This window comes from Acidovorax sp. SUPP3434 (assembly GCF_030159015.1).
Lineage (GTDB): Bacteria > Pseudomonadota > Gammaproteobacteria > Burkholderiales > Burkholderiaceae_C > Paracidovorax.
Genome location: NZ_BQXL01000013.1, coordinates 1 through 56,338 on the forward strand (window position 1 = coordinate 1; position 56,338 = coordinate 56,338).

Annotated in this window: 49 protein-coding genes (1 of these 49 cut by a window edge); 26 read left to right on the forward strand and 23 right to left on the reverse strand. The window is 69.5% G+C overall.

All coding sequences use genetic code 11. The annotated features are described in order from the left end of the window. The 7 genes from AVKW3434_RS17990 to AVKW3434_RS18020 form a co-directional block, all read right to left on the reverse strand. The coding region (locus AVKW3434_RS17990; protein WP_284406933.1) for a contractile injection system protein, VgrG/Pvc8 family at positions 1-283 on the reverse strand (283 nt) is incomplete at its 3' end. 274 nt (positions 284-557) lie between these two features. Further along, positions 558-1,241 (reverse strand): type 1 glutamine amidotransferase domain-containing protein, encoded by a 684-nt coding sequence (locus tag AVKW3434_RS17995; protein WP_284406934.1) that lies wholly within the window; start codon positions 1,239-1,241, stop codon positions 558-560. Positions 1,242-1,423: 182 nt separating this feature from the next. Continuing rightward, positions 1,424-2,587 (reverse strand): iron-containing alcohol dehydrogenase, encoded by a 1,164-nt coding sequence (locus AVKW3434_RS18000; protein WP_284406935.1) that lies wholly within the window; start codon positions 2,585-2,587, stop codon positions 1,424-1,426. Positions 2,588-2,833: 246 nt separating this feature from the next. Beyond that, positions 2,834-3,403: a hypothetical protein gene (locus tag AVKW3434_RS18005; protein WP_284406936.1), complete on the reverse strand. Its 570-nt coding sequence runs from the start codon at positions 3,401-3,403 to the stop codon at positions 2,834-2,836. A 119-nt stretch (positions 3,404-3,522) separates the two neighbouring features. Next, entirely contained in the window at positions 3,523-4,512 is a 990-nt protein-coding gene (locus tag AVKW3434_RS18010; protein WP_284406937.1) for a Bug family tripartite tricarboxylate transporter substrate binding protein, read from the reverse strand. Positions 4,513-4,614: 102 nt separating this feature from the next. Continuing rightward, positions 4,615-5,712 (reverse strand): TraB/GumN family protein, encoded by a 1,098-nt coding sequence (locus AVKW3434_RS18015; RefSeq protein WP_284406938.1) that lies wholly within the window; start codon positions 5,710-5,712, stop codon positions 4,615-4,617. Beyond that, a complete protein-coding gene (locus tag AVKW3434_RS18020) occupies positions 5,709-6,716 on the reverse strand; it encodes a fumarylacetoacetate hydrolase family protein (RefSeq protein ID WP_272549346.1) in 1,008 nt (335 codons plus the stop codon). Before AVKW3434_RS18020 ends, AVKW3434_RS18015 begins: the two co-directional genes overlap by 4 nt. Positions 6,717-6,823: 107 nt before the next feature. Between AVKW3434_RS18020 and AVKW3434_RS18025 the strand changes: the two genes are divergently transcribed. The 3 genes from AVKW3434_RS18025 (at position 6,824) to AVKW3434_RS18035 (ending at position 9,417) form a co-directional block, all read left to right on the forward strand. Further along, positions 6,824-7,606, forward strand: coding sequence for an IclR family transcriptional regulator (locus AVKW3434_RS18025; RefSeq protein WP_284401536.1), 783 nt, complete (start codon positions 6,824-6,826; stop codon positions 7,604-7,606). Positions 7,607-7,695: 89 nt separating this feature from the next. Further along, entirely contained in the window at positions 7,696-8,907 is a 1,212-nt protein-coding gene (locus tag AVKW3434_RS18030; protein ID WP_284406939.1) for a DUF3108 domain-containing protein, read from the forward strand. A gap of 222 nt (positions 8,908-9,129) precedes the next feature. Continuing rightward, positions 9,130-9,417 carry a BTH_I0359 family protein gene (locus AVKW3434_RS18035; protein ID WP_272566968.1) on the forward strand — a complete coding sequence of 96 codons (288 nt, stop codon included), beginning with the start codon at positions 9,130-9,132 and terminating at the stop codon, positions 9,415-9,417. 145 nt (positions 9,418-9,562) lie between these two features. Here the strand turns inward: AVKW3434_RS18035 and AVKW3434_RS18040 are convergent, their stop codons facing one another. The 3 genes from AVKW3434_RS18040 to AVKW3434_RS18050 form a co-directional block, all read right to left on the reverse strand. Further along, positions 9,563-10,636, reverse strand: a complete 1,074-nt coding sequence (locus AVKW3434_RS18040; protein ID WP_284406940.1) for an AbrB family transcriptional regulator — start codon at positions 10,634-10,636, stop codon at positions 9,563-9,565. 159 nt (positions 10,637-10,795) lie between these two features. After that, positions 10,796-12,283 (reverse strand): TIGR01777 family oxidoreductase, encoded by a 1,488-nt coding sequence (locus tag AVKW3434_RS18045; protein ID WP_284406941.1) that lies wholly within the window; start codon positions 12,281-12,283, stop codon positions 10,796-10,798. 4 nt (positions 12,284-12,287) lie between these two features. Continuing rightward, on the reverse strand, positions 12,288-12,959 hold the full coding sequence (locus AVKW3434_RS18050; RefSeq protein WP_284406942.1) for a DUF4166 domain-containing protein: 672 nt from the start codon (positions 12,957-12,959) through the stop codon (positions 12,288-12,290). 124 nt (positions 12,960-13,083) lie between these two features. Between AVKW3434_RS18050 and AVKW3434_RS18055 the strand changes: the two genes are divergently transcribed. Together AVKW3434_RS18055 and AVKW3434_RS18060 are read left to right on the forward strand one after the other, a co-directional pair. Beyond that, positions 13,084-14,883, forward strand: a complete 1,800-nt coding sequence (locus AVKW3434_RS18055) for a sensor histidine kinase (RefSeq protein WP_284406943.1) — start codon at positions 13,084-13,086, stop codon at positions 14,881-14,883. Further along, the gene (locus AVKW3434_RS18060; protein WP_284406944.1) at positions 14,880-16,256 is read left to right on the forward strand and encodes a sigma-54-dependent transcriptional regulator; all 1,377 of its coding nucleotides are present in this window, start codon (positions 14,880-14,882) and stop codon (positions 16,254-16,256) included. The genes AVKW3434_RS18055 and AVKW3434_RS18060 overlap by 4 nt, the downstream gene beginning before the upstream one ends. Before the next feature lie 39 nt (positions 16,257-16,295). On the opposite strand, the gene AVKW3434_RS18065 is transcribed toward AVKW3434_RS18060, so the two are convergent. Continuing rightward, entirely contained in the window at positions 16,296-19,889 is a 3,594-nt protein-coding gene (locus AVKW3434_RS18065) for a ribonucleotide reductase barrel domain-containing protein (RefSeq protein WP_284406945.1), read from the reverse strand. A 330-nt stretch (positions 19,890-20,219) separates the two neighbouring features. Here AVKW3434_RS18065 and AVKW3434_RS18070 point away from each other — a divergent pair, with 330 nt between their 5' ends. Then, positions 20,220-20,912 (forward strand): NAD(P)H-dependent oxidoreductase, encoded by a 693-nt coding sequence (locus AVKW3434_RS18070; RefSeq protein WP_284406946.1) that lies wholly within the window; start codon positions 20,220-20,222, stop codon positions 20,910-20,912. Between the two features lie 42 nt (positions 20,913-20,954). Here AVKW3434_RS18070 and AVKW3434_RS18075 read toward each other — a convergent pair whose 3' ends face one another. Both AVKW3434_RS18075 and AVKW3434_RS18080 read right to left on the reverse strand, forming a co-directional pair. Next, positions 20,955-22,235, reverse strand: coding sequence for a type III effector (locus tag AVKW3434_RS18075; RefSeq protein WP_284406947.1), 1,281 nt, complete (start codon positions 22,233-22,235; stop codon positions 20,955-20,957). Positions 22,236-22,680: 445 nt separating this feature from the next. After that, the gene (locus AVKW3434_RS18080; protein ID WP_284406948.1) at positions 22,681-24,054 is read right to left on the reverse strand and encodes a phospholipase D-like domain-containing protein; all 1,374 of its coding nucleotides are present in this window, start codon (positions 24,052-24,054) and stop codon (positions 22,681-22,683) included. 615 nt (positions 24,055-24,669) lie between these two features. Between AVKW3434_RS18080 and AVKW3434_RS18085 the strand changes: the two genes are divergently transcribed. The 3 genes from AVKW3434_RS18085 to AVKW3434_RS18095 are packed head-to-tail and all read left to right on the forward strand — an operon-like array spanning position 24,670 to position 26,064. Then, on the forward strand, positions 24,670-24,867 hold the full coding sequence (locus AVKW3434_RS18085) for a hypothetical protein (protein ID WP_284406949.1): 198 nt from the start codon (positions 24,670-24,672) through the stop codon (positions 24,865-24,867). Positions 24,868-24,901: 34 nt separating this feature from the next. Further along, entirely contained in the window at positions 24,902-25,126 is a 225-nt protein-coding gene (locus tag AVKW3434_RS18090; protein WP_284406950.1) for a hypothetical protein, read from the forward strand. Between the two features lie 41 nt (positions 25,127-25,167). Beyond that, a complete protein-coding gene (locus tag AVKW3434_RS18095; RefSeq protein ID WP_284406951.1) occupies positions 25,168-26,064 on the forward strand; it encodes a ChaN family lipoprotein in 897 nt (298 codons plus the stop codon). 115 nt (positions 26,065-26,179) lie between these two features. On the opposite strand, the gene AVKW3434_RS18100 is transcribed toward AVKW3434_RS18095, so the two are convergent. Continuing rightward, entirely contained in the window at positions 26,180-28,150 is a 1,971-nt protein-coding gene (locus AVKW3434_RS18100) for a putative bifunctional diguanylate cyclase/phosphodiesterase (protein WP_284406952.1), read from the reverse strand. Between the two features lie 149 nt (positions 28,151-28,299). Between AVKW3434_RS18100 and purU the strand changes: the two genes are divergently transcribed. The 10 genes from purU (at position 28,300) to AVKW3434_RS18150 (ending at position 40,171) form a co-directional block, all read left to right on the forward strand. Continuing rightward, positions 28,300-29,148 carry a formyltetrahydrofolate deformylase gene (gene purU / locus AVKW3434_RS18105; RefSeq protein ID WP_284406953.1) on the forward strand — a complete coding sequence of 283 codons (849 nt, stop codon included), beginning with the start codon at positions 28,300-28,302 and terminating at the stop codon, positions 29,146-29,148. Positions 29,149-29,212: 64 nt separating this feature from the next. Then, positions 29,213-30,508: a DNA cytosine methyltransferase gene (locus AVKW3434_RS18110; RefSeq protein ID WP_284406954.1), complete on the forward strand. Its 1,296-nt coding sequence runs from the start codon at positions 29,213-29,215 to the stop codon at positions 30,506-30,508. Next, entirely contained in the window at positions 30,501-31,328 is an 828-nt protein-coding gene (locus tag AVKW3434_RS18115) for a hypothetical protein (RefSeq protein WP_284406955.1), read from the forward strand. Before AVKW3434_RS18110 ends, AVKW3434_RS18115 begins: the two co-directional genes overlap by 8 nt. After that, positions 31,306-32,205 (forward strand): LysR substrate-binding domain-containing protein, encoded by a 900-nt coding sequence (locus AVKW3434_RS18120; RefSeq protein WP_284406956.1) that lies wholly within the window; start codon positions 31,306-31,308, stop codon positions 32,203-32,205. The genes AVKW3434_RS18115 and AVKW3434_RS18120 overlap by 23 nt, the downstream gene beginning before the upstream one ends. Positions 32,206-32,479: 274 nt before the next feature. After that, entirely contained in the window at positions 32,480-34,210 is a 1,731-nt protein-coding gene (locus AVKW3434_RS18125; RefSeq protein ID WP_284406957.1) for a methyl-accepting chemotaxis protein, read from the forward strand. Beyond that, complete coding sequence (locus tag AVKW3434_RS18130; protein ID WP_284406958.1) at positions 34,207-35,712, forward strand: chemotaxis protein CheW; 1,506 nt, start codon at positions 34,207-34,209, stop codon at positions 35,710-35,712. The genes AVKW3434_RS18125 and AVKW3434_RS18130 overlap by 4 nt, the downstream gene beginning before the upstream one ends. Before the next feature lie 34 nt (positions 35,713-35,746). Further along, positions 35,747-36,244 carry a GAF domain-containing protein gene (locus AVKW3434_RS18135; RefSeq protein WP_284406959.1) on the forward strand — a complete coding sequence of 166 codons (498 nt, stop codon included), beginning with the start codon at positions 35,747-35,749 and terminating at the stop codon, positions 36,242-36,244. Continuing rightward, positions 36,241-36,636 (forward strand): response regulator, encoded by a 396-nt coding sequence (locus tag AVKW3434_RS18140; protein WP_284393956.1) that lies wholly within the window; start codon positions 36,241-36,243, stop codon positions 36,634-36,636. The genes AVKW3434_RS18135 and AVKW3434_RS18140 overlap by 4 nt, the downstream gene beginning before the upstream one ends. A 91-nt stretch (positions 36,637-36,727) precedes the next feature. Further along, the gene (locus AVKW3434_RS18145) at positions 36,728-38,611 is read left to right on the forward strand and encodes a bifunctional diguanylate cyclase/phosphodiesterase (RefSeq protein WP_284406960.1); all 1,884 of its coding nucleotides are present in this window, start codon (positions 36,728-36,730) and stop codon (positions 38,609-38,611) included. A 48-nt stretch (positions 38,612-38,659) separates the two neighbouring features. Further along, positions 38,660-40,171 (forward strand): FAD-linked oxidase C-terminal domain-containing protein, encoded by a 1,512-nt coding sequence (locus tag AVKW3434_RS18150; protein ID WP_284393961.1) that lies wholly within the window; start codon positions 38,660-38,662, stop codon positions 40,169-40,171. A gap of 34 nt (positions 40,172-40,205) precedes the next feature. Here AVKW3434_RS18150 and AVKW3434_RS18155 read toward each other — a convergent pair whose 3' ends face one another. Beyond that, entirely contained in the window at positions 40,206-40,790 is a 585-nt protein-coding gene (locus tag AVKW3434_RS18155; RefSeq protein ID WP_284393963.1) for a GYF domain-containing protein, read from the reverse strand. Further along, complete coding sequence (locus AVKW3434_RS18160; protein WP_284406961.1) at positions 40,787-41,473, reverse strand: hypothetical protein; 687 nt, start codon at positions 41,471-41,473, stop codon at positions 40,787-40,789. The genes AVKW3434_RS18155 and AVKW3434_RS18160 overlap by 4 nt, the downstream gene beginning before the upstream one ends. 141 nt (positions 41,474-41,614) lie before the next feature. On the opposite strand from AVKW3434_RS18160, the gene AVKW3434_RS18165 reads away from it, so the two are divergent. Both AVKW3434_RS18165 and AVKW3434_RS18170 read left to right on the forward strand, forming a co-directional pair. Beyond that, on the forward strand, positions 41,615-42,040 hold the full coding sequence (locus AVKW3434_RS18165; RefSeq protein ID WP_284406962.1) for an XRE family transcriptional regulator: 426 nt from the start codon (positions 41,615-41,617) through the stop codon (positions 42,038-42,040). Between the two features lie 93 nt (positions 42,041-42,133). Next, positions 42,134-42,553 carry an XRE family transcriptional regulator gene (locus tag AVKW3434_RS18170; RefSeq protein ID WP_272566942.1) on the forward strand — a complete coding sequence of 140 codons (420 nt, stop codon included), beginning with the start codon at positions 42,134-42,136 and terminating at the stop codon, positions 42,551-42,553. A 22-nt stretch (positions 42,554-42,575) separates the two neighbouring features. On the opposite strand, the gene AVKW3434_RS18175 is transcribed toward AVKW3434_RS18170, so the two are convergent. Both AVKW3434_RS18175 and AVKW3434_RS18180 read right to left on the reverse strand, forming a co-directional pair. Next, positions 42,576-43,883 (reverse strand): DUF445 domain-containing protein, encoded by a 1,308-nt coding sequence (locus tag AVKW3434_RS18175; protein ID WP_272566941.1) that lies wholly within the window; start codon positions 43,881-43,883, stop codon positions 42,576-42,578. Between the two features lie 41 nt (positions 43,884-43,924). After that, positions 43,925-45,067 (reverse strand): aminotransferase class V-fold PLP-dependent enzyme, encoded by a 1,143-nt coding sequence (locus AVKW3434_RS18180; RefSeq protein ID WP_284406963.1) that lies wholly within the window; start codon positions 45,065-45,067, stop codon positions 43,925-43,927. Between the two features lie 266 nt (positions 45,068-45,333). Here AVKW3434_RS18180 and ltaE point away from each other — a divergent pair, with 266 nt between their 5' ends. Further along, a complete protein-coding gene (ltaE, locus tag AVKW3434_RS18185) occupies positions 45,334-46,407 on the forward strand; it encodes a low-specificity L-threonine aldolase (RefSeq protein WP_284406964.1) in 1,074 nt (357 codons plus the stop codon). 392 nt (positions 46,408-46,799) lie between these two features. On the opposite strand, the gene AVKW3434_RS18190 is transcribed toward ltaE, so the two are convergent. From AVKW3434_RS18190 to AVKW3434_RS18205, 4 genes are read right to left on the reverse strand one after another with little or no spacing between them, the layout of a single operon-like run. Continuing rightward, a complete protein-coding gene (locus AVKW3434_RS18190) occupies positions 46,800-47,921 on the reverse strand; it encodes an HlyD family secretion protein (RefSeq protein WP_284406965.1) in 1,122 nt (373 codons plus the stop codon). Beyond that, a complete protein-coding gene (locus tag AVKW3434_RS18195; RefSeq protein WP_284406966.1) occupies positions 47,918-50,119 on the reverse strand; it encodes a TolC family protein in 2,202 nt (733 codons plus the stop codon). The genes AVKW3434_RS18190 and AVKW3434_RS18195 overlap by 4 nt, the downstream gene beginning before the upstream one ends. A gap of 1 nt (position 50,120) precedes the next feature. Then, positions 50,121-51,446, reverse strand: a complete 1,326-nt coding sequence (locus AVKW3434_RS18200) for a glycosyltransferase family 2 protein (RefSeq protein ID WP_284406967.1) — start codon at positions 51,444-51,446, stop codon at positions 50,121-50,123. Between the two features lie 4 nt (positions 51,447-51,450). Next, positions 51,451-52,842: a TackOD1 domain-containing metal-binding protein gene (locus AVKW3434_RS18205; protein WP_284406968.1), complete on the reverse strand. Its 1,392-nt coding sequence runs from the start codon at positions 52,840-52,842 to the stop codon at positions 51,451-51,453. 112 nt (positions 52,843-52,954) lie between these two features. Here AVKW3434_RS18205 and AVKW3434_RS18210 point away from each other — a divergent pair, with 112 nt between their 5' ends. Further along, positions 52,955-53,320, forward strand: a complete 366-nt coding sequence (locus AVKW3434_RS18210) for a methyl-accepting chemotaxis protein (RefSeq protein ID WP_349816841.1) — start codon at positions 52,955-52,957, stop codon at positions 53,318-53,320. Positions 53,321-53,339: 19 nt separating this feature from the next. Here the strand turns inward: AVKW3434_RS18210 and AVKW3434_RS18215 are convergent, their stop codons facing one another. Next, positions 53,340-54,062: a YggS family pyridoxal phosphate-dependent enzyme gene (locus tag AVKW3434_RS18215; protein ID WP_284406969.1), complete on the reverse strand. Its 723-nt coding sequence runs from the start codon at positions 54,060-54,062 to the stop codon at positions 53,340-53,342. 39 nt (positions 54,063-54,101) lie between these two features. Between AVKW3434_RS18215 and AVKW3434_RS18220 the strand changes: the two genes are divergently transcribed. The 3 genes from AVKW3434_RS18220 to AVKW3434_RS18230 form a co-directional block, all read left to right on the forward strand. Then, entirely contained in the window at positions 54,102-55,145 is a 1,044-nt protein-coding gene (locus AVKW3434_RS18220; protein ID WP_092744851.1) for a type IV pilus twitching motility protein PilT, read from the forward strand. Between the two features lie 77 nt (positions 55,146-55,222). Then, the gene (locus tag AVKW3434_RS18225; protein WP_272566930.1) at positions 55,223-55,858 is read left to right on the forward strand and encodes a cyclic nucleotide-binding domain-containing protein; all 636 of its coding nucleotides are present in this window, start codon (positions 55,223-55,225) and stop codon (positions 55,856-55,858) included. A gap of 33 nt (positions 55,859-55,891) precedes the next feature. Next, positions 55,892-56,338, forward strand: the start of a protein-coding gene (locus tag AVKW3434_RS18230) for a PilT/PilU family type 4a pilus ATPase (protein WP_272566929.1). It continues 690 nt past the right edge of the window; the window shows 447 of its 1,137 coding nt (coding positions 1-447); it begins with the start codon at positions 55,892-55,894; its stop codon lies off the right edge, out of view.

Consider the following 56,338-nt stretch of genomic DNA (forward strand, 5'->3'; position numbering starts at 1 on the left):
ACAGCCAGGGCTGCAGGCGCAGCCGGTAGGAGTAATACCGGTGGTCTTCGCCTTGCAGGCCGAACCGGGTGACGATGCCGTCCAGGTAGCGCCGGCCGCCGCCTTCGGTCTCCACCTCCACCGTGGCATGCTTGCCCAGCAACGCCTTGGGGTCGAGGGACTTGCTCTCGCTCAGCAGATCCACATCCAACACAAACAGCTCGCTCAAGGATTCCTTGCCCTGCAGGCGGCGAAACTGCAGCTGTTCTCCCAATGGCGTTTGGATCGTGACGCGGCGTGTCATCGTGGGCAGACCTTCACACAGGCTGTGGCATTGAAACGACGGTCATCATATCCCGGCATGCGAAAAGCCCTCCTCGCCGGCTGCCCATCCATGGCAGCAGCAGGAGCTGCGCAGCAGATGCGGAAAGCGGCCCCATTCGCTCATCCATTTTCCGCACCAGCAACGCACTGCTGCAGTGCCGTTCTGCACCGGCACGCCGCCCCCCGCCGTGGGCCGGCGCTGCTGCAGCACGCTTGAATCGGAGCCGCCTGCCTCTGCAGGCAAGCAGCCCGGCTCAGCCCAGCAACTTGAGCAGCGCGTGCGCCGCCGGCTCGGACGATGCGGGGTTCTGCCCCGTCACCAGCAGGCCGTCGGTCAGCACGAAAGGCGCCCAGTCGGGGCCCTTGGCGTACTGGCCGCCGCGCTCCTTCAGCATGTCCTCCACCAGGAAGGGCACGATCTTGGTGAGCTGCACGCCCTCTTCCTCGGTGTTGGTGAAGCCGGTCACCTTGCGGCCCTGCACGAGCGGCTGGCCGCCCACCGTCTTGGTGTGGCGCAGCACGCCGGGCGCGTGGCACACCAGGGCCAGGGGCTTGCGGTCGGCGAACGTGTTTTCGATCAGCGCGATGGAATGGGCGTCTTCCGCCAGGTCCCACAGCGGGCCGTGACCGCCGGGGTAGAACACGGCGTCGAAGTCGTCGGGGTTGATGCCGGACAGCGGCAGCGTGCTGGCCAGGTGCTTCTGCGCCTCGGTATCGGCCTTGAAGCGGCGCGTGGCGTCGGTCTGCGCATCGGGCTCGTCGCTCTTGGGGTCCAGCGGAGGCGGCCCGCCCTGGGGCGAGGCCAGCGTGATCTCGGCGCCTGCATCCTGGAACACGTAGTAGGGCGCGGCGAACTCTTCGAGCCAGAAGCCCGTCTTTTTGCCGGTGTCGCCCAGCTGGTCGTGGGAGGTGAGGACCATCAGGATTTTCTTTGCCATGGCGGTGCTTTCAAAGGGAGATCAGAAAAAGAGGAGAAGCGCCAGCGAAAGCGCCTGCCCCCAGATGGGGCCGGCACCGCCGAATGGAAGGGGGGGCCCGCAAAGAACGGGCGCGGGCGCAGACGGCAGCCCGCCGCCTATGGCGCGCGCTCAGCGGGTTGGCAAGGCCTTGCCGGCCCCGTTCAGAGCGCCGCTTCGAGCACGCGGCGGCTCACCTCGGGCGTCACGTCGCGGTGCTCGCCCAGCCGCACCATGCCGTGCGCCTCCAGTTGCGCCACCAGCGTGGCCACGCTGTCCGCGCCCACGCCGTAGGCCGACAGGCGGGTGGGAATGCCCATGCGCTCGAAGAAATCGCGCGTGGCGGCGATGGCCGCGTCGATGCGCTCGTCCTCGGTGCCGGTGCGGATGCCCCACACGCGCTCGCCGTACTGCAGTAGCTTGGCGCGCTTGGCGCCGCGCTGCGCCTGCAGCAGGGACGGCAGCACCACGGCCAGCGTGCGCGCATGGTCGATGCCGTGCAGCGCGGTGATCTCGTGGCCGATCATGTGCGTGGCCCAGTCCTGCGGCACGCCCGCGCCGATCAGGCCGTTGAGCGCCAGCGTGGCCGTCCACATCAGGTTGGCGCGGTCCTCGTACACCGGCTCGGGCGCGGCCAGGATGCGCGGCCCGATCTCGATCAGCGTCTGCAAAATGCCCTCGGCGAAGCGGTCCTGCACCGCGCCGTTGACGGGGTAGGTGAGGTACTGCTCCACCGTGTGCACGAAGGCATCGACCACGCCGTTGGCCAGTTGCTGCGGCGGCAGCGTGTAGGTCTTGGTGGGATCGAGCACCGAGAAGACCGGATAGGTGTGCGGGCTGCCGAAGGCCAGCTTGGCGCCCTTGGCGCGGTGCGTGATCACGCCGCCGTTGTTCATCTCGGAGCCCGTGGCGGGCAGGGTGAGCACCGCGCCGAACGGCAGCGCGCGGGCCACGTTGCTGCCGCGCTTTTCCAGGATGGCCCACGGGTCGCCGGCCCCGAACGGCACGGCCGCGGCGATGAACTTCACCGCATCGATCACCGAGCCGCCGCCCACCGCCAGCAGGAAGTCGAACCCGCCCTCGCGGATCTGCGCCACGGCGTTCATCGAGGTTTCATAGCTCGGATTGGGCTCGATGCCCGCGAACGTGGCGTGCTGCCGGGCCCCCAGCGCCGCCCGCACTTCGGCCAGCGTGCCGGTCTTCTCGGCGCTGGCGCCGCCCACCAGGATCAGCACCTTGGCCTGTGCCGGCACCAGCCGGTCCAGGTCGGCGATGCGGCCTTTTCCGAAGGCGATGTGCGTGGGGTTGTGGAAATCGAAATTCAGCATGGGGTTTTTCTCCAGGGGGGAAGTGATGGGTTGGCGTGGTGCGCCAGGCGCCGGAGCAGGGCCGCCGTCCCGGCCTGCGGACGGTCAAGGAGCCGCTCCGTCTCTCCTGGCGCGGCAATCTACCGGAGGTGGGGGCGAACGCCCGTTTGTAAAGCATCCAGTGGCACTGGCACTGGCACTGGCACTGGCACTGGCACTGGCCGCGGCCCGGCCAGGATCGGGGCACGCCTGCCTGGGTAGCCAGCGCTACCGCACGACCGCTGGGAAACGCGACACCCGGACGGCGACGCCCATGCGCCGGCACGCCTGCCGGATGCGGTCTACCCAGGCCCGGGTCACGAGGTAGGTGCTGCCGCCCACTGCGTCCTCGTCGGCCACGACGTCCGTCTTCCAATGGACGGGGTTGGAGTGCGCCAGCCCTGCGGCCTCGCTGTTGGGATCTTCGCGGGACCCGCCAGGGTCGTTCGTGAAGGTGTAAATCCTGGCCCCTGTGGTCCACACCATCCAGATCGTGTCGCGCTCTGTGGGATGCGCGGCGTCAGGGGGCAGCCGCTCCTGCACGAAACAGAACCGGTTTTCGTGCCGGTTGCGGTGGAGCTGGCGCAGGAACGCCTGCAAAGTGTCGGCCGAAGCGATGTGGCCAGCCGCCGGTTTCGAGAAGGCGGCATCGACGAGGACCGGGAAAGCCTGCGGTGCAGCACCTGCCGGACCGGCACCGAACCCCACCAACGCAGCGGTCGCCAAGATGGACCGACCTGCGCGAAGCCATGCCAGCCGGAATTCGGTGGCGGGGCGCTGGCGAGATATCGAATGCATGGCGAAGCGGCGTCAAAAAAGAAGGGGCGCAGTTTAAGTGCCGCCCCGTTGCCGGATTCACCCCTTGCCCATGCGAACGCCCACGCGTCGCTGGGCACCCGCCGCGATCGGCGTCGCCCTCAATCCAGCTTCACCCCCGCCGCCTTGATGATCTCCCCCCACCGCTTGGCCTCGGCGCGGGCCATCGCGCGGAACTGCTCGGGCGTGCCGCCCAGGGGCTCCATGCCGAAGTCCTGCATGCGCTTGACCACCGGCGGGCTGGCCAGGGCCTTGTTGACCTCGGTGTTGAGGCGAGTCACCAGCGCAGGCGGCATGCCGGCGGGGCCGAGCACGCCCTGGAAGGCATAGACCTCGGTGTTGGGCACGCCGGCCTCGGCCAGCGTGGGCACGTCGGGCAGGCCGGGCACGCGCTTGGCCGAGCCGATGGCGAGCGCCCGCACCTTGCCGGCCTGGATCACCGGCAGGCCGGCGGCCAGGTCGAGGAACATGCAGGGCACCTGCCCGCCCATCACGTCCTGCAGCGCAGGCGCGGCGCCGCGGTAAGGGATGTGGGTCAGGAAGGTCTGCGTGCGGTTCTTGAACATCTCCATCGCCAGGTGGTGCGGCGAGCCGTTGCCCGGCGAGGCGTAGTTGAGCTTGCCCGGGTTGGCGCGCGCGTAGGCCAGCAGGTCCTTGACGGTCTTGGCCTCGAAGGCCGGGTGCACCACCAGCGCGAGCGGAAAGCGGCTCAGGCCGCCGATGTAGGTGAAGTCCTTTTCCGGGCTGAACGGCAGCTTGCTGAACAGGTGCTCGTTGTAGGCCAGCAGGGCGTTGTCGGCCGACATGAGCGTGTAGCCGTCGGGCTTGGCGGTGGCGACCATCTGCGCGCCGATGTTGGTGGAGGCGCCGGGGCGGTTGTCCACCACGATCTGCTGGCCCAGCGGGCCGCGCAGGGCTTCGGCCACGGTGCGCGCCAGCACGTCGGTGCCGCCGCCGGCCGGGTACGGCACGACCCAGCGGATCGGCTGGCTGGGGTAGTCGGACTGGGCTTGGGCCGCCCAGGGCATGGCGGCGCCGGCGGTGGCGCCAGCGGCGGCCAGGGCGTTTTTGAGCAGGGTTCTGCGGTGCATGGTTTTGTCTCCTTCAAGGGAATGGTCGGGGGAAAGGGATGCGCCGGTGGGCATCCGTGTTTTTCTATTTGCTACTACTTTGATAGCGATATGCCCTAGATTTCATTGCGCTGGGGCCTGATCTGGCGTGGAATCATTTCCAGCCCCGCGAGGCGGTGCGGCTTGCGGCACCGGCGCGGGGAACACCACGCGCTGCACGCGAAAGCCCTGCTGCGCCATCAGGGCCGGCAGCCCCTGGGGGCCCGCCATGTGCAGCGCGCCCACGGCGGCGAACACGCGGTGCCCGGCGTCATGGGCGGCGGCGATGCCGCGGGCCATGCCGGGGTTGCGGGCGTCCACCATCTGCCGGTATTCGGCCTGCTCGGCCTCGCTGGCGAGGCACTCGCACCATTGCGAATAGGTCTGCAGCACGTTCAGGCGCCCGTCGGCCCAGGCCCGGGTGAGCCGGGTGATGGAGCGTTGCGCCTGCCCGCCTTCGAGTTGGTCGAGCGCCGCCCCCACGGCGGCCGCGGTGCGGACCGGGTCGTCGGAGGCCAGCAGGCGGATCTGCTGCTCGGGGGTTTCCAGCGCCACGATGGGCTTGGCCGTCGCACGGGCCATGCCGGCGATGACGGCGTCGATGCCGTAGGCCAGGTCCACGCCCAAGCGGCGCGCCGACTGCCCCACGAGCGTCACGGCCTGCAGCTCGGGCCGCAGGCGGGCGATGGCCGGCGCCAGGCAGGCGGCGTCCACCTGGGCGGCGAGGCGGGCGGCCAGGGCCGGCGGCAACGGGGGCGCACCGGGCGGGGCCACCATGGCCGCCTGCAGGGCCTGCATCACGGCCGGGTCCAGCAGGTCGAGTTCGAGCGCCACGCGGTCCGAGGCCATCACGGCCGCGCGCACCGTCGGGCCGGGGAACATCCAGCCGCGCTCGGCCGCGTGCACGGTGCCGTAGAGCCAGCTGGTGCGCCCGTCCTTGTCGATACGCCACAGCAGGCCGCGGTCGCGCGCATGGCGCAGGGCCTGCGGCATCTCGGCCGGATCGAAGGGGGCCGCCTCCGGTGGGCAGGAGCGCGGGGCACCGCGGCCATCGTCACTGGCGGCACTCGCGGGGGCAGCGGCTGGCGCGGCCATGGCCGGCGCCTGCTGCGCCAGCAGGGCGCCCGGCAGCAACAGCCACGCCGCCAGCGCCAGCCGGGCCAGCCCCGCGCGGGTCGTCATTGCGGGGCCGCGATGTTCTGGTCGATGGCGCCGAACAGGCTCTGGCCGGCCTTGTTCTTCATCTCGATGCGGATGGTGTCGCCGAACTTCATGAACTCGGTGGAGGGCTTGCCGTCCTGGATGGTCTCGATGCAGCGCTTTTCGGCGATGCAGCTGTAGCCCTTGGGCCACTCGGTGCGGCCGTTCTGCTCCACGCCGCGGTTGCTGACCGTGCCGCTGCCGATGATGGAGCCCGCGCGCACGTTGCGCGTCTTGGCCACGTGGGCGATGAGCTGGCCGAAGTGGAAGGTCATCTCGGGGCCGGCATCGCACATGCCGACCTTGCGGCCGTTCCATGTCGATTGCAGCGTGAGGTTCACGCGGCCCTGGTCCCAGGCGTCCCCCAGTTCGTCGAGCGTGATGGCGACCGGACTGAACGCGGTGGCGGGCTTGGACTGGAAGAAGCCGAAGCCCTTGGCCAGTTCGGCCGGGATGAGGTTGCGCAGCGAGACGTCGTTGGCCAGCATGACCAGGCGGATGCCGTCCAGCGCCTGCTCGGGCGTGGTGCCCATCTTCACGTCGCCGGTGACGACGGCGATCTCGGCCTCGAAATCGATGCCCATGGCCTCGCTCGGCACGACCACGTCGTCGCGCGGGCCGATGAAGTCGTCGCTGCCGCCCTGGTACATCAGCGGGTCGGTGTAGAAGCTCTCGGGCACCTCGGAGTTGCGCGCTTTTCGCACCAGTTCGACGTGGTTGATGTAGGCGGAGCCGTCCGCCCACTGGTAGGCGCGCGGCAGCGGGGCCATGCACTGGGCGGGATCGAAGGGAAACGCGTGCGGGGCGCGGCCGGCGTTGAGCTGGTCGTACAGGTCCTGCAACTGGGGCGACAGGAAGCCCCAGTCGTCCAGCACCTGCTGCAGGCGGCTCGCGATGCCGGTCGCATAATGGGCCGTGCCCAGGTCGCGAGAGACGACGACCAGCTGGCCGTCGCGGGAACCATCTTTGTAGGTGGCGAGTTTCATGGGGCTCAGACCTCTTGTCTTCCAACGCACCGGCGGCGGGTGCCCGGCACGAATTACGAATGGTTAAATTGATTTAACTAAACAAAACTCTGGAAATTCTAGTGCAGATGGACAAGGAACGGGCAGGCATACAGTCGGTGGAAGTCGGCTTCGCCTTGCTGGAGGGGCTGACCCGGTCGCGCGGACCGCTGATGCTCAAGGACCTCGCGGCCACGGCCGGCATGAGCGCCGCCAAGGCGCACCGCTACCTCGTGAGCTTCCAGCGCCTGGGGCTGGTGGCGCAGGACCCGGGCACCGCGCGCTACGACCTGGGGCCGGCCGCGCTCAAGCTGGGCCTGGCCTCGCTCGCGCGGCTCGATGCGATGCGCCTGGCGCGCGAGCGCATGCCCGCGCTCATGGACACCATCGGCCACACCCTGGCGCTGGCCGTGTGGGGCAACCGCGGCCCGACCATCGTGCACTGGGAGGAATCGCCCCAGGCCGTGACCGCCAACCTGCGCCTGGGCGACGTCATGCCGCTGCTGGCCTCCGCCACCGGCCGCTGCTTTTGCGCCCACCTGCCGCGCGAGGCCACGGCCGCGCTGCTCCAGGAAGAGCTGGCGCACGCCGCCAAGCTGGGCCGCACCGATCTGCCTACCGACACCACCGCGGTCGACGCCCTGCTGGCCGAGGTGCGCGAGCGCGGCGCGGCCCGGGTGGTGGACACCCTGCTGCCGGGCATCGTCGCGTTCTGCGCCCCGGTGTTCGACGCCGACGGGCACCTGGCCCTGGGCATCACCACGCTGGGCTCGGTCGCCACGTTCGATCCAGCCTGGGGCGGCGCCATCGACGCGCCGCTGCGCGCCGCCGCCCAGGCGCTGTCGCGCGACCTGGGTCACGGTTGCGCATGAGCGGGCCGGGGCCACGGGCGGGCCGCGCCGGCGCTGCAGGCCGGCGTTCGGCCACCGCCGCGCCGATGCTGTCGTCCGGGCACTGACCCATGCCGCGCCGCGTCCTCGTCCTGCTGACCCTGCTGGTGCTGGCTGTGCACGCCTGGGTGCTGGTGGGCCTGCCCCTGGGCGGCGGGCAGGATCGCGGCGCGCCGGTGCGCATGGCCTTCCACACCCGCACCGTGGCGCCACCGCCCCCACCCGAGCCGCCCGCCGCGCCGCCGCCGGCCGAAGCCGCTCCCGCCACTGCGCCGCCCGCTGCAGCAGCCAAACCCCGGCCCCGGCCGGCCCCCGTGCGCAAGCCGGCCGCCGCCCCGCCGGAAGCTCCACCGCCCACCCCGGCGCCCACAGCGCAGGCCGCCGAACCGCCGCCGGGCGGCGATGGCCCGGCCCCGGCGGCCTCCCCCGCGGAAACCACCGCCATGGCCCCGGCCGCCGATGCCACGGCAGAGGCTGCCACCGCCGAGGCGGCCACGCCGCCCGCGCCAACGGCTTCGGCCCCGACCGCCCCGCCGACCGCCGCGGCATCGGCCCCCACCGACAGCGCCCAGGACAGCAGCGCCGGCGTGGACATCCGACCGCCCGGCGCAGGCGCCAACACCGCCAGCACCACGCCGCCGCCCGCCCGCCTGCCCGATCCGGTGCGCCTGGAGTTCGAGGTGAGCGGCCAGGCCAAGAAGTTCAACTACCGCGCCAGTGCCGAACTGCTGTGGCGCCACGACGGCGCCCGCTACGAGGCCCGGCAGGAGATCAAGGCCTTCCTGATCGGCGCGCGCTCGCAGACCAGCACCGGGCAGGTGACCGCCAGCGGCCTGCAGCCGGAACGCTTCGGCGACAAGGCCCGCAGCGAGCAGGCCGCGCATTTCAACTTCGGCCAGGGGCGCGTGACCTTCAGCGCCAACACGCCGCAGGCCGCCATCGGCGCCGGCGCGCAGGACCGCCTGAGCGTGTTCATCCAGCTGGGCGCCCTGCTGGCCGCCGCCCCCGAGCGCTATCCCGACGGCACCCGGATCACCCTGACCACCGTGGGCGCGCGCTACGCCGACCGCTGGACCTTCACCGTGGAAGGCACCGAGATGCTGGACCTGCCCCGCGGCGCAACCCCCGCGCTCAAGCTGCAGCGCCTGCCGCGCAAGGAATACGACCAGAAGGCCGAGCTGTGGCTCGCGCCGTCGCTGGGCTTTCTGCCGGCGCGCATCCGCATCACGCAGTCCAACGGCGACTTCGCCGACCTGCGCCTGAGCGCCAGCACGCCACCGTAACCGCGGCTGCGGCGCGGCGAACCGCCCGAGAACCTGTGCGGTTTCGCCCACATGGGCGTGGGACAGTGCGGTTACTTCGCGGATCAGGCCGCCCGCGCACAGGATTCATGAAATACTGTTTTCACGCAGCCGGCGGGTTTTCACCGACCGCCAAAAGCGCCAGGGCTTGAACTTAGCGACCTGGGTGGCCATCTGACAGCAACACACCGACAGAGGAACACCATGCACATGCTCTATGACTCCGAAACCTTCGTGGTGGTCCACATGCAGCCGGATGCCGCCGCGGACGGCGCCCCCAAAGGCTGGCCCACCCCGCCCCAGCTGGCGCGCCACGGCTTCGAAATCGTGGACAAGCGCTCCGGCAAGGAGGTGTACCTGGACGGCTCGTGGGCCGAAATGTTCCAGCAGCAGATCCTGGCCTGGCAACGCGACACCCCCACGCAGGAAGAAGTCGAGGACACGCTGGACGGCTACGTGGGGCTGGCGCAAAACCCGGTGGTGGTGCACTGACGAACCTTGCACCGTCCCACGGCCACGGGGATGGGCTCCGTGGCTCCTTCCTGTTTAGGCAAGCCATTGACATGAATGGCGTCTGCCACTGGGGCACTCATTTTCAAGCCATGTCAGCCCAGGCACACCCCATGGGCCAGCGCGGCTAGCCGGCCGGCTTCGTCGCCGGGTAAATCCACCGATACAACGGCGCCACCAGCAGCAGCACGGCGATCAGCCGGCACACCTGGAAGGCCGTCACCACCGGCACGCCCAGCTGCAGCACCTTGGCGGTGATCGACATCTCGGCGATGCCGCCGGGGGCCGAGGCCAGCACCATCGTCACCCAGTGCAGCCCGGTGGCCCGGGACAGCGCCACGGCGAACAGCGCACACACGGCGAGCAGCACCAGCGTGCCGATCGCCACCGAGCCCAGCCAGCGCGGCGCGGTGTGCAAAAAGCCGGGGCGAAAGCGCACCCCCAGGCTCACGCCGATCACCAGTTGCGCCGCATTGACCAGCGCCTGCGGCACGGCCGACAGCGTGATGCCCGCCATGGCCAGGCCCATCGACACCAGCAGCGCGCCCATGAACCAGGGGTTGGCGCGGCCCAGGCGGTCCATCGCCAGCGCGCCCAGGCCGGTGAGGCCGGCCAGCAGCGCCAGGCCCTGCACGTCCACCACGCGCACGGCGGGCGGCAGCAGGTCCAGGCCGTGCAGGCCGCTGAACTGCAGCGCGAATGGAATGGTCACCGTCACGATCACCAGCCGCAGGCTGTGGCTGGCGGCCACGAGGTCGGTGCGGGCGTGCTCGCGCTCGGCCAGCAGGGTCATCTCCGAGGCCGCGCCGATGGCGCCCGAGAAATAGCTGGTCGCGCGCACCACCGGCGCCGGGACGCCCTGCAAATGCGGCGCGTGCACGCGGTACAGCCACGCGCCGAACAGCCAGCCGCCGAACAGCGCCCACGCCACACCCAGCGCGATCGCCCACCACAGCCCCGCCACCAGCGCGGTGACCTGCGGCGTGAAATACAGGCCCAGCACCGCGCCCAGGGTCCACTGCCCGGCATTGCGCAGGCGCCGCGAACTGGCCGTGGGCACGCCCGAGATGGACAGCAGCGCGGTGGCGACCAGCGGACCGATCATCCAGGGCAGCGGCGTGTGCAGGGCCAGGCACACCACCGCGGCCGCAAGGGCCAGGGCCAGGGTGAGAAGAATGCGGGCAGGTGGAAAAGAGAGCATCGGCGGGCGCGGAGCGGCGAAATCCAGGGGAGGGGAAAGTATCGCCCGCGCGGCACCGGCCCCCTTTTGCTCACCCAGGATTGCGATGAAGAAGGCCGAATGCCCTAGTACTCATTGCCTTTGATGCTATTTAATTAATAGCAAACCAATCCACCGGCATCAGGAGGGCCGGGCCGCGGGGCACAGCGGTTCGCCCGAGGCCGCGGCCCCGGGCCGGGCCAGGGCGCCCAGCGCGCCGGCCAGCGAGGGGTGCCTGAACGCATAGCCCTCGGCGAGGGCGCGCCGGGGCACCGCGTGCTGCCCGCAGAGCAGGAGTTCGGACATCTCCCCCAGCGCAGCGCGCAGGGGCCACGCCGGCATCCGCAGCAGGACCGGCCTGCCGAAAGAGGCCCCCATCGCCGCGGCGAACCGCGCCTGCGAGGGCACGTCCGGCGCCACGGCATTCACGGGGCCGGCCATGCCGGGGTGGGACAGGGCATGGCAGACCAAGCCCACCGCGTCGTCGCGGTGAATCCACGGCACGCGCTGCCGGCCACTGCCGAGCACGGCGCCGAGTCCGGCCCGTGCCGCCCAGGCCAGCGGCGAATAGGCCCCGCCCTGCGGCCCCAGCACCAGGCCCATCCGCAGGCAGACCACCCGCACGCCCAGGGCCTGTGCCGCGCCTGCCGCGCGCTCCACCTGGGCGCACAGGTGCGACTGGAAGCGCCCGGGCTGCGGCGCGCCGCGTTCGTCCAACGGGGTGTCCGCCGCGGGCACGCCGTAGAAACCCACGGCCGACGCCCCCACCAGCACGGCGGGCGGGCAGTGCAGGCGCTGCATCAGCCCCAGGAGCTGCCGCGCCGTTCCGACCCGGCTCTCGACCAGTTGCCGGCGCCGCGCGCGGGTCCACGGCCGGCCCAGGACCGGCGCGCCGGCCAGGTGGACCACGGCGTCGATGCGTGTCTCGCCCGGGATGTCCTCCAGGCGGTCCAGCGCCCAGACCTGCGGGCCGAAGGTCGCGCGGGCCTGCAGCGGATCGCGCGTCCAGACGATCACGCGCCGGCCTTCGCCTTGCAGCCGGCGCACCAGCGCCGTGCCGATGAAGCCGGTGGCGCCCGTCACCAGCACCGCAGGCCCGCGGGCGGCAACGGGCAGGGGTTCAGCGGATGGCACGGCCGCCCGCAGCCGCACGACGGCGAACGCATTGCGAACGCTCCAGGCCAGCACCACCACGGCCGCCACCGTGAACAGCCAGGACCAGGCCCCATGCCCGACCCGCACCACGCCGGTCGGCAGGGCCGCGTGCGCCGCGAACAGGGGCGCGATCACGCCGACCAGCACGCCATAGCTCACCGCCAGCAGCGTGTGGAGCACCCGCTCGGCGGGCGGCAGGCGGCGGCTGCGGTCCTCCTCCAGGAAGTCCGCCGCGGTGATCACGATCTCCACCGCCAGCAGGGCCGTCGGCAGCAGCACCCACCAGCCCTGCCACTGCACCCAGGCGAACCCCAGGAAGAGCACGCCGTAGATGGCCTCGCGCGCCGCGTGCAGCAGCAGCTCATGGCGGGCCGAGGTTCGCTGCGGCAGGCGGGCGGACCACTCGTGGTGCCAGAGGTTGTCGAACGCCCCCATCAGGGCCTGCACCGTCAGAACGATGAAAACGATGTCCATGGAATCACTCCTCGGGATCGGTGAACACACCGGTTTGAAAAAACGTGCAGCCCCACAGCGGGTGCGCCATGTCCAGGGTGAAGCGGAACGTGCCCGGCCCTTCGTCGCGGTGCTCGACCCGGCACCGCCCCGGCGTGAGCCCATCGGGAATGGGCACGCAGAACGCGCCCAGCGCCAGGAAATAGCGGCGGCTGTAGAACACCAGAGCCCCGTCCTCCACCACCACGTCGAGCGCCATGGACAGCCCGCCGCTCGTGCGCTCCTGCAGGCCGCCGTCCGGGCCGCGCAGCTTGGTCGAGCGCACGACGGCGTCGTCGCGCCGCCCCGGCAGGCGAAGGTGGCGCTCCCACACGACACCGCCGCGGGCGTCGCAGTGCACCCGCACCTCGGCGGGCACGCCGGTCTCGTCGGCATCCAGCAGCGGCCCGCCCAGCAGGCGCGAGGCCCAGGCAAAGCACCGGCCCATGCGGGAGCGCCGGACGTCCAGCGCGCCGCTGTAGCGCACCGGCGCATGGCCCGCCGCGAAACGGCGGCGGATCGCGGGCGAAAGCCGGTGCCATTGGGTCGCGCCCAGCAGTGCGGCCAGGTCCAGGGGCACCGGCGCCTCGGCAGGGGCATGGCCATCTGCATAGGCATCGGCATCGCGGGGCACAAGGAGGGGTGTGGCGGTCTTCATGCCTTCTGTATTGCAGGGCACGTGCCAGCGCACAGACCGTTGATTTCAAACGGTTTTTCAATCCACCTGTCAACGCGGTAGACAGCTGCGGCGGGCGCGCTGTCGACACGGTTTACAGTGCCGGATGGCCATTCACATCGCGCTCGCCCTGGCATTCGTTCAGACCCTGGCCCTGTCCGGCGTGCTGTGGCTGTGGGCCCAGCACGTGGCGGGCGCCCGGCTGCTGATCGTCTTCCTGCTGGGCGTGGGGCTGTGGATCGTGGGCAACGAGCTGCCCAACTGGGCCGGCATCGGCACCGCGCCCTTCGCCATGGCCCTGCTGGCGACGGTGCCCATCACGTCCGCGGCGTTCCTGCACTTCTGCGCCATCTTCACGGGCCAGCGGCTGCGGCCCTGGGCCTTGCGGCTGGCCTACGGCGCGGCGTGCGGCGCGACCGCGCTGTCCTGGTGGGTGCCGCCGGGCGCGTTCGAGCACTTTCCGCCGTTCACCGGCGTGCAGTGGGTGGTGGTGCCCAATGCGGCCGGATGGACCACCAGCCTGGTCTGGGCCACCTGCGCGAGCGCGGGCCTGCTGGTGCTGGCCAAGGCCTTCTGGCAGACGCGGGTGGCCACCGAACGCCGGCAGATCGCGGCCGTGGCCCTCTCGTGCGGCTGGGGGCTGATGTGCATCTCGGGCTACGCGTTCGCGGCCCTGCGCATTCCCCAGTACCCCTGGCAGGTGCTGGCTTTCCCCGCCTACCCGCTGATCCTGGTCTACGGCATCCTGCGCTACCGGGTCTTCATGGCCAACGCCTGGGCGCGGCGGGCCCTGGCCTGGGCGATCGTGCTGTTCCTGGGCCTGCTGGCCGTGCCGCTGACCTTGCTGCTGCCGGTGGAGTCGCGCTGGCTCACCTCCGCCGTGGTGGCCGCCACCTGCCTGGCCTGGAGCGGGCCGGTGCGCCGGCTGGCCGAGCGCCTGGTCTACCCCGGCGGCACCCCGACGGCGCACGACCTGGGCACCTGGCGCGGCGCGCTGTCCTCGGCCCAATCGCTCGGCGAACTCTCGTCCATCGCCGCCTCGCTGCTGTCCCAGCGCATGGGCGTGGCCGTGCGGGTGGTCACGGGCCCCTCGCTCGCCCCCGATCCGCACACCCCCACGGTGCACTGCCGCAAGGACGGCACCCAGTGGCAGGCCCGGCTGCACGGGTTCGAGCAGGCGCCGCCGGGGCAGCGGCATCTGGCGGAGCTGTTCGGCACCGTCCTCGTGCAGGCGGCGGGCCAGGTGGAAAACGCCGCGGCCGCAGAGCAGCGCGAGCGCGAGCGGCAGCTACAGGCCCGCCTGGCCGAACTGGGCTCGCTCTCGGCCACGGTCGCGCACGACCTGCGCAACCCGCTGAACGTGATCGCCATGGCCACGGCCTTTTCCCCGGCCGAGGTCCGCAAGGACGTGCAGGAGCAGATCGCCCGCATCTCGCGCCTGGCGGAGGACCTGCTGGACTACGCCAAGCCCTGGCAGATCGAGCCGCGGGCCATCGACCTGTCGCAGCAGGTGCGCCAGGCGATCCGCCACGCCCCGTCCGTGGAACTGGGGCCCGGGCTGGACGGGCCCTGCCCCGTACACGCCGACCCCGCGCGGCTGGACCAGGTGCTGGCCAACCTCCTCACCAACGCCCAGGCCGCCGCAGGCCAGCGGCGGGTGCACGTGGATGCCGAGCTGGGCGAGGACGGCCTGCGGCTGCATGTCTGCGACGACGGGCCCGGCATTCCCGCCGAGCTGCGCGAGCGGCTGTTCCAGCCCTTCGCCTCGCGCAGCCCGGGCGGCACCGGGCTGGGCCTGGCCATCGTCGCGCGCATCATGGCCGCGCACGGCGGCACGGCCGCACTGACCGAGCGCCCACCCTGGCGCACCTGCTTCACCCTGACCTTTCCTCCCCACCAACCATGACCGCTTCTCCCTCCCTGGGCCACATCCTGCTGGTGGACGACGAGCCCGCCTACCAGCGGCTGGGCAGCTCCTTCTTGCGCGAACTGGGCCACCGGGTCACCGTGGCCGGCAGCGGCGAAGAGGCGGCCTGGGCCTTCGGACAGGACCGCGCCCACGTGGTGCTGCTCGACCTCGCCATGCCGCCCAGCATGGACCCCGAAGCCGGCCTGGAGCTGATCGGGCAGTTCGCGGGCTCGGTCGTGGTGGTCCTGAGCGGCCACGGCGACCGGGAACTCGCCCTGCGCGCAGCCGAGAAAGGCGCGTGGGACTTCCTCACCAAGCCCATCGACCCGGACATGCTGCGCTTCGTCGTCTCGCGCGCCATGCACAAATCCCGCCTGGACGAAGAGCTGCGGGAGTTGCGCGCACGCGAGGGCAGCGAAGACCTGGGCATCGTCGGCCAGTCGCCTGCCGCGCAGCAGCTGCGCGCCATGGTGCGCCGCGTGGCCGGCACCTCGGTGAGCGTGATGGTGCTCGGGCCCACCGGCACGGGCAAGGAGCTGGTGGCCCGCGCCCTGCACCAATGCAGCGCTCGCCGGCAGGGCCCTTTCGCGATCATCCACTGCGGCGCCCTGTCCAGCGAGCTGCTGGAGAGCGAGCTTTTCGGCCACCTGAAAGGCAGCTTCACCGGCGCCCACCGCGACCAGCCGGGCCTGGTGGAAACCGCGCACGGCGGCACGCTCTTCCTGGACGAAGTGGGCGAGATGCCGCCCGCCATGCAGGTCAAGCTGCTGCGCTTCCTGCAGGAAGGCACCTTCCTGCCCGTGGGCGGGCGCGAGATGAAGAAGGCCGACGTGCGCGTGGTGTCGGCGACGCACCGCGACCTGGAGGGCATGATCCAGGACGGCGGCTTTCGCGAGGACCTCTTCTACCGCCTCAAGGGCGTGGTGATGCGCATCCCAGCGCTGGCCGAGCGGGGCATGGACGTGCCGCTGCTGGCCGCGCACTTTCTGCGCCGCGTGGCGCCGCAGGCCCTGTTCGCGCCCGACGCCCAGGCCTGGCTGGCCACGCAGCCCTGGCCGGGCAACGTGCGCCAGCTCCGGGCCCTGGTGGAGTCGGCCGGTGCGCTGATCGCCCCGGGCCACCTGCGCATCGACCTCGACCTGTTGCGGTTCGCCAGCGGCGACCTGGCGCACCTGCCGGATGCGGGCCCGGCCGATGCGGCAGCGGCCGCCCCCGTCGGCGCGCTGGATGCGGCCATCTTCGAGCTGGAAACCCGCATGGTGCGGGAAGCGATGGAGGCCACCCAGGGCAACCAGTCGGAGGCCGCGCGCCGCCTGGGCATCTCGCGCGCCGGGCTGATCAAGAAGCTCACCCGGCTGGGCCTGCGCTAGCGCGCCGGCCACCGGCCCTGCCCGCCCCTTACCCGCCCCTCAACCGCACGTGCCCAGGTGCCCGCACTGCGTGCAGTAGTCGCAGCCGTCCTTGCGGATCACCGCGTGCGCGCCGCACTCGGGGCACTTCTTGCCGGCCATCGCGGGCGGCATGCCCATGGGCGCCTCGGGCTCGTCCAGCGGCAGCACCTGCTGCACCGGGTCGGGCACGCGGCTGGCCAGGATGTTCTGGATGGCATAGGCCATGGCGGCCACTTCAGAGTCGTGCCACAGCGGCACGCGCGTGCCGTCTTCGCGCTGGCGCGTGCCCAGGCGCACGGGCCCGCGGTCCCACGCCACCTTGCGCATGTCGCTCAGGGCGCGCTCCAGGAAGCCGCCGCGCGCGGCCAGCGAGAGCATGCGCATGCTGGAGGTGATCCACTGCTGCGATTCGCCGCTCTGCCCCACGGGCATGAAGAACTCGATGGCGCGGTCCACCGTGCCCGTGCCGCCGGCATTCGGCACCGGCAGGAACGACACCACCAGGTACAGCGTCTTGTGGCCCTCCTGCGTCCAGTACTCCACCTTCTCCGCAACGGCCGGCAGGGCGCCCTTGGGTCGGCTTTCGATCACGGTGCGCATCGGGTCGATGGGGGCTGCGGCCGATGCGGGTGTCGCGACGGGAGTGGCCGACGCCGGCGCGGCCTCGGGCGCATGCGTTTCCAGCACGGCGCCCAGGATGGTGTTGGGCCGGTAGGTGGCCAGCCCCTTGAGGCGCGCGCGCCAGGCGGCGAGGTACAGGCCCTTGAAGTCCTCGTACGGGTAGTCGGCCGGCACGTTCACCGTCTTGGAGATCGCCGTGTCCACGAAGGGCTGCACCGCCTCCATCATGGCGATGTGGTCGGCGGCGGGCATGGACAGCGCGCTCACGAAGTAGTCGGGCAGCGCGTTCACATCGCCGCCCAGCTCGCGGTACAGCCGCCAGGCGTGGTCTTCCACCGCGTATTCGCTCATGCGGCCGTCGCCCTCGCGCTTCCTGCGCTTGTAGGTCCACGAGAACGGCGGCTCGATGCCGTTGGAGGCGTTGTCGGCGAAGGCCAGGCTCACCGTACCCGTGGGCGCGATCGACAGCAGGTGGCTGTTGCGGATGCCATGCTCGCGGATCTGCGCCTGCAGCGCCTGCGGCAGCCGGCTGGCGAAGGTGCCGGGCGCCAGGTAGCCGGCCGCATCGAACTTCGGGAACGCCCCTTTCTCGCGCGCCAGCGCCACCGATGCGGCATAGGCCGCATCGCGCAGGCGCTCGGCGATCTGCGCGGCCATGGCGCGGCCCGCTTCGCGGTCGTAGCGCAGGCACAGCATGGCCAGCGCGTTGCCCATGCCGGTAAAACCCACACCAATGCGCCGCTTGGCGGCCGACTCCGCGCGCTGCGCCTGCAGCGGCCAGAAGGTCACGTCCAGCACGTTGTCGAGCGCGCGCACCTGCGTGGCGACGCTCTGCTCGAAGGCCTCGAAATCGAAGGCCGGCGCGCCCGCCAGCCCGAACGGGTTGCGCACGAAGCGCGTGAGGATGATGGGCCCCAGGTCGCAGCAGCCGTAGGGCGGCAGCGGTTGCTCGCCGCAGTTGTGCACATACAGGCCATTCGCGTCGAACGCGTGGCAGTCGGCCACGGTGACGTCGTACACGTCCTCGCACCCATCGGCCGCGATGCAATCCACGGTGGCGGTGAAGCGCTCACGGTTCAGCCGGCGCTGGTAGCCCGCCAGGGCGGACTCCAGGCGAGCGGCCTTGGCGGTGTCGGCAAAGCCGATGCGATCGGCATACACCTGCAGGTTGTCGCCGGACACCACCAGTTCGTGCTGCGCCTGCGTGGGGTAGGCCCGGGTGCCGCCACGCCCGTCGGGCAACACAGAGTGCTGCGCGGGGCGGCGGTCGGTGTACAGCGTGGAAGCGATGCCGAAGCGCAGCAGCATGCGCTGCACGGTGCGCAGCAGTTCGGCATCGCTTTGCGACAGGCGCACGCTCACGCCCTTGTCCTGGGCGCCCTGCACCGAACCGTCGGCATCGAACAAACCACGCAGCAGGCCGGCGGCGAAGGCGGAGGAGCCGCATTCCATGGCCGGCGTGATCGTCTTGTGGCCGGGCCGCAGGCCCATGGCGTGCGCCAGTCGCCACAGCGCGGCGCTGGCCATGCGGGCCTCCCCGCGCGTGCCGACGGGGCGCTGGAACCCGCTGAAATCCGACCGGTGGGGCAACGTGGCCGCGGCGGCTTCGGCCGCCTGCACGATGCCTGCCGGGCCGGTGGCGGCATAGGCCACGGTGCCGTTGCCCACCTGCCGCAATTCGGGTGCCCAGACCGAGATCACGGCCTTGTCGGCCTTCAAGGTGCCGTCGCCCACGAGCAGGCCGAGCAGGTAGCCCTCGGCCTCGGTGCCCGCGCCATCCCATCCGCCAAGCGCGCGGTGGTCGTGCAGCACGATCTGGTCGCCCGGCTGCAGGTCGCCGGCCGCCGTCCACTCCAGGGACTGGGCGTAGCGGGTCTGCCGCGCCACGCGGCGCACGCGGTGGTCGGGCGTGAGGCGCAGCGTGTGGCCTTCGCGCGTGCGCAGGGCGATCACGGGCTTGTGGCCGGTCTTGAAAAATCCTTCGCTTTCCGTGCAGAAGACCCGGCCGTCCACCACCGCGCCGAACCGCCGCCCGATGAGGTCGGCCACCTGCGCCGGGCCCTCCGCCGTCAGCACCCAGGTGTCGGCCGTGACGCAAGGATTCGTCGCCGCGATCGCCTCGCAGTAATGCAGGTTGTTGTCGCGGTTGATCGCATCGAGGAACAGGATGCCCGGCTCGGCGAAGTCGTAGGCCGACCGCATGATGGTGTCCCACAGGTCGCGGGCCGGCACGGTGCGGTAGACCCACTGGCCGTCGGTGCGCTGCACCGCGCCCTGCGCCAGCAGCGCGGCGCCGGGGCGCGCGGGGTGCACCAGGTCCCACGGCTGGCCATCGGCCACGGCCTGCACGAAGGCATCGGTCACGCCGACCGACACGTTGAAGTTGTTCCACCGCCCGGGGGTGCGCTTGGCGGTGATGAATTCGAGCACGTCGGGGTGGTCGATGCGCAGCACGCCCATCTGCGCGCCGCGCCGCGCGCCGGCGCTCTCCACCGTGGAGCACGACTGGTCGAACACGTTGATGTAGCTGCACGGCCCCGAGGCCAGCGAGGCCGTGCCCTTGACCTGCGCGCCCTTGGGCCGGATGCGCGAAAAGTCGTAGCCCACGCCGCCGCCGCGCCGCATGGTCTCGGCGGCCTCGCGCAGGGCCTCGTAGATGCCGGGATAGCCGCCGTCGTCCATGCCCTGGATGCAGTCGCCCACGGGCTGCACGAAGCAGTTGATGAGCGTCGCCTGGATGTCGGTGCCGGCGGCGCTCATGATGCGGCCCGCCCCGATAGCGCCCGCGCGCAGGTTGGCGAGAAAGCGCGCCTCGTGCGCCGCGCGCTCGGAGGCGGGCTCCACCGAGGCCAGGGCCCGCGCCACGCGGCGGTAGAGGTCCTGCACCTCCGTCTCGCCGGGCTTGAGGTACTTTTCGCGCAGCACGTCGAGGCTGATGGGCTGCACGGGAGTGGCGTCGGACGCCACGGGGGTGAAGGGGTCGCGTTGCATGTCGCTGGGGCTTCCACGGTGCACAAGGCCCCCGTTTTACTCCGGTGGCCCGCCGTCCGGCTTGCCCAATGTCAACGAGGACGACGAGGGTTTTTCAGAGGGTGAAAGTGCCTGGGTGTATGCACGGCAGGGCCGCGCGATGGCGGCCCCTCTGGGCGGCCGGCGCGCGCGCTGCCGCGGTTTTTTGTTTCCTGGATCGAAACGCTGTGATTCCCGCGCCGGGGCTTATGCGCCCTGGCCGTTGGCGCCATATTCCAGGCAACGTGCCCCGGTTCCCGGTGGCACGCCCGCCCATCCCTTCATCCCACCCTCTCTTTTCAGGAATCCACCATGTCCCCCACCGCCGAACTGGCCGCCGAACTCGAAACCGCCATCCACGGGCCCGATGCCACCCCGCTGATCGAGCGCCTGCAGTGGCGCTACGCCACCAAGAAGATGGACCCGGCCCGCCAGGTGCCCGAGGAGAAGGTCGAGCGCATCCTCGAAGCCGCGCGGCTCGCGCCCACCTCCAGCGGGCTGCAGCCGTTCGAGGTGCTGCTCGTCACCCAGCCCGAGGTGCGCCAGCGCATCCAGGCCATCGCGTGGAACCAGGCGCAGATCACGGACGGCTCGCACCTGCTGGTGTTCGCCGCGTGGGACGACTACACGCCCGAGCGCATCAACGCCATGTTCGACTACACCAACGCGGTGCGCGGCTTCAAGAACGAAGGCTGGGAGAACTACCGCAACATGCTGCTGGGCACCTACCCGCAGCGCGGCGCCGAGGTGAACTTCCAGCACGCCGCCCGTCAGGCCTACATCGCCCTGTCCGCCGCGCTCATGGCCGCGGCCTACGAGGCGGTGGACAGCACCCCGATGGAAGGCTTCGACCCCGACGCGCTCGACACCCTCCTGGGCCTGCGCGCCCGCGGACTGCGCAGCGTGGCGATCGTGCCGCTGGGCTACCGCCAGGCCGACCAGGACTGGCTGGCCCCGCTGCCCAAGGTGCGCCGTCCGCGCGAGCAGTTCGTCACTGAGGTGTGATCGTCGGCGCTGGGCCGCCCGTGCCGGAAGTTCAGGGCGGTTTCAGGACATTGAGCGGTCCACAGCGTGGCGGTCTGCCTCCCGCTGCGTTGGTAAACGGTCCGCCGCACTTTCACGGTGCCTTAACGGGTCCCAAAGCGCCACTCGATGCCCCGATCCCACACCGAAAATGCTAGCAGCGGTTACTTTTTGCGAAGCCGATGTGCCTGGCCTTTGATTGTTGTCGATGGCCCTCTGAAGCAGCGATGCAGCGCCCGTGTTGCAATTGCCGACCTTGTCAGAGGTGTGCGGGGGAAGCCGCTGGAATCGCGGGGTTGCAACACTCAAGGAACTTCGGCGTTCGACATCTGCAAGAGGAGGGAAAAGCTCGGAGGGAACGCCTGTTCCGTTTCGACCCAGCAACTCATCTTGGTACAGCCGGTGGAGATCGAACTGTTGCCTGGCCTCGAGCAGAGCGGTGCTGTCCACATCGGATATCTGCCGCAAACTGACCTTATGCCCAATGTCCTTGGGCAGATTTTCAAAGGCGCGGAGATCTCTCTCTGGCGCAGCAGGCTTCGCCACCCTGTAATCGTCCGCTTTTTTGGGCCAAAGCTCCATGGTTGACATTGGCAATAGACGATAGATGGAAGATATTTCTTCATGGAGTGATGCGGGATCGGACAAATCTCCGCGCGTGCGGCTATAAGCGGCATAGAAATCCTCCCGGCTAGCAAAACTTTCACCCGCCAATCTGGAAATAGCAGCGCGCGCAGCCTCGGGTAATTTGTCTGATCCTTTGCCTCCTGACTTGTCAAGGAGACGTTTCAGCATGCTGTCATCCAGGATCACTGGTCCGCGTTTCGGGTCACCTCCGACCCCATACAAAATGGCGCCACTTTTGCGCCCTTTGCCTGGATCTCCTGCAACGACATAGCCGTGCGTAGGAAGCGCGTAGCCTCGCGTATTTCTATTCACGTAATACACGGGCACCTTGCGCAACGCTTCTACGCCTACCGATTTCACTTCTTGGAGCGCCGTGCGAAAAGCATCCCTTTCCTTGCCCAGCGGCAGCGATGGGCGCTGGCCCGGATACCGCGCATCCACCACAGCCCCACTGCCATCGGTGAGAAAGTCGATGCACGCCGTCTTGCCGCCCACGCGGCGCGTGGCCCTCGTCCAGCCATCGCCCAGATCCAGCATGGTGGCATCAGGCTGCCCTCTACCGCTTGCCATGAACTCGATAAAGGCTTGGGTCCGGGCGTTTGAGTTCCGCAATCCCAGGATCGACTGAATCTTGTGCCCGAGTCTTTCGGTCGTTTCAGTGGCTTGCGTCCAGCCCACACGGTGTCTCTCAGCATGCAGTTCACTGCGCACCCGAATGTCTATGCGGCTGGGCTCGGCGCAGGAAGATTCCTGGCTGGTTGCGCCCTCTCGTGCATCCGGTTTCGGGGGTCTGCCTAGCGATTCGAGCGAAGGGTCCGCCAAGCCCGTGGAGCGGCTGGAAACGCTGGCGGAAGAGGCCGCCGCCGCATTATGGTCATCTGTCTTGGCAGACGTGCGCGACGAACCAGGATCGGTGGCCGCGCGACGAGTAGGTGGTTGGCTCGGTATCACTGCATTCTCCTCAATGATGATGAAATGCCCAACTTGGCGAGTGTCCTCTGAGCATATGTTGCGTGACGCAAAACCAACCCTCGCCACAAGAAGCTATCGCTCTTTGGGCGAAGTCCAGGGTCTGCAATGCAGATCTGGTTTGGCGCAAGTAGTTCTCCGGCCGGGCGTCGGGTCATGAGGCCATCGGTCTAACACCACTTCGCCTATGCGCTGCCTGCGCCGGGTAGTGGCTTATCGTGCTGTTGCTACCGTAGTAAAGATCATCAAACAGCGATTTGCGCAGATCCGCATCGGTGCTCTCAAACACCATGAGATTCTCATTGGAGCGGTAGTGGGACTGGCCGTCCAGGTTGTAGGAGCCCGTCATCAAGACATAGGAGCCGTCATTCCTTGTCAGTACATAGTTCTTCGCATGGAGGACTTGTTCATGCTCGGTGTCAAGGTGGTGCTCACGTGCCAGCCGTGCACTGGGCTCGTAATGCCTGACCGTCAGCGAGCCGCGTGATTTGGCGGTCTTCTCGGCATAGAAATGCCGCGCTGCATATTCGACCCAACTCCTTGAAGAATGATCGACGAGAACATTGACGTGACAGCCCTTCGACAACGCCTCTTTGATCATTGCCAGGGCCTCGGTGCCTATTTTCTTGCCCACGATGTCGATGCTTTCACCTGCCACGGCGCTCCGAAAGATGCTGGCGATTGCTCGCCCGATGGGTTTGCCTTCGATGTGTCCACCCGTGGAGAACATGTTCTTGTAGCCGTCCGACGGGTTCTGGACCCACAGGACCTTGTGCCGGCCTCCTTTCAAAAGAACGCCGGCTCCGTTCAAGGCGTTTTGAAAACGTGCCAGCGTGGCCTCTGCTCCTGGAACGCCCATATCGAGCGGTGAGCGGACTTCTATGTCCGCCAGTGCCTGCAAGGCCGTTAAGTCTTGTACCGGCGCCATGGAGGGAGTGCCCCCATCCATCTGCAGTTGCGCGCATTGAACTGCGTGCCCGCCAATCAATTCATCTAGGAAATAGTGACGTTGACTGGATGCCAATTCAGCGCTGATGGCAATGCAGCCGCCGTCCATCCAACCACCCTTGGTCTTGTTGGCGATGCTGGCGCCCATCGTCGCGGCCACACCTTGGTCGTTGATGCAGAACTTGTTGTGGTGAGACCCAGCGGCACCCTTCGCCTTTGCTGCTACGAAGTAGATGCCGCATTTCACATGGCCTATGCGCAGTTCCTCAACACATTGCTGACGGTTATAGCTCTCGACCACCGCTGGCCATGTGATGGTGCCTGGGATTTGGCTCTTGGACTTGAGCGACATGTTCGCCGTCACGTTCTGGCCGACGATCGCGGATACCAAAGCATTCCTCTGAAGTTTGTTGTCGTTGTAGAGGAATACGAATTTGAAATAGCTGTCGTGCTGCTTTTTGGCCAACGATTCCAACATTGCAAACGTGGTTGCGGACACATGCCCCGGCTCATGGTCCTTGGTGGGATTGACGTTGAAAGAAGTGAGGATGGCAAACCGCTTGGCGGAATCGATGGTCATCCGTATCAGCTTCTTCTGGCGGTCCTCACTCGACGGAATGGTGTTCAGTACGAAGGCGCTGGCGTCGAAGTGGACGTACCGCGACGGCCAATGGCGAGCAAGTTCTGCACGGACCTCGTCCGTGAAGGATCCGATGGCGGACGAGCCCGATACAGCACAGGTAGAAGCAGTGCTACCCAATCCTGGGAGAGCGCTGGAAAGATCGAGACGCGAATTTCTTGGCGATATGTGGGCCGACTTGGAACGCGGTCCCAGGGCATGGTGGCCCAGCGCGGGAGGCTTCTGGAACTCGGGCGTAGGAAACTGCTTCTGTGGCACATTGGTATGGCTGCATGTCGATCTATTGGCTGCATCCGATATGTGCATTCTTTAACTCCTCTGCGGTGACATGCATGTTGGTTCCAAGGCTGAGCAATCGTCTCTCCTATTCCGAAGACAGCGTCTCTGGCGCGAAGGGCAGATTCCAAAGCGAAACGCGATACCAGCCATACGGCCAGGACCACCGATGTCAAAGTCTGTCGTCGCAGTAGCTTCTTCCCCGTTCCGGCCAGAAGACTTGCGAGGCTTGCCAGCCCGCGCGGCCGTCTTTTCCGCGCCGCGAAGACGTCCGGGGTGATGTTCGCAATCCTGGAATCGCTCGCGAGAAAGCAGCACGACAAGGACTTTTCGTTCGTCCCTTCCTACAACGACAACAAGCTGCAGACCAACGCGGTCAACCGCGCGGCTCTGGAACGCGCCGCCCGCAAGTGCTTCGCCCACCCGATTTCTTCCTCCATGGGCACCCTGCGCCTGAGGCACTTCGCGCCGGGCTGACGCCCTCGCGTCAGCGCAAGGCTTCAAGCCGGCGGTGGGCCATGCCAAGAACTACATCCTGGAGCGGCGGGACGGCTCCAGCATCGTCATGACAGGCTCGTACAACCTGGACGGCCAGTCCCATTACCGCCCCAATGAGAATCTCATGCTCTTCGAAACCCGTGGCCATGCGGTGAAGGAGGCACTGTTCGGCGACCTCTACGACGGGTGCACCAGTCCCATCAGCACCTTTTCCACCGCGGCCGCGGCCCCCGGCTGACGGCAGTGCCTGCGGGCACGGCATGGCTTTAGCATGCGCGCATGCACCGTTCCTTCCTTCCACCGCGCCCGCTCCCCAGTCATTCAGGCCATCGATTCAGCCGCCTGGGATGGCCCGAGGGCATTCACCGCCTGGCGGCCGCCCCGCTGCTGGCCCTGGTGGTCGGCTGCGCACAGGCGCCCCTCGAACCCGCCCGACCCACGCCCTGGCTCGCCCAGCTCCAGTCCCTGCTGCCCGCCGATGTGCTGCTGATCGGCGAGCATCACGACGCCCCCGCGCACCAGGTGCTGGAGCACGAGGCCGTGCAATGGCTGGCCGGGCGCGGACAACTGGCGGCGCTGGTGATGGAGATGGCCGACAGCGGGCGCGCCACCGACGGCCTGTCCCGCGAGGCGTCCGAGGCGCAGGTGCAGCAGGCGCTCGGCTGGAACGCCTCGGCCTGGCCTTGGGCGCAGTACGGGCCGGTGGCCATGGCTGCGGTGCGGGCCGGCGTGCCGGTGCGCGGCGGCAACCTGCCGCGCGCGGACCTGCGCGCGGCCATGCAGGACGAGCGCTGGGACCGGCACCTGGACGCCGCGGCCCTGGCGCGCCAGCAGGCCGCCCTGCGCGAGGGGCACTGTGGCCTGCTGCCCGAGGCGCAGATCCCCGGCATGGCGCGCATGCAGATCGCGCGCGATGCGCGCATGGCGGCGGTGGCCGCGGCGGCGCGGCGGCCCTGGCAGGTGGTGGTGCTGGTGGCCGGCGGCGGCCACGTGCTGCGCGGTGTGGGCGTGCCCACGCACTGGTTTCCAGGCCTCACGGCCAAGGTGGCGCTGGCGCGGGCCGAGGGGGCGGCCGAGCCCCTGGCGGGCGACGCCGACGCGGTGCATGACACCCCCGCCCTGCCGGCGGGCGACCCCTGCGCGCCGCTGCGCGCACCGCAAGGCGCCCGGCCCTGACGCCCTGCCAGGGGCAGCGCAGGCAGCCACGGCGCGGCAGGCCAGGCATCAAAAGGGGCCCCAGGGCATGATCCACTAGGGGGTATTGCTATTATTTATATAGCATGCGCTGAAATCATGCGCCCGCCTGCGCGTGCAGCAGCGCCGTGAACGCCTCGGCCGGCAGCGGGCGCTGGCACAGGTAGCCCTGGTAGCGGTCGCACCCGCGCTCGCGCAGGAAGGCCAGTTGCTCGGGCGTCTCCACGCCTTCGGCCAGCACCGCCAGCCCCAGGCTGTGGCCCATGGCGATGATGGCGGTGCAGATGGCCATGTCGTCGGTGTTCTGGGGCAGGTCGCGGATGAAGCCCTGGTCGATCTTGAGCACGTCGATGGGAAAGCGCTTGAGGTGCGCGAGCGACGAGTAGCCCGTGCCGAAGTCGTCGATGGCCATGCGCAGGCCCAGGCCGCGCAGGCGCAGCAGCACCTGGCGGGCTTCCTCGGGGCGCTCGGCGAGCGCGCCTTCGGTGATCTCCAGTTCCAGGTAAGTGGGCGGGTAGCCCGAGGCGGACAGGGCCGAGGCTGCGCAGCCGGCCAGGTCGGTGAGGTGGAACTGGCGCGGCGACACGTTCACGGCCATGGTCAGGCCGGGCAAACCGGCCTCGCGCCACGCCTGGCCCTGGCGGCATGCCTCGTGCATGACCCATTCGCCCAGCGGGCCGATCACGCCGGAATGCTCGGCCACCGGGATGAAGCGCGCGGGGGAGATCATGCCCTCCTGCGGGTCCATCCAGCGCACCAGCGCCTCGGCGCCGATCACCCGGCCGGTGGCGATGTCCACCTGCGGCTGGTAGTGCAGCTGCAGGTGGCCGAGCGCCAGCGCCGCGCGCAGGCGCGATTCGAGGGCGAGGCGCTCGCGCGCGGCCCGCGTCATGGTTTCGCTGAAAAAACACCAGGCGCCGCGCCCGCGCTCCTTGGCGCCGTACACGGCGGCGTGGGCGCCCTGCAGCAGGGCCTGGGCGCTGTCGCCGTGGCGCGGGAACAGGCTGATGCCCACGCTCGCGCCGGCCACCACCTCGAAGCCCTCGGGCGAGCGCCAGGGCTCGGCCACGGCGGCGATCAGCGTGCGCGCGATGGCGGCGGCCTCCTCCTCGCTCGGGGCGTTGCGCACGAGCACGCCGACCTCATCGCCCGCCAGGCGCCCGGCCAGGTCGCCCGGGCGCAGGGCCGACTCCAGCCGGCGCGCGATGTGGCGCAGCACCTCGTCGCCCACGGCGTGGCCATAGCTGTCGTTCACGTCCTTGAAGCGGTCCAGGTTGAGCAGCAGCACGGCCATGGACTCGCCGCTGACGCGGGCCTGGGCCGTGGCCTCCTCCAGCCGCTGGGCGAACCAGGTGCGGTTGGGCAGGCCGGTGAGCGGGTCGTTATGGGCCAGGAACGCCAGGCGCTGGCGCTGGGTGTGTTCCTGCGAGATGTCGGTGAACAGGCACACGTAGTGCGTCACCACGCCCGCACCGTCGCGCACGGTGCTGAGCGACATGCGCTCGGGAAACACCTCGCCGTTCTTGCGCCGGTTCCAGATCTCGCCCTGCCAGCGGCCGGTGCGCGACAGCTCGGTCCACAGGGCCTCGTAGAAGGCCCGGTCGTGCCGGCCGGACTTGAACAGGCGCGGCGTCTGGCCGAGCAGCTCGGCCTCGGTGTAGCCCATCAGCCGCGTGAAGGCCGCGTTCACCGAGAGAATGCGGTTGTTCGCATCGGTCACCACCATGCCCTCGATGGCGTTGTCCACCACCGTGGTCGCCAGGCGCTGGCGCTGCTCGGCGCCGCGCGCCATCCGCGCCCAGGCGCGGCCCCGGCGCACCAGCGCGGCGGCATCGGCCGCCTGCAGCCGGCGCAGACCGGCCACCGCCAGGGCGGCGGAGGCCAGCACGAAGGCGATGTCCTTGGCGCTGCCCCACAGGCCGGCATGGGTGCCGCCACCGGCGTCCGTGCCCAGCAGCCACGCCAGCAGCGCGTCGCCGCCCGCCACCCACGCCACGCCCGCCGCCACATAGGCGGCCCATGCCCAGCCAGGCACCTGCGTCAGGGCCGGGCCCTCCTCTTCATCCATGACTGTCCTTGTTGTGTTTTGCCTCGCCCGCCGGGCGCACCGCCCCTTCCGGGCGGCCTCCAATGGGACCGTATTCTCGCGCCAGCCGAGGCCCTCCAGAGCGATCGGCGCGGCACGGCCCCGGGCCTTGCTGCGACAATCGCCCCGCTATGAACCAAGCCTATATCCTTACCCTGTCCTGTCCCGACAAGCTCGGGCTGGTGCATGCGGTGTCCGGCTTCCTGCTGGAGCATGGCGGCAACATCGAAGAGGCCGCCCAATACAACGACCACGCCACCGGGCTGTTTTTCATGCGCGTGCAGTTCGCCTGCGGGGCGCACGACCACGCCGCGCTCAAGACGCAGCTGGCCGCCTTCGCCGGCCCGCACGGCATGCACTGGCAGCTGCACCCGGTGTCCGAGCCGATGAAGACCGTCATCATGGTCAGCCGCGAAGGCCACTGCCTGAACGACCTGCTGTTTCGCTGGAAGTCGGGCCTGCTGCCGGTGCACATCGCGGCCATCATCAGCAACCACCGCGATTTCTACCAGCTGGCGGCCAGCTACAACGTGCCGTTCCACCACATCCCCGTCACGGCCGCCACCAAGGCGCAGGCCGAGGCTCGGCAGTTCGAGATCATCGAATCCGAGGGGGCCGAACTGGTGGTGCTGGCGCGCTACATGCAGGTGCTGTCGGACGACCTGTGCCGCAAGCTGGAAGGCCGGGCCATCAACATCCACCACAGCTTCCTGCCCAGCTTCAAGGGCGCCAAGCCCTACTACCAGGCGCACGACCGCGGCGTGAAGCTGATCGGCGCCACCGCCCACTACGTGACGGCCGACCTGGACGAGGGCCCGATCATCGAGCAGGACGTGGCCCGCGCGGACCACGGCAAGACGGTGGAAGACCTCACCGCCATGGGCCGCGACACCGAAAGCCAGGTGCTGGCCCGCGCCGTCAAGTGGCACACCGAGCACCGCGTGCTGCTCAACGGCCACAAGACGGTGATCTTCCGCTGACAAGCAGCCAGCGGACATCTAGAAGTTCACACGCCTCTCATGTTCACTCAAACCACGACCGCTTATGCAATCCTCCATTAAAGCTACTTCGCGCCCCGTCGGAGTAGACCTCTTTGCTGGTGCAGGGGGCCTTTCACTGGGGTTTGAGCAGGCAGGATTTGATGTGGCAGCAGCAGTGGAGATTGATCCCATTCACTGCGCTACTCACGAATACAACTTTCCGCATTCAAAAGCCATCTGTGCCTCGGTCGTCGACTTGTCAGGGGAAGACATCCGACAGATTGCCAGCCTTGGAAAAATTGATATTGATGTAGTTTTTGGCGGCGCCCCTTGCCAAGGCTTCTCCATGATCGGAAAGCGTGCCCTGGATGACTCGCGCAATCAATTGGTTTTTCACTATGTGCGACTTGTTCGAGAGCTCAATCCAAAATATTTCGTATTCGAGAACGTCAGAGGTTTGACCTTAGGCAAACACGTGCGTTTTCTTCAAGAACTCATCGATGAGCTTGCAAGCGCAGGATATAAAGTCTTACTGCCTTATCAAGTGCTGAACGCCGCAGACTTCGGAGTTCCACAAGATCGGAAGCGGCTATTTCTTCTGGGGGCTCGATCAGATCAGCAGCTTCCGCATTATCCAAAGGCTTCCAAGTTGCGCGCAACAGTGTGGGATGCAATCAGTGACCTGCCAAACGCTGATGAATTCGCGCAACTAGAGAAAGGTGATTCGATATCCGTCCGATGGAATACGCGCCCCGCTTACGCACGACGTTTGAGGTGTTTAGAAGTTGATGCCGCAGACTTCAGCTATCCGCGAGAATTTCCAAAGAATCGATTGACGAGCAGTCTACGAACAAGTCATACCGACCTCTCAAAAGAACGCTTTTTGGCGACTGCGCCAGGAGAGACAGAACCAATCAGCCGCTTTAAAAAACTCCACCCTGATGGACTATGTAATACCTTACGCGCTGGAACCGATAGCGCACGTGGTGCTTTTACGTCTCCGAGGCCAATTCATCCAATATTGCCTAGAGTGATTACCGTTCGAGAGGCTGCGCGTTTGCATTCTTATCCTGATTGGTTTCGCTTTCACGCGACAAAGTGGCATGGTTTCAGACAAATTGGCAACAGTGTTCCGCCACTGCTAGGGCGAGCAGTTGCAGCGGAGATCATAGGCGCGCTGAGCCTAACCCCTTGCAAGCCAGGAAGATCTTTGCAGCTTGGAAAAGAATCTCTATTGAATTTCCAGATGCTTGACGCTTCACGATATTTTGGCGTAGCAAGGAATGTCATAGCTCAACGGCAGCGCAACCCCATCAATCGAGACGTTCTCACCCGCAGCATTGAAGAGGCATATGTCTAAGCTCAAGGCACAACCGTTGCAAGGTAATATTACAAAAACCCCCAATCGATACTCCGCAATCATTGAGCGTGTTTTCCGGAATCACTACGAGGAAGGGGCAGACTCTTTTGAATTCACACGAGAAGAGCTTGTGGCAGTAGCAACGGAACTGGGACTGCGATTGCCAAAGAATGTAGGCGATTTGATCTATTCTTTTCGCTATAGAAACGAACTCCCGAATGGAATTCTTGAGTCTGCGAAACTAGGACTTGAGTGGATCATTGAGGGAGCGGGACGCTCCAAGTATCGCTTTCGCCTTGCGCAACGCAATCGAATAATACCCCGAGACGACTTACTCACAATCAAAATTCCGGATTCGACGCCGGAAATCATAGGCGCGTATGCACTCGGCGATGAGCAAGCCTTGCTTGCCAAAGTCCGTTACAACCGATTGATAGACGTATTTCTTGGTATATCGGCCTACTCTCTTCAGAATCATTTGCGCACAACAGTCAAGGGGATAGGGCAGATCGAGATTGATGAGATCTATGTCGGCTTAGACAAGCACGGCAAGCAATTTGTGGTTCCAGTACAAGCCAAAGGCGGGTCTGACAAGCATGGCGTAGTGCAGACTCAGCAAGACATTGCGCTATGTGCCCAAGCTTTTCCTGGTTTGATTTGCAGGCCAGTGTCCGCACAGTTCATGACCGACGAACGAATTGCCATGTTTGAACTGACGGTGATGGATGGAAGTGTGAAAGTCGTGGAAGAACGGCACTACCAATTGGTCAACGCGCACGCCATAACTTCATCCGATCTTGAGCAATATTCTCGAGCGTAAATTTGGTGTGGCGGCCCGCATCCCGCCCATCCAGTGCCTGCTGACCTTCGAGGCCCTGGCCCGCCTGCGCAGCGTGACGCAGTCCGCCGACGAGCTGTGCGTGACGCCCAGCGCCGTCAGCCACCGCGTGCGCCAGCTCGAGCAGATCCTGGGCGTGCGGCTGTTCGGCCGCGCCGATTTCTCGCTCACCACCGAAGGCAGCGCCTACCTGGCCCATGTGCGCCAGGGCCTGGGCGCGCTGCAGCGCTTTCCGGGCGCGGCCACGGCGCCGGGCAAGCGGCGGCTCAAGCTGGCGGTGACGCCGACCTTCGCCCGCGCCATCCTGATCCCGCGCCTGCGCCAGTTCACCGAGGCCTATCCCGAGATCGACCTGGCGCTGCAGGTGTCCATTCCGCTGCTGGACGTGGTGGCCGAGGATGCCGACCTGATCGTGCGCTTCGGCCCGGGGCACTATGCCGACCTGGAGCACGTGGAGCTGGCGCGCGACCGGGTCACGCCGCTCGCCTCGCCCGCCTTCGTGCGCGAGCACGGCCCCTTCGAGCGGCCCGAGGACCTGGAGGGCCTGGCCCTGCTGCGCAGCCCGCTGGAGCCCTGGCGCACCTGGTTCGGCGCCAGCGGCCTGGACTGGGCCGAGCCCAGCGAGGGCTCGCAGTTCAACGACATCGGCCTGATGTGCGACGCCGCCGCGGCCGGCATGGGCGTGGCGCTGGTGCGGCTCAAGCTGGGCGCGCCCTGGCTGGAAAACGGCACCCTGGTGCGGCTCTTTCCCGGCGAGGCGCCCAGCCCGCACGCCCACTACCTGTGCTGGCGCACCGGCACCATGGACCGCTGGGAGTGCGCGGCCTTCACCGACTGGCTGCGCCGCACCATGGCCTGACAAGGGGTGAAAGCCGCCCCGCGCCCCGGCGCCGGGCGGCGACGGCGGGCAAAAAAACCCCCGGTTTCGGCCGCCGCGGGCTTGCGCGACGCCCGCAGGGCCGTCAAGATTCCCAAAGGCCCCGCGTCGGCGCGGGTCTATTGCGACATCGGCGGCGGGAGCGACTTCAAACCATCACATTACGCCTCGCCGGTTTTCCAGCGGGCCCGGCATTCAAGCCTGGGGCTGCAGTGGCCGATAACCCCTTGATGCCGCCCACCAGGACTTTGCGACCATGAACGCCTTCACAGACCCCCTTGCCGCGTCCGAGCTGGAACGCGCACGCACCACGGGCCTGCTGGCCGCGCTGGAACGGGTGCAATGCACCATCGAATTCGACCTGGCCGGCAAGGTCCAGCACGCCAACCCCCTGTTCCTGGCCCGCATGGGCTACGCCCTCGAGGACATCGTCGGGCAGCACCACCGCATCTTCTGCCCGCCCGAGGTGGCGGCCAGCGCGGCCTACGGTGCCATGTGGGAGCGCCTGGCCGCCGGCGAGATCGTCGAAGGCGTGTTCCAGCGCCTGACCCGGACGGCCGAGCCGGTGTGGCTGCAGGCCTCCTACAACCCCATTTTCGACAGCGCCGGGCGGCCCGTGGGCGTCGTCAAGCTGGCCACCGACGTGACCCAGGCGCGCCAGGCCCAGGCCGACTTCGAGGGCAAGATCGCCGCGATGAACCGGGTGCAGGCCATGATCGAGTTCGACCTGACCGGCAAGGTGCTGCACGCCAACCCCAATTTCCTGAAGGTGTTCGGCTACACCGAAGACGAGGTCGTCGGCCAGCACCACCGCATGTTCTGCACGCCCGAGGTGGTGCGCTCGGCGGACTACGCGCGGCTGTGGGAGCGGCTGGCCCGCGGCGAATTCGATGCCGGACGCTACCGCCGCGTGGCCAAGGACGGCTCGGACGTGTGGATCCAGGCGTCGTACAACCCCATCCTCGACTCCTCCGGCAAGCCCTACAAGGTGGTGAAGTTCGCCACCGACATCTCCGAGGAAACCCGCCAGTCCGCGGAGACCAAGGGCAAGCTCGATGCCATCGGCCTGTCGCAGGCGGTGATCGAGTTCGGCGTGGATGGCCGCATCCTCACCGCCAACCCGAACTTCCTGCGCACCATGGGCTACACGCTCGAGGAGATCCGCGGCAAGCACCACAGCATGTTCTGCGACCCCGATTTCGTGAAGACGCAGACCTACCGCGACTTCTGGGCGGACCTGGGGGAAGGCAAGTTCCAGAGCGCGCGCTACCGGCGCATCGGCAAGCACGACGCCGGCATCTGGATCCAGGCGACCTACAACCCCATCTTCGACGTGGAAGGCCGCGTGTACAAGGTGGTGAAGTTCGCGGTCAACGTGACCGAGCAGGTCGAACGCGAGACCGCCGTGTCGCAGAAGGTGCGGGACATCGGCGCCGTGCTGCACACCATCTCGGACTCGATCCAGCAGGTGGCGCGCAACTCCGAGCGCTCGGCCGACCTGGCCACCCAGACCCAGCGCGAGGCCGGCCAGGGCCACCAGGTGCTGGCGCGCTCGCGCGAGGCCATCGCCGCCATCGAGCAGTCGTCCGCCGACATCCGCGACATCGTGGCCACCATTGGCGAGATCTCCAGCCAGACGCATCTGCTGGCCTTCAATGCCGCCATCGAGGCCGCGCGCGCCGGGCCGCACGGCATCGGCTTTTCCGTGGTGGCCGACGAGGTGCGAAAGCTGGCGGAAAAGTCGGCGCTTGCCGCGCAGGAAATCTCCAAGCTCGTGGGCAGCAGCGTGGCCCGCGTGGCCGAGGGCGGGCGCCTGTCCGAAGAGGTGGGCGCGGCCTTCAGCCGCATCCTGGCCGCGGTGGACAGCACCAGCCAGTCCATCGGCGAGATCCGCAACGCCATGCTGGCGCAGGAAACCTCCACCCAGGACGTCGTCGTGCTGCTGGACAAGCTGCAAGGCGCCAGCTCCGGGCGCACGGGCGCATGACCCCACCGGGCAGCCCCTCCACGCCTGCGGCGGCCGAGGCCGGGGCCGACGCCCCCCCGCGCGCGCAGGCGCATGTGCGGGTGCGCGTGGGCGATTGCCATATCGCCATCGCGGCGGTGCATGTGGAGCGCGCGATCGCCATCCCGCCGCAGGGCCTGGCGGCCCTGCCCCGCCGCCAGGGCGCCCTGGCCGGCATGATCGACCTGGAGGGCCGGCCGGTGCCGGTGGTGTCGCTGGAGCGCTGGCTGCCCATCGCAGCCTCGCCCGCCGGCGGCGCGCCGCAACGGGTGCTGGTGCTGCACGCGGGCCCGGCGCGGATCGGGGTGCGGGTGGACGAGGTCCTGGGCGTGAAGCCCGTCGATCCGCAGGCCATCGTGCGCGTGCACCACGACGGCGGCCAGGAGGAATTGTTCCAGTCGGTCGTGCCCGCCTCGGCCGGCGCGCCGATCCTGTCGGTGCTGGAGGTCGAACGCCTCATGGCCCTGTGCCAGGTGTGGTGCGACGACCCTGCGCTGGCCATGGACCCGGCCCCTGCGGCCGCCGCCGCGCCGTCGGCGGCCCGCCCCCCGGACCACCAGGCGCTGGCCGAGCGGCATGCGGTCTTCGCCGTGGGCGACGACCTGTGGGCCGTGCCGGCGCGCGCCATCCACACGGTGGTGCCAGTGCCGCGCATCGAACTGAACGTGCCCCCCGGCCACTTCACGGTGGCCATCAGCACGCTGCGCGGCCGCAAGCTGCCGCTGGTGGACGTGGCCGCCGGCCCCGCCCGCGCCGGTGCCGCGCTGCGCCCCTGGGTGGCCGTGCTGGAAAGCCAGGGGCAGTGGATCGGCCTCACGGCGGACACCTGCAGGCAACTGGCCGACCTGGCCGAGGCCGACCTGGCGCCCACCCCCGGCGATCCGCTGCTCAAGGGCCTGGCCCTGGTGGCCGGCCTGGGCACGCTGCGGGTGCTGGACATCGGCAAGCTGTTCGAAGCCGTGCCCGAGGCGGCCGTGAGCGAAGTGGCGCCCGCGGCTGCGCCGGTGGACGGGGCCGAGGGTGCCGGCGGTGCGCCGACGGATGCGCAGGCCGACACGGACCAGGCCGGCGGCCACTTTCTGGTGTTCGAGGCCGACGCGCTCTATGCCTCGCCGGTGGACCAGGTGGTCGGCGTCGTCGACCTGCCGCAGCTGGTCATCGACGAACTGGTCCGGGGCCGGACCGCCGTGATGGACTGGCGCGGCACGACGCTGAAAGTGGCGTGCATGCCTTCTCTCAACGGCCGGCCCGGCGCCGAGCCGCCGCGCATGGCCATCCTGCTGCAACCCGACCCGGCGGATCACGCGACCGTGGGCATCGCGATTGCCAAACTGTGCGACTGGCTGCCGGCCCACCGCGCCGACGTGCGCGCGATGCGGCTCGGCTCGGTGGGCGAGTTCCGCATGGTCACACACCAGCGCGGCGGCGCCAGCGCCAGCATGGTCGTGGTCGATCTGGGCCAGATGGCCTACCTGCTCGGCTGACGCACCCCACCCTTCTCCCAAGGACCCACCCCCCATGACCCCAGCCAGGACCCCCGAGAACGAAGCGCAGCGCCTGCGCGCGCTGCAGGAACTGATGCTGCTCGACACGCCCCCGGAGGAGCGCTTCGACCGGTTCGTGCGGTTCGCCGCCGAACAGCTGGACGCCCCGATCGCCCTCATGAGCCTCATCGACGACCAGCGGCAATGGTTCAAGTCGCGCGTCGGACTCGACGTGCCCGAAACCAGCCGCGATGTGTCTTTTTGTGCTCACGCCATCCTGCAGCCGGACCTGTTCGTGGTGGAAGATGCGAACCTCGACGCGCGTTTTGCCGACAATCCCCTGGTGACCCAGGCCCCGCACATCCGCTTCTACGCCGGCGCCCCGCTGTGCGCGCCGACCGGCGAACGCCTGGGCACGCTCTGCATCATCGACACCAAACCCCGCAGCCTCACCGTGACCGAGCGGGCCGTGCTGCGGGCGCTGGGCACCCTGGCCAACGAAACCATTGCCGGCAAAGACAAAGACGCATGACCCGTCCACCCTCCCTGCCCATCCTTTTGCTGGTGGAGCCGCAATTCGTGCTGCGCCGCACGATCGTCTCGGTCGCGCGCGACCTCGGCCTGGTGGACTTCCAGGAAGCCACCAGCGTGGCGCGGGCCCTGCCCGTGCTGGCAGCCCAGCCCTTTTTCGGCCTGGTGCTCGATTGCGACGATGCGGCTGCCTCCACCGACCTGCTGGCGCGCCTGCGCAGCGGGGCGTTCGCCTGCCCGGCCGACATGCCCGTGCTGGCCATGTCCTCGCTGCCCGACCCGGAGCGCGATGCCTGGCGCGAAGCCATCGGCGTCACGGGCACGCTGCGCAAGCCCTTCAAGATCGGGGCCCTGCTCGAATCGGTGCAGGCCATGGCGGGGCGCCGGCCATGAGCGCGCGGCCCGCTCGTCTGGCGGTGTGCTGCCCCCTGGCAGGCGCGGGCGTCGCGCCCCCGTTCATCACGCCGTTGGGAGACCGCCGCCCGTGCCACCGCTGAGTTCGATCCCCCGCCCCGAAGACACGGACCCGGCGCTCGAACCGGAGCTGCAGCGCATCTGCGCCCTGCAGGCCACCGGCCTGCTGGAGACGCCAGACAGCGACGGCTTCGACCGCATCACGCGGCTGGCGAGCGCCCTGTTCGACGCCCCCATCGCGCTGGTGACGCTGGTGGACAGCGAACGCCAATGGCACAAGTCGCGCGTGGGCCTGTCCGCGCGCGAGCTGCCACGCTCGGTGGCCTTTTGCCACCACACCATCCAGTCCGCCGACGTGATGGTGGTCGAGGACACCCTGCTGGACGAACGCTTCGCCCACAACCCGCTGGTGACCGGAGAACTGGGCGTTCGCTTCTACGCAGGCGCGCCGCTGGTGCTGCCCGGCGGCCAGGCGCTGGGCGCCCTCTGCATCCTGGACCAGCACCCGCGCACCTTCGATGCCGTGCAGTGCCAGCAGCTGCAGGACCTGGCCGCGCTCGTGCTGAACGAAATCGCGCTGCAGCGCACGGCCGGGCGCATCAACGAGATCACCAGCCTGTACAACCGGGCCCAGCTCGTACAGGACCTGACGAGCCTGTGCAACCAGACGCCGGGCGAGATGCGCACGCTCGTGCTGCTGGACGTGATCCGCGACCGCGACCTGCAGCAGGCCGTCCGCGCCATCGGCATCGCACCGCTGGAGGCCGGCCTGCGCGACGTGGTGGCGCACCTGATGCAGGCCCTGGGCCCGCAGGTGCAGCTGTACCACGCGTCCGAAACCCGGTTTGCCTACCTGCTGCCCGAAGGCAGCGCGCAGGCGCAGGAGCAGGCCGTGCTGCGCGTGCAGCGCCACCTGCAGGAGGCGTTCCGCATGAGCCGGGTGGTGCTGGATCTGTACCTGGTGGCGGGCCTGACGCGCTTCAGGCTGGATGCCGAATCCGCGGGCGACGTGCTGCGCCGCGCGACCTCGGCCCTGCACCAGGCGGACGAGCTGAACCGTGCCTTCGTCTGGTACACCCCCGAGTCCGACACCGCCCACCGCCGCGCCTTCGCGCTGCTGCGCGGCCTGACGCAGGGCCTGGCGGAGGGCGAGTTCCGCCTGGTGTACCAGCCCCAGTTCGAGGTGCGCCACCAGCGCTTTTCCGGCGTGGAGGCACTCATCCGGTGGCGCCACCCGCGCCACGGCAACGTCTCGCCCGCCGAGTTCATCGCGCAGGTGGAGCAGACGGCCCTGATCCACCTGCTCACCGAATGGGTGCTGCACACGGCCCTGGCCCAGCTGGCGGAATGGAACCGCCAGGGCCTGCAGATGACCCTGGCGATCAACGTGTCCGCCCGCAACCTGGAGCACCCGGATTTCGCCACCGTGCTGCGCAACGCCATCGCGCTGCACGGCGTGGCGGCGCAGCAGCTGCACATCGAGTGCACCGAGAACGTCGCCCTGACCGGCCGCGCCACGCAGCGCGTGCTGGAGGAGATCCGCGCCATGGGCCTGAAGGTGTCGCTGGACGACTTCGGCATCGGCTACTGCAACCTGTCGTGCCTGCGCGGGCTGCCGGCCGAAATGCTCAAGCTCGACCAGTCGCTCGTGATGCCCATCGCCCACGACATGCAGGCCTGGACGCTGCTGCGCACCATCATCTCGCTGGGCCAGCGCCTGGGCTACCAGCTCGTGGCCGAAGGCGTGGAAACCCAGGAGATCCTGGACATGGTCTCCGAGGCGGGCTGCGACCTGGTGCAGGGCTACTTCCTGGCCTACCCCATGGAGGCCGGCGAGGTCGCGCCGTTCTTCGCCGCGCGGGCGGCGGCGGCTCCGGGAAAGCTTTTCACGGCCGACGCGAAAGAACTTCACGCGAACTCGCCCGCCCAGCCCCCCGTTTGGCGGCCGGATTGACGTAGAGTGCCCCTTCAGCGGTGCCCGCCTGGGTCCCCGCGGCACCCCATGACGACCGCCAACGCCCCTTCCGCCTCACCATCTTCCTCGCCATCGCCCGCCGCCGCCATCCGCGCGCGGCTGATCCCGGCGCTGCAGGCCGTGCTGCCCGCGCATGCGCTGCTGTGGCAGGCCGAGGACACCACGCCCTACGAATGCGACGGGCTCACCGCCTACCGCCAGCGCCCGCTGGCCGTGGCCCTGCCCGAGACCGAGGACCAGGTGCAGGGCGTGCTGCGCGCCTGCCATGCGCTGTCGGTGCCCGTGGTGGCGCGCGGGGCCGGCACCGGGCTGTCGGGCGGGGCCATGCCGCACGCCCTCGGGGTGACGCTGTCGCTCGCCAAGTTCAACCGCATCCTGCGCATGGACCCGGTGTCGCGCACCGCCGTCGTGCAGTGCGGCGTGCGCAACCTGGCCATCAGCGAGGCCGCCGCGCCCCACGGGCTGTACTACGCACCCGACCCGAGCAGCCAGATCGCCTGCACCATCGGCGGCAACATCGCCGAGAACTCCGGCGGCGTGCACTGCCTGAAATACGGCCTCACGGTGCACAACGTGCTGCGCGTGCGCGGCTTCACCATGGAGGGCGAGCCCGTCACCTTCGGCAGCGAGGCGCTGGATTCGCCCGGCTACGACCTGCTGGCCGCGGTGATCGGCAGCGAGGGCATGCTGGCCGTGGCCACCGAAGTGACCGTGCGCCTGATCCCCAAGCCGCAGCTGGCGCGCTGCATCATGGCCAGCTTCGACGACGTGCGCCGGGCCGGCGATGCGGTGGCGGCCATCATCGCGGCCGGCATCATTCCGGCGGGCCTCGAAATGATGGACAAGCCCATGACCGCCGCGGTGGAGGATTTCGTCTGCGCCGGCTACGACCTCACCGCCGAGGCCATCCTGCTGTGCGAGAGCGACGGCACGCCCGAGGAGGTGCAGGAGGAGATCGGCCGCATGAGCGAGGTGCTGCGCGCGGCCGGCGCCACTGCCCTCACCGTGAGCCAGGACGAGGCCGAGCGCCTGCGTTTTTGGAGCGGCCGCAAGAACGCCTTTCCGGCCAGCGGCCGCATCAGCCCCGACTACATGTGCATGGACTCGACCATCCCGCGCAAGCGGCTGGCCGACATCCTGCTGGCCATTGCCGCGATGGAAAAGAAATACGGGCTGCGCTGCGCCAACGTGTTCCACGCGGGCGACGGCAACCTGCACCCGCTGATCCTGTTCGATGCCAACGACCCCGACCAGCTGCACCGCTGCGAGCTGTTCGGCGCCGACATCCTGGAGACCAGCGTGGCCATGGGCGGCACGGTGACCGGCGAGCACGGCGTGGGGGTGGAAAAGCTCAACTCCATGTGCACCCAGTTCACCACCGAGGAGAACGCGCAGATGTTCGCGCTCAAGGCGGCCTTCGACCCGGCGGGCCTGCTCAACCCGGGCAAGGTGATCCCCACGCTCAACCGCTGCGCGGAGTACGGAAAGATGCTGGTGCGCGGCGGCCGGATCGCCCACCCGGACCTGCCGCGGTTCTGAACGGCGCGCGGCCGGCCGCTGCCCACTCCCGCGCTCAGAGCATCAGCACCACGAGCAGACACACCACCCACGCCGCCAGCGGCGCGAGGCCCTGCCCCAGCCGCCGCGCGCGCCGGTAGAGGTAGGCGGGCGCCAGCCACACCCAGCCACGAAAGCCTGCGGTGTCGTGCCCGGCGCGCCACAGCCAGCGCTCGTCCACGAAGGCCAGCAGCACGTTGAACGCCACCGTCAGGAAGAAGAACGCCCCCGACTGCACGGCCCGCTGCGACACGTACGGATCGCGGTACACGAGGTAGGCCACGAAACCCTCCAGCGACACGCCCATCACCGGTGCGCAGGCCAGCAGCCAGGCCAGCGTGTTGTTCACGCTTCCGGCCCAGGGATCGGCGGGTGCGGGCAGGCCCAGGTGAGGCCCCAGGTGCGGTCGGAACTCCGAATGCTCCACCGGCACCCAGCACGGCAGGCCCGGGCGCCAGATGCGCTGGCCCGGGGGCAGGCGCCGGGCATCGATCAGGCGCACGATCTCGTCGTCGGGCACCGGGCCGCGGCACTCGCCCTGCGCCTCGTAGAACCAGCGGGCGTCCTCGCCCAGGTGGATGTCGACTTCCATGGTGTTCATCGCAGCCACTCCCCTTTGCGCAAGGTGGCGGAAGCCCGCTCGGCCGGATGGAGGACGGTGGGATCGGCCGGCGGCACCCGCATGACGGGCCGCGCCGCCGCGAGCCGGTGGTGCACGGCCCCGGCAGCGGGCAGCGGGCGGTAGCCGCGCCATGCCCGCTCCAGCAGGTGCCGGTAGCCCGGCGACAGGTCCGGCCCGTCGTGCGCGGCCTCGGCGAACACGAAGTCGGCCGACACCGGCTCACGCGCGGTGTGGCTGGCGTATTCGGTGTCCACGCGCGAACCGATCCAGACCGGCGCGGGCGCGTCCATGCGCCATTCGGTGATCTCGCGCACCCGCCGGAAATCGACCGACCGCTGGCGCAGCAGGTACAGCGCCTCGGCCCCGCCCGGCTCGCGCGCCGGCTCCGGCGGCAGGGCCGCGAGCGCCTCGCGCGTCAGCCGCGCATAGTGCGCCGTGGCCGGCCGGTGCTCGCAGGCGTATTCGACGATGCGGCGCCCGCGCGCATCCTGGAACGAGCGCCACTGCACGGCCGCGCAGGCCCCGCGGCCATCGAGCGCCGCGCCCACCACCCGGCCCGGCACGTCGCCGCGCTCCAGCCCCTTCACCTGCCGCACCGCGCCGTCGCCGCAGCCGGCGAGCGCCATCCCGGCGCAGACCAGCGCCACCCATCCCTTGTGCATCGTTCTTGCTCCCCTGCCGAGACCCTCGGCCAAGCCCTGAAAGGCCCGCCGGAATTCGGAAAGTTGACTTTTAATCAATTGTTTGCCGTGACTTTATCCGAAAATCAATCTTCCGTCACGGGGTCTGCCTAGCGTGCCGCCATGCACGATCCCAAGCAGCGGTTTGCCGAGAAATTACGAGAAGCCATGACAGCCGCCGGCTATGAGCCCAAGCCCTCCGTGCTGGAGCGGGAGTTCAACACCCGGCACTGGGGCAAACCCATGACCCTGCACGGCGTGCGCCGCTGGCTGCTGGGCGAGACCATGCCCGATGCCCGCAAGCTCATCACCCTGGCCGAATGGCTGGGCATGCCGGTGCAGGAGCTGGCCTTCGGCGTTGCCGACGGCAACGCGGTGCGCGAGGAAGCCGCCCAGTGGCACGTTGGCGTGGGCTACGAGGACCGCGAGCTGTTCGACACCTATCTCAAGCTGCCCGTGCCCAAGCGCCGCCTGGCGCGCGAGGTGATCCTGTCCATCGCCAAGGCCCACGCGGCCGATCAGCCCAAGCCGGCCGGCAAGACCCATTGACGCGGTCGCCGACCGTCACCCCGAATCACGATGGCCGCGTAACTCGAAGACGGAGTCAATCCACGGCCAACGGGCGTGCCTAGCGTGCCGCCCATGCAAGATCCCAAGCAACTGTTTGCCGAGAAATTACGCCAAGCCATGGTGGCTGCCGGCTACGAACCCAAGCCCTCCGTCCTCGAGCGGGAGTTCAACACCCGCCACTGGGGCAAGCCCATGACCCTGCACGGCGTGCGCCGCTGGCTGCTGGGCGAAACCATGCCGGATGCCCGCAAGCTCATCACCTTGGCCGAGTGGCTGCGCATGCCGGTGCAGGAACTGGCCTTCGGCACGCCCACGCCGCAGGCGCGCGAAGAAGCCGCCCGCTGGCACGTGAACCTGGGGTACGAGGACCGCGAACTGTTCGAGACCTACCTGAAGCTGCCCGTGCCCAAGCGCCGCCTGGCGCGCGAGGTGATCCTGGCGATCGCCAAGGCCCAGGCCGCCGAACAGACCCCGCGCGGCGGCAACCGCTGACAGGCCCCCGGCCGCCGGCCCGTCAGCCGGCGAACAGGGCGCCCACGCCCTGCGCCAGGTCGTCCGCATGCGACAGCACGAACAGCAGCAGGCCGATGAAGCCCCCCACCACCGTGCCGTTGATGCGGATGTACTGCAGGTCGCTGCCGATGTGCAGTTCCACCAGGCGCGCCAGCTCCTTGGCGTCCCAGCGGTCCACGGTGTTGCGGATGTGCTCGGCCACGAACTGCGACAGCTCGGGCGCCCACTGCGCCGCCCACAGCTCCAGCCGCACGTTCAGCCGCACCCGCAGCGCCGGATCGCCCGCGAGCGACAGGCCCAGCCACTGGCCCATGGCCGCCACCTTGCGCGAGACCGCCGAGTCCTCGTCGGCCAGGTCGCGCTGCAGGCGCTCGCGCAGGCTGGTCCACAGCGTCTGCACGTAGCGCCCCAGGGTGGCGTCGTTTTGCAGGTAGTGGCGGATCGCCATGCCGCGCTCGGCCCATTCCGGGTCGGATTGCAGGCGCTCCACCAGCCGCTGCACCGCCCCGTCCAGCGTGCCGCGCAGCTGGTGGGCCGGGTTGCCGGCCACCTCGGCCAGCAGGTTCTCGATGGCCTGTGCGATGGCGCCCGCGCCCTTCTCGCTCAGCCAGTCGGTGGGCAGCACCTTTTCCTTCAGCGGGTGCTCGCGCTTGATCCACTGCACGATGGTCTCGGCGATGAAGGTGCGGGTCTGCGGGTCGCGCACCAGGGTGGACAGGCGCGCCAGCAGGTCATCGAGCAGCGCCTGGTGGCGGCCGTTGTGGGTGAGCGCCTCCAGCGCCATGGCCATGGTGCGCGACAGGTCGATCTGCCCGATCAGCGTGCGCGCGGCGTCGTTCATGAAGCGCTGGATGCGCTCGTCCTCCACCGTCTCCAGCGCCGACAGCGCCAGGCGCGACATCTGCCGCGCCAGCAGCTGGGCGTTGCCCGGCGAGGTGAGCCACTGGCCCAGCATGTGGGCCGGGTCGTGGCGACGGATCATGGTGACCAGCGAAGGCGCATCGAGGAACTCGTCGCGCACGAACGACGCCAGGTTGCCGCCGATGCGCACCTTGTTGCGCGCGATGATGTCCGTGTGCCGCTGCACGAAGGGCAGCGGAATGCGCCGGAACAGCGCCGACACGGCGAACCAGTCGGCCAGGGCGCCCACCATGGCCGCCTCGGCCACGGCGCGCACGCATTCCACCGCCAGGCTGCGGGGCAGTGCATAGGTCAGCGCGAACACGGCGGCCACCGCCAGCAACAGGCCGGTGGCCAGCCACTTGGCCCGGGTCAGTGCGCGGGCCTGGTCTTCGTGGGTGCTCTGCATCGCGCAAGGATAGCCCGAGACCCCTGTGGGACAGGGCCGCTTCAGTGCGCTGGCGGGGCGGCGATCCGGTCCAGCGCCGCGGCCAGGTGGCCCACGGTGCGGTCCACGTGGTGCCACTTCTCCAGCCCGAACAGGCCGATGCGGAAGGTCTGGAAGTCCGGGCCCTCGCCGCACTGCAGCGGCACGCCGGCGGCGGTCTGCAGGCCGGCCTCCATGAACTTCCTGCCGTTCTGGATGCCGGGGTCGGTGGTGTAGCTCACGACCACGCCCGGGGCCTCGTAGCCCTCGGCGGCCACGCTCGGAAAGCCCCGCTCGCGCAGCAGCGCGCGCACCCGGGCGCCCAGTTCGATCTGTTCGGCACGCACCTTGTCAAAGCCGTAGTCGCGCGTCTCCACCATCACGTCGCGCAGCTGCACCAGCGCGTCGGTGGGCAGGGTGGTGTGGTAGGCGTGCTGGCCCTTTTCGTAGCCCTCGGCGATCTGCATCCACTTCTTGAGGTCGCAGGCGAAGCTGCTGCTCGTGGTGCCGTCGATGGCCTGGCGGGCGCGCTCGCTGAGCATGACCATGGCGCAGCAGGGCGAGCCGCTCCAGCCCTTTTGCGGGGCCGAGATCAGCACGTCCACGCCGGTGGCCTGCATGTCCACCCACACGGCACCGGAGGCCACGCAGTCCAGCACGAAGAGCGCGCCCACGTCGTGCGCGGCCTCGCTCACGGTGCGCAGGTAGTCGTCGGGCAGCAGGATGCCGCTGGCGGTCTCGACGTGGGGCGCGAACACCACCTTGGGCGATTCGGCGCGGATGGCGGCCGCCACCTCGTCGGCCGGGCACGGGGCCCACGGGGCCTGCGGGCCCTCGCCCTGCCGGCGGGCCTGGCACACCACCGCGCCGCCGCCCAGAGCGCCCGCGTCGAAGATCTGGCTCCAGCGGTAGCTGAACCAGCCGTTGCGCACGATGAGCACCTTCTCGCGGTTGGCGAACTGGCGCGCCACCGCCTCCATGCCGAAGGTGCCGCTGCCGGGCACCAGCACCGCCGTGTGGGCGTGGTAGACGCCCTTGAGCGTGGCCAGGATGTCCTGCATCACGCCGGTGAAGCGCCGGGACATGTGGTTGAGCGCCCGGTCGGTGTACACCACCGAGAATTCGAGCAGACCGTCGGGATCGATATCGGGCAGAAGGCCGGGCATGGTTGTCTCCGTGAGGGCTGGGCCAGCGCGCCGCACAGGCCGCACAGGCCGCGCTGGCCGCACAGGCCGCGCTGGCCGCACAGGCCGCGCTGGCCGGCAGACGGGGCGGACAAGGCCGGAAAAAATTGAGCGGGCCAGCTTAGCACGCGCACTTTCCGCAGGCCGCCCGCCCGCATCGCCGCCGCGATGGACGCAGTGCGCCCAACGCCGCTAGGATGCCGGACCGACCCTTTTCGACCCCAAGCCCCCACCAGGAGCCCCTCCCGATGCCCGACTTTCGCAGCGACACCGTCACCCAACCCACGCCGGCCATGCGCGACGCCATGTTCCAGGCCCCCCTTGGCGACGACGTGTTCGGCGACGACCCCACCGTGAACGCCCTGCAGGACCATGCGGCGCAACTGCTCGGCTTCGAGGCCGCGTTGTTCGCCTGCTCCGGCACGCAGACCAACCTGATCGCGCTCATGGGCCACTGCCAGCGCGGCGACGAAGCCATCGTGGGCCAGAGCTGGCACACCTACCGCTGGGAGGCGGGCGGCATGGCGGTGCTGGGCTCGATCCAGCCGCAGCCGGTGGAGACCCAGCCCGACGGCACGCTGCGCGTGGCCGACATCGCCGCCGCCATCAAGCCCGACGACCCGCACTTCGCCCGCACCCGCCTCGTGGTGCTGGAAAACACCACCGGCGGCCAGCCGCTGCCCACCGGCTACATCGCCGAGGTGGCCGCCCTCGCCCGCTCGCGCGGCCTGTCCATGCACCTGGATGGCGCGCGCATGTTCAACGCGGCCACGGCCCACGCCGAGAAGAACGGCACCGACGTGTACGACGAGGCGCGCGCGATCTGCTCGCACTTCGACTCGGCCTCGGTGTGCCTGAGCAAGGGCCTGGGCGCCCCCGTGGGTTCGCTGCTGCTGGGCTCGCACGACTTCATCCGCCAGGCGCGGCGCACGCGCAAGATCCTGGGCGGCGGCATGCGCCAGGCCGGCTTTCTGGCCGCCGCGGGGCTGCACGCGCTGCAGCACCACGTGCGCCGCCTGGCCGACGACCATGCCCTGGCGCGCCAGCTGGCAGAGGGCCTGGCTGAAGCCGGCCGCAGCCACCCCGTGCTGCAGGGGCGCCTGACCGTGGCCTCGGCCCACACCAACATCCTGTTCACCGACGTGGAGGCCGACGTGGCCCCGGCCTTCACCGCGTGGCTGGCCCAACACGGCGTGCGGGTGACCAGCGGCCTCTACGGCCGGGGCGCACGCCTGCGCTGGGTGGCGCACCTGGACGTGGGCCCCGAGGACGTGGCGCAGACGCTGGAGTGCGTGCGCCGGTTCGACGGGCGTGGGCAATGATCCGCTGAGGGGTCGGCAGGGGCTGCAGTCCCTGTGTCGCGCCGCAGGGGCGCGTGGATTGAAACTAAGCGATGAACGGGGGCTCGATGCCTGCCAGACGTCGCGCCTCTCGCAGGCGCGCGGGATTGAAACAACGGCGACATTTTGGACTGGGATGTGTCCAGCGTGTCGCGTCCCAAGTGGGGCGCGTGGGTTGAAACCGTGTCGGGCACCTGGAAGGCCAGCCGGCCTGCCAGGTGCACCGTGCGGACGGGTGGATGCCAGCGCGCTGGATCGGCCCGCGCCCTCGCACAGGGTGGCGCTCGAGCGGACACCCACCTGCAAGCAAGCTTGATGCTATATTTTTTGTAGCAACACAGGCAATCAGTACTAGGGCATGAAGGGGTTTTGACTCAAAAACCGCTCCACACCCAGTCGAACCGCACATCCAGCGGCAACTGGTGGATGCGGTAGGCCGCGGGCAGCGGCTCCAGCGGGCGCAGGCGCACCACGATCGACGGCATGCGCGGCGACAGCGGCGAGACGCGCTCAGCGGGAAGGCGTTCGGCCTCGGCCACCACGCCGACCACCTCGGCACGGATGCGCCCGCCGTCCATGAATTGCAGACTGGCCTGGCGCCCCACCTGGGCGTAGCGCGCCTCGTTGGGCAGCACGTAGGCGTGGACCATGGGCGCCCCGCGCCCCTGCAGCACGGCCACGTCGGTGCCGGGCACCACCCACTCGCCGCGGCGAACGAGCTGGCGCACCACGGTGGCGTCGAAGGGCGCGACCACGTCGGGCGACGGCAGCGCCGCGCCGGCGGCCAGCGGCCCCGTGCTTGCATTCGTGCCCGGCACCCCCGGGGCCGCGAGCGGCATGGGGCTCTGCGCGCGCAGCGCCGCCTGGGCGAGTGCGCGGTCGCGCGCCACCTGCGCGGCGGTCTCGGCCCGTTCGGCCCGCGCGCGGTCCACGCCGGCCTCGGCCTGCATCGCCTGCAGGCGCACGCCATCCAGCTCCTGGCGCGTGGCCGCGCCCTGCAGGCGCAGGCCTTCCATGGTGCGCACGCGCTCCTGGTGCAGGGCCGCCTGCCGCAGCGCCAGGCGCTCGGCCTCCTTCAGCCCGGCCAGGCGCGCGGCCTGGCCCTGCGCCACGGCCTGGGCCACGGCCGGATCGGTGGCGGCGGCCAGCGGCGCGGCCACGGCCGTGGAGGCCGGCGCCCCCGCGGCCGTGGGCGGCTCCAGCACCATCACCGGCTGGCCCGCGGGCACGGTCTCGCCCACGGCCACGATGCGCGCCACGCGCCCGGAGGTGTGCACGCCCACGGCCACCTGCTCGGTGACGACGAAGCCGGGTGCCGTCTCCCACCAGTAGGCGATGGCAAAGCGCATCAGCAGGTAGGCCGGCGCTGCAAGCACCATGGCCAGCAGCAGGTACCAGCGCCAGCGCGGCACCTGCCGCTTGGCGGCGGCGTAGCGCACCGGCAGGCCGTTGGCCTCTTGCGCCGAACCCGGCGGAATGTCGAACTGGATCTTCACGGGGCCGCCCCTTCAAAATCTTCCCACGCCTGCACCACCACGCCGGCGAACGCCGGCAGGTCGGACAGGGACTGTGCGAGCACGCGCCAGCGCTGCAGTGCCGCGGCGCGGCCCACGCCATGGCTGCTTTCCTCGCGGGTGAGCGAGTCCTCCATGCTCTGGGCCACCGCCACGCGCAGGCCGGGCACGGCCTGCCGCACCAGCGGGCGCGCCAGCTCGGCCGCGCGCTCGGGCCGGCTCACGTAGACCATGGCCACGACCTCGGTGGCGCCGGCGGCCTGCAGGCGCTGCGCGAGGCCGGGCACCTGCAGCTCGCGGTAGTGCGTGGTCAGCGCCAGGGGCCAGGGCGTGGCGGCGCGCACCGCGCGCAGCGTGGCCACGGTGCCGTCCTCCCAGCCGGGCTGGTCGGCGGCGTCGAGCTGGCTGCGCTCCAGGTCGAGGTTGAGCCCGTCGAACGGTAGGTGGCGCAGCGGCGCCAGCAGCGCCAGCAGGGCCTCGCGCCCGGCGGGCAGCACCCAGCTGGGCTCGCCCAGCATCAGCTCCACCGCCATGCCCCGATCGTGCGCGTGCTCCAGCAGGCGTCGCAGGGCGGCCCGGCCTGGTGGGCGGGCCAGGGCGCGCAGCTGCGCGCTGGTGAAGGACAGCAGCACGCGCTGGCTGTCCTGCGGCATGGCATCGAGCCGGGCGGGCCGGTCCAGCAACGCCTGCCCGCTCCAGGAGAACCACCCCAGGCCCGGCGCACGCGCCTGCGGGGCCGGCTCGCCCCGCGCCGCCGGCGGCAGCGCGGACAGGGCGGTGAGCGCGGGCGCGAGCAGGTCGGGCAGGGGCTCGGCCGCGCCCGGCTGCGGCGGGCAGGGGCTGCCGAGCGCCAGCACGTCGAGCGCGGCCAGCGCCCGGCGCTCCGAGCCGTCGACGACCTGCAGCGAAGCCTGGTAGAGGGCGTAGCGCGCCATCAGCAGGCGCGAGTAGCCGTCGCCGTCGAAGGCATCGAGCCGCAGGCGCGCCACGCGCAGGCCCTCCTGGGCCGCCTGCAGCCGGTTCAAAAAGCCGGGCATCTCGCCGCCGCGCAATTGCCAGTCGGCCAGGGCCTGGTCCAGCACCGAGCGGTATTCGCCCAGGCGCAGTTCCATCAACTGATCGGCCCGGTCGCGCTCGCTCTGCAGCTGGCCCCGAGCGGCGTCGCGCTGCGCGCGCCACTCCAGGGGCATGGAGAAATCCACGCCGACGACGGTGCTGCGGCCCGGCTGGCCGCCGATGTCGCGGCTCACCGACTGCGACAGCGACACGCCGGCCTCCAGGCCCGTGTGCTGCGCGTTCTCCAACTGCGCGGCGGCGGTGTCACGCTCGGTGCGGGCCTGGGCGATGGCGGGGTCGTCGCCCGCCTGCGCGAGCAGCGCCTCGCGGTCCATGCAGCGCGCGGGCCAGCCCGGGATGGCGGTGTCCACCCGCGCCACGGGCTGCCCCGCCAGCCGCGCGAGCGTGCGCAGCGCGCTGGACTGCGCGGCGCGCTGGGCATCGTGCGCGGCCTGCACGCCATCGAACAGCGCCGACAGGTCGAGCCGGTCGGCCTCCAGCATCACGCCGGCCTGGCGCCGGTGCAGCAGCTGCGCCTCCACGGGCGCGCGCACGGACAGGAATTCCTGCGCCAGCAGGCGCCGCTGCAGGCTGTGCGCGAACCGCACATAGGCCTGGCGCACGGCCAGCCGCACGTTCCGCTGTGCCTGGGCCTGCCGCAGCCGGCCCAGCGATTCAGCGCCCTCGGCCTCGCGCACGCCACGCTGCTGGGCCTCGCGGCTGCCCAGCAGCGGCCAGCGCACGCCGACCTGGGCCTGGCCGCGCTGGTAGTCGCGGCTGGTGGTGTCGGTGACGGACTCGCGCACGCCCCCGAGGCTGGCGCCGCCGAACACGCGCGCGCCCTGCCCGGCGCGCGCCGCGCCGGTGCGCTGCGCGGCCACGTCGGCCTCGGCCTGCGCCAGCCGCACGGCCGGGGCCTGCACCTCGGCCCAGCCTTCCAGCTCCGCCAGGGTGGCAGGCGCCTGGGCCAGCACGTCGGCGGGCAGTGCGGGCGGCGCCTCCAGCGCCAACACGGGGGGCGCCAGCAGCGGGGCCGGCTCGGCCGCCAGCGCGCCCGCGCCCCACCCCAGCAGGCACAGCACCGCGGCCCATGGCAAAAGACGTTCCCCCAGGCGATGCGGCATATCAGAACTTGGTTTTGCGCAGCACCCACCAGGGGGCCATCGCGGAGTCCAGGTGGGTCTTCAGGAAGACCTCCTGCAGGATCGAGAACGTGCAGTGCACGCGGTTGACGAAGGCGAAGAGCGGAAACAGCGGCAGGAACCGCAGGTAGGCCGCGTCGTGCCGGGGCCGCTCGGACACGGCCACGAGGTACAGCAGGAAATAGAACAGCAGCGCCGCGAGGTACACCGCATAGACGAACCCCAGCACCCCCAGCACCGCACCCACCGGCAGCGTGAACAGCATCACGCCGGTGTAGGCCACGATGAGGAAAGGCATGAGCACCTGCATCACCAGCCCGTTCACCACCACGAACAGGAAATTGCGCCAGCCCAGCAGGCGCGGGCGCAGGTTCAGGCGGAACTTGCGGATGAAGATGTAGAACATGTCGCCGTCCCAGCGCAGGCGCTGGCGAAAGAACACGCGCCAGGTGTCCGGCGCGTCGGTGTGGCCTACGGCATGCGGGTCGAACACGATGCGCAGGCCCGGATGGCGGCCGAAGTACTGCTTGATGCGCATCGTCATGTCCAGGTCCTCGGCCGTGCCCGCGTCCCAGCCGCCCAGGTTGCGGATGAAGCTGGCGCGGAACACGCCGAACGCCCCCGAGATGTTGTTGACGATGTTGAACTCCGACAGCCCCGTCTTGCCCGCGCCGATGGACAGCATGTATTCCAGCGCCTGCATGCGCGCGGCCAGCGAGCGGCGGGCGTTGCGCACGCGCAGGCTGCCGGCGACGCCCACCACGCCGGGGTCGTCGAAGTGCCGCGTGGCGTGGCGCACCATGTCGTTGTCGAACGAGGTGTCGCCATCGAGCGCCATCACGATCTCGCCGCTGGCGATCGACAGCCCGGCGTTCAGCGACGACACGCGGCCGCCGCGCTGCCACTTGGGCAGCACCACCAGCACGCGCCGGCGCGCACCGGCCAGCAGTTCGCGCGCGCCGCGGGCCGCACGCAGCGTGGGCTCGTTCTGCACCGCACCGTCCACCACGGCGATGATCTCGATGAAGCCCGGGTAGATCTGCTGGGCGAGCGACTGGATGGTCTTGCGCACGTCGTCGCCCTCGGAGTAGCAGGTGATGACGCAGGACACGCGCGGATAGCGCTCGCGCTGCAGGTAGGGCCGGTGCTCGCGCAGGCCGTACTTCACCATGCCCGCGCACACGAGCAGGAAGAACGGCGCCTCCAGCAGCACCACGAACGGGAAGAACTTCAGCGCCAGCTCCACCCACGACTGGTGCGTCGCGCTGGAAAACAGCGTGACGAACGCGAACACCACCTGCTCCCACATGCGTTCAGGCCCCGTCGCGCAGCCGCGCCATCAGGTCCGCAGCCTGCTCGCCGGAGCGCAGGCCGCCCGGCACCTCCAGGTGCCGGATGCGCGTGCGCAGCGGCATCGCGGCCGCGCCGCCGCTCGCGCTTTGGAGCGACGCCTGCAGGCGCGCGGCCAGTCCCTCGGGCGAGGAGAACGGCAGGAAGAGCCACAGGCATTCCTCCTGCGTGCGCGTGGTGATGTCCGAGGTGCGCAGCAGTTCGTGCAGGCGCCGCGCGAACTCGTCGAGCATCAGGAACACGCGCGAGGCGCCTTCGCGTTCGATCACCTCGGCCGCGTTCTGGAACTCCACCAGCATCAGCGCGAAACGCATCTCGCCGTGGCGCGCATGCGTGGCCAGCGCCCAGTCGAGCATGCGGCGGAAATCGGCGGGCGGCACGTAGTGCGCGGAGTCGAGCGCGGCGAACGATTCCTGGATCTGCCCGGCGCGCAGCGCGGCACGGCCCTGCGGGCTCAGACGCAGCGACGAGATCTCGCGCACGTCCAGCGTGCTGGGCTCGGCCGTGGTGCGGCAATCCAGGCAGCGGGCCACCACCTGGGTCTCCACGAACACGTGGTGGCAGCTGCCGCAGGCGTACTGCGTGAGCGGCCGGTCGTAGTCCACGCCGATGTGCCGCAGCATGGCGTTGCACTTGGGGCACGAGAGCGCGCCATCGGCATGGAAGTCGGCCTCGGGTGCCACGTGGCCGCAGGCGAAGCAATGCAGCGAGGGCGACTTGCGGATGTGGATGCTGGTGCAGTGCGGGCACACGTCCAGGTAGTGGATGTGCGCGCTGCCGCAGGTGCGGCAGTGCCGTGTGCGGTCCACCAGCTCGGCGGGCTCCAGCAGCCGGCGCCGCGTGAGGCCGGCCACGCATGCGTCGGCATCGTCGCCGGGCCGGGCCAGCGCCTCGACCATCGGGTAGCGGTACAGCGCCAGGCTGGCACGGTCGCATTGCGGCTGCAACTGGGCGCCGTCGCGCAGGCACAGGAAATACAGCACCCGCTCGTCGAAATGCAGGGCCGCGGGATTGAGCGGCAGGCTGCGCCGCACGGCCAGGCACAGCTCGCTGGCGGCCAGGGCGGCAGCATATGGCGCGGCGCCATCGGCCAGCCAGGGCGGGGCCGCATCGCCGGGCGCCACGAACAGGGGGCGGTCCCACCAGACGCTGGAGCGCAATTGGGCCGCCAACGCGGCGGGGGCATCGCCCTCCCAGCCATCCAGGTAGAACCCCAGGGGCTCCACGCCGGAGTCCGCGAAGGCCTCCCATGCACTCCAGGCCCTGGCCCTCGATTCGCCGGCCGCCAACTGCCCGGAAGGCCGCAGCACCACCATCGTTTCCAACGCCACGGCCGGCGTGATTTCAACATTCAAAACAACTATCCATTCGCGTTACGCCATAGAGCATGGCCGGCCGGATTCTAAGAGTGGGCCTTCCCGCACCCGGTAGGACAAGGCCGTCCGCGAGCCAGTGCTGTGCAACCCTTTGCAAGCGCCGGCGGGCTTCGCCAACGTTCAGCGGATCGAGCAGGGCTGCGTGCTGATGAACAAGGCCGGGGCCACCATGACGGAGGTGGTGTCGTCCATCCGCCGCGTGACGGACCTCATGCAGGAAATCAGCGCGGCCAGCAACGAGCAGGCGATGGGCGTCGCCCAGGTCGGCCAGGCCGTGTCGCAGATGGACCAGGTCACCCAGCAAAACGGCAGCGTGGTCGTGCAGATGGCGGCGTCCGCCAGCGGCATGAAGGACCGCACCAGCGCCCTGCTGCAGGCCGTGGGGGTGTTCCGGCTGAATCAGGAAAACGCCGCGGCCGGTTCGTCGCCGCCACTGGGCTGGGGCCGCCGGGCCTGAGCGTGGCGCGACCCCGGCCTCAGGCGGGGGCCGCCCTGGTGCCGAAGACGCCCGTGCCGACCCGCACCAGGGTGCTCCCCGCGTGGATCGCGGCCTCCAGGTCGGCGGTCATGCCCAGCGACAGCGTGTCGAACGCCGCGAAGCCCTCGCCACCCTCCCCCCGGATCTGGTCGAACAGCGCCTTCGCCGCCGCATGGACCGCCAACTGCGCGGCGAAATCGGGGGCCACGTCCGGAATGCTCATCAGGCCCCGCAGCCGCAACCGTGGCAGCCGCGCAACAGCCTGTGCCAGGGCCCGGGCCTCGGCCGGCGGCACACCCGCCTTGGTCGCGCCGCCGTCCACATTCACCTGGATGCACACGTCCAGCGGCGCCAGGCCGGCGGGCCGCTGCTCCGACAGGCGCTGCGCGATCTTTTCGCGGTCCACGGTGTGGACCCAGTCGAAATGCTCGGCCACCTGCCGGGTCTTGTTGCTCTGCACGGGACCGATGCAATGCCACTGCAGCGGCGGCGCCCAGGGCGTGGCGCCGCCTTGCAGCGCGGCGATCTTCGCCACGCCTTCCTGGATGTAGTTCTCGCCGAACGCGCGCTGCCCGGCCTCGGCGGCACGGCGCACGGCGTCGTCGCCGAAGGTCTTGGAAACGGCCAGCAAGCGCACGCTGGCGGGGTCGCGCCCGGCCGCGGCGCAGGCCTGCGCGATGCGCCCAAGAACCTGTTGGAGGTTGTTACCAATCGTCGTCATAATGATTCCTCTGAGCGTACCAAACGACCGAGGGACCCCGTGGACATCACCCAACTGCTGGCATTCAGCGTGAAGAACAAGGCTTCTGACCTGCACTTGTCGGCGGGCCTTCCACCCATGATCCGGGTCCACGGCGACGTGCGGCGCATCAACGTCGATGCGCTCGACCACAAGACCGTCCACGCCATGGTCTACGACATCATGAGCGATGCGCAGCGCAAGGCCTACGAAGAGTTCCTGGAAGTGGACTTTTCATTCGAGATCGAGGGCCTGGCGCGCTTTCGCGTCAACGCCTTCAACCAGAACCGCGGCGCGGCCGCCGTGTTCCGGACCATTCCGAGCAAGATCCTGACGCTGGAGCAGCTCAACGCCCCCAAGATCTTCGGCGAACTGGCCTTGAAGCCGCGCGGCCTGGTGCTGGTCACCGGCCCCACGGGCTCGGGCAAGTCCACCACGCTGGCGGCCATGGTCAACTTCCTGAACGAAAGCGAATACGGCCACATCCTCACGGTGGAGGACCCGATCGAGTTCGTGCACGAATCCAAGAAGTGCCTGATCAACCAGCGCGAGGTCGGGCCGATGACGCTGTCGTTCGCGGCCGCCCTCAAGTCGGCATTGCGCGAAGACCCGGACGCCATCCTGGTGGGCGAAATGCGCGACCTGGAAACCATCCGCCTGGCCATGACGGCCGCGGAAACGGGCCATTTGGTGTTTGGCACGCTGCACACCTCCAGCGCCGCCAAGACCATCGACCGGATCATTGACGTGTTCCCCGCCGAGGAAAAGGAAATGGTGCGGGCCATGCTGTCCGAGTCGCTGCAGGCCGTCATTTCGCAGACGCTGTGCAAGACCAAGGACGGCCAGGGCCGTGTCGCGGCGCACGAGATCATGCTGGGCACCAGCGCCATCCGCAACCTGATCCGCGAGGCCAAGGTGGCGCAGATGTACTCCACCATCCAGACCAGCAGCAGCGCCGGCATGCAGACCCTCGACCAGAACCTGACCGACCTGGTCCGGCGCAACGTCATCAGCCCGGCCGAGGCGCGGGGCAAGGCGAAGATCCCCGACAACTTCCCGGGTTGATGCACACCGCATCCCTCCCCGTCCACCCACCCCAGAGATTCGCGGCCTTTTCCAGGCGGCACACCGGAGCATCCCCTATGAAAGGCATCCTCGGCCTCTTGAAGGCCAAGACCCGCGGCGGCAAAGCGGCGGAAGAAGGCGGCGACTCCGTCTTCTTCACCACCGCCTTCGCCGGACAAGGCGTGGACGACGCCATGCTGGTGCCCTGGGAAGCCCGTGCCGTCGAGGTGGGCGCCAGGCGCATGGCCGCCAGCCGCGGCGGCAAGCTGCTGCAGGCGCTGTGGTCCAAGGACAAATATATGGCGCACCTGGACCGGGACGCCGTCGAGCGCATGGAGCGCTTCTTCGAGTTCGCGGCCGTCGCGCCCAACCGCGATGTGATCCGCCAGGACGAGTACGGCAACTTCATGGTGGTGCTGCTCACCGGCACGATCGCCGTCGATCGCGTGCAGCCCTGGGGCGAGCACCTGCGCTTGGCGGAAACCCGTCCCGGCGATATCCTGGGCGAAATGTCGCTGCTGGACAGCGGTATCCGCTTTTCGGCCTGCACCACGCTGACCGACTGCGAGATCGCGGTGCTCAGCGCGGAGGCCATGGACGACATGATGACCAAGGACCCCCAGCTGGCCGCCAGCCTGGTGGCCCTGCTGGCACGCAAGCTCTCGCTGCGCCTTCGCGTCGTGAGCGCCCGCCTGTCCGACAGCCAGAAATGACGCACCGCGCTGCAACCACCCCAGGGAGAGCTGATGGAACGCGATCAGGCCAGTAAATTCATCAACGATCTGCTCAAGCTCATGGTGAGCCGCGGCGGCAGCGACCTGTTCATCACGGCCGAGTTTCCGCCCGCGATCAAGGTGGACGGCAAGGTCACCAAGGTGTCGCCCCAGCCGCTCACACCCGCCCACACGCTGACGCTGGCGCGCGCCATCATGAGCGACAAGCAGGTGGCGGACTTCGAGCGCACGAAGGAGTGCAACTTCGCCATCTCGCCCGCCGGCATCGGGCGCTTCCGCGTGAACGCGTTCATCCAGCAAAGCCGCGTCGGCATGGTGCTGCGGACCATTCCGCTCACGCTGCCGACCATCGACGGGCTGGGCGTGCCGCAGGTGCTCAAGGAAGTCACGATGACCAAGCGGGGCCTGTGCATCCTGGTGGGCGCCACGGGCTCGGGCAAATCGACCACGCTGGCGGCG

What these genes read in the sequence shown, in the direction of transcription:
- AVKW3434_RS18050 (WP_284406942.1), bottom strand. Translation starts at nt 12,959, where the DNA reads ATGAAGACCGCCACACCCCTCCTTGTGCCCCGCGATGCCGATGCCTAT.
- AVKW3434_RS18010 (WP_284406937.1), bottom strand. Translation starts at nt 4,512, where the DNA reads ATGCACCGCAGAACCCTGCTCAAAAACGCCCTGGCCGCCGCTGGCGCC.
- AVKW3434_RS18060 (WP_284406944.1), top strand. Translation starts at nt 14,880, where the DNA reads ATGACCGCTTCTCCCTCCCTGGGCCACATCCTGCTGGTGGACGACGAG.
- AVKW3434_RS18200 (WP_284406967.1), bottom strand. Translation starts at nt 51,446, where the DNA reads ATGTGGGAGCAGGTGGTGTTCGCGTTCGTCACGCTGTTTTCCAGCGCG.
- AVKW3434_RS18135 (WP_284406959.1), top strand. Translation starts at nt 35,747, where the DNA reads ATGACCCCAGCCAGGACCCCCGAGAACGAAGCGCAGCGCCTGCGCGCG.
- AVKW3434_RS18225 (WP_272566930.1), top strand. Translation starts at nt 55,223, where the DNA reads ATGAAAGGCATCCTCGGCCTCTTGAAGGCCAAGACCCGCGGCGGCAAA.
- AVKW3434_RS18070 (WP_284406946.1), top strand. Translation starts at nt 20,220, where the DNA reads ATGTCCCCCACCGCCGAACTGGCCGCCGAACTCGAAACCGCCATCCAC.
- AVKW3434_RS18160 (WP_284406961.1), bottom strand. Translation starts at nt 41,473, where the DNA reads ATGCACAAGGGATGGGTGGCGCTGGTCTGCGCCGGGATGGCGCTCGCC.
- AVKW3434_RS18140 (WP_284393956.1), top strand. Translation starts at nt 36,241, where the DNA reads ATGACCCGTCCACCCTCCCTGCCCATCCTTTTGCTGGTGGAGCCGCAA.
- AVKW3434_RS18085 (WP_284406949.1), top strand. Translation starts at nt 24,670, where the DNA reads ATGTTCGCAATCCTGGAATCGCTCGCGAGAAAGCAGCACGACAAGGAC.
- AVKW3434_RS18150 (WP_284393961.1), top strand. Translation starts at nt 38,660, where the DNA reads ATGACGACCGCCAACGCCCCTTCCGCCTCACCATCTTCCTCGCCATCG.
- AVKW3434_RS18055 (WP_284406943.1), top strand. Translation starts at nt 13,084, where the DNA reads ATGGCCATTCACATCGCGCTCGCCCTGGCATTCGTTCAGACCCTGGCC.
- AVKW3434_RS18030 (WP_284406939.1), top strand. Translation starts at nt 7,696, where the DNA reads ATGCCGCGCCGCGTCCTCGTCCTGCTGACCCTGCTGGTGCTGGCTGTG.
- AVKW3434_RS18035 (WP_272566968.1), top strand. Translation starts at nt 9,130, where the DNA reads ATGCACATGCTCTATGACTCCGAAACCTTCGTGGTGGTCCACATGCAG.
- AVKW3434_RS18215 (WP_284406969.1), bottom strand. Translation starts at nt 54,062, where the DNA reads ATGACGACGATTGGTAACAACCTCCAACAGGTTCTTGGGCGCATCGCG.
- AVKW3434_RS18165 (WP_284406962.1), top strand. Translation starts at nt 41,615, where the DNA reads ATGCACGATCCCAAGCAGCGGTTTGCCGAGAAATTACGAGAAGCCATG.
- AVKW3434_RS18125 (WP_284406957.1), top strand. Translation starts at nt 32,480, where the DNA reads ATGAACGCCTTCACAGACCCCCTTGCCGCGTCCGAGCTGGAACGCGCA.
- AVKW3434_RS18195 (WP_284406966.1), bottom strand. Translation starts at nt 50,119, where the DNA reads ATGCCGCATCGCCTGGGGGAACGTCTTTTGCCATGGGCCGCGGTGCTG.
- AVKW3434_RS18115 (WP_284406955.1), top strand. Translation starts at nt 30,501, where the DNA reads ATGTCTAAGCTCAAGGCACAACCGTTGCAAGGTAATATTACAAAAACC.
- AVKW3434_RS18005 (WP_284406936.1), bottom strand. Translation starts at nt 3,403, where the DNA reads ATGCATTCGATATCTCGCCAGCGCCCCGCCACCGAATTCCGGCTGGCA.
- AVKW3434_RS18180 (WP_284406963.1), bottom strand. Translation starts at nt 45,067, where the DNA reads ATGCCCGGCCTTCTGCCCGATATCGATCCCGACGGTCTGCTCGAATTC.
- AVKW3434_RS18170 (WP_272566942.1), top strand. Translation starts at nt 42,134, where the DNA reads ATGCAAGATCCCAAGCAACTGTTTGCCGAGAAATTACGCCAAGCCATG.
- AVKW3434_RS18095 (WP_284406951.1), top strand. Translation starts at nt 25,168, where the DNA reads ATGCACCGTTCCTTCCTTCCACCGCGCCCGCTCCCCAGTCATTCAGGC.
- AVKW3434_RS18015 (WP_284406938.1), bottom strand. Translation starts at nt 5,712, where the DNA reads ATGACGACCCGCGCGGGGCTGGCCCGGCTGGCGCTGGCGGCGTGGCTG.
- AVKW3434_RS18155 (WP_284393963.1), bottom strand. Translation starts at nt 40,790, where the DNA reads ATGAACACCATGGAAGTCGACATCCACCTGGGCGAGGACGCCCGCTGG.
- AVKW3434_RS18045 (WP_284406941.1), bottom strand. Translation starts at nt 12,283, where the DNA reads ATGGACATCGTTTTCATCGTTCTGACGGTGCAGGCCCTGATGGGGGCG.
- AVKW3434_RS18025 (WP_284401536.1), top strand. Translation starts at nt 6,824, where the DNA reads ATGGACAAGGAACGGGCAGGCATACAGTCGGTGGAAGTCGGCTTCGCC.
- AVKW3434_RS18080 (WP_284406948.1), bottom strand. Translation starts at nt 24,054, where the DNA reads ATGACCATCGATTCCGCCAAGCGGTTTGCCATCCTCACTTCTTTCAAC.
- AVKW3434_RS18175 (WP_272566941.1), bottom strand. Translation starts at nt 43,883, where the DNA reads ATGCAGAGCACCCACGAAGACCAGGCCCGCGCACTGACCCGGGCCAAG.
- AVKW3434_RS17995 (WP_284406934.1), bottom strand. Translation starts at nt 1,241, where the DNA reads ATGGCAAAGAAAATCCTGATGGTCCTCACCTCCCACGACCAGCTGGGC.
- ltaE (WP_284406964.1), top strand. Translation starts at nt 45,334, where the DNA reads ATGCCCGACTTTCGCAGCGACACCGTCACCCAACCCACGCCGGCCATG.
- AVKW3434_RS18000 (WP_284406935.1), bottom strand. Translation starts at nt 2,587, where the DNA reads ATGCTGAATTTCGATTTCCACAACCCCACGCACATCGCCTTCGGAAAA.
- AVKW3434_RS18130 (WP_284406958.1), top strand. Translation starts at nt 34,207, where the DNA reads ATGACCCCACCGGGCAGCCCCTCCACGCCTGCGGCGGCCGAGGCCGGG.
- AVKW3434_RS18110 (WP_284406954.1), top strand. Translation starts at nt 29,213, where the DNA reads ATGCAATCCTCCATTAAAGCTACTTCGCGCCCCGTCGGAGTAGACCTC.
- AVKW3434_RS18040 (WP_284406940.1), bottom strand. Translation starts at nt 10,636, where the DNA reads ATGCTCTCTTTTCCACCTGCCCGCATTCTTCTCACCCTGGCCCTGGCC.
- AVKW3434_RS18100 (WP_284406952.1), bottom strand. Translation starts at nt 28,150, where the DNA reads ATGGATGAAGAGGAGGGCCCGGCCCTGACGCAGGTGCCTGGCTGGGCA.
- purU (WP_284406953.1), top strand. Translation starts at nt 28,300, where the DNA reads ATGAACCAAGCCTATATCCTTACCCTGTCCTGTCCCGACAAGCTCGGG.
- AVKW3434_RS18065 (WP_284406945.1), bottom strand. Translation starts at nt 19,889, where the DNA reads ATGCAACGCGACCCCTTCACCCCCGTGGCGTCCGACGCCACTCCCGTG.
- AVKW3434_RS18020 (WP_272549346.1), bottom strand. Translation starts at nt 6,716, where the DNA reads ATGAAACTCGCCACCTACAAAGATGGTTCCCGCGACGGCCAGCTGGTC.